The organism is Nocardia pseudovaccinii NBRC 100343 (assembly GCF_001613225.1).
GTDB lineage: Bacteria > Actinomycetota > Actinomycetes > Mycobacteriales > Mycobacteriaceae > Nocardia > Nocardia pseudovaccinii.
Window position 1 is genome coordinate 1 of record NZ_BDBY01000199.1, and the last position, 47,273, is coordinate 47,273.

Genomic DNA, 47,273 nt, shown 5'->3' on the forward strand with positions numbered 1-47,273 from the left:
GCGAACACGCCGCGCCGCAGGCGCGGCAGAATGTCACAGTGAACACCATTGCCACCGCGGACCTCGCCGACGAGATCGGCCCCGAAATCCGTAGCTGCGATACGCAGTTCATCCAGTTCGGCGGGCGCGCGGAGTTCTCCGGGCGCATCACCACGATCCGCTGCTTCCAGGACAACCTGCTGGTCAAGCAAACGCTGGGCGAGCCGGGCAACGGCGGCGTGCTCGTCGTCGACGGCGACGCCAGCGTGCACACCGCATTGGTCGGCGACATCATCGCCGGACGCGGTGTGGCCAACGGCTGGTCCGGCGTCATCGTCAACGGTGCGGTGCGCGACTCGGCCATCCTGCGCACGCTCGATATCGGCATCAAGGCGCTGGGCACCAACCCGCGCAAAAGCACCCAGACCGGCTCGGGCGACCGCGATATCCCGGTGGAATTCGGCGGCGTCACCTTCGTGCCCGGCCACATGCTCTACAGCGACCACGACGGCATCGTGGTCCGTGCCGAAGACTGAGCGGCTAGACCGCCGCCACCCTGGCCCGGTGACCGGCGATGGCCACAATGTCGCCGACATGCAGTTGCCGTCCGCGACGCAGTTCCACCTCCTCGTTGACCCGTACCAGACCCGCGGCGATCACCGTCTTGGCCTCCGATCCGGAATCGATCAAATTGGCCAGCTTGAGGAACTGACCGAGTCGAATGACGTCGTCATCGATCGGCACATCGACTGCATCGGACATGGGATACATCCTTACTCCGTGGCCGTCGAACCGGAAATCCAACCCCCATGCAAGCGACCTAGACACATGGATGACACTCCGATAACCGACATGCCCGGGTGGTCTTCGAGCACCACTACCGCGGCACCGTACACACTGGTGCTGTGACAACCACGCACGCCGGGCAACACATCGACACCGAAGCACCCTCGGAGAGATCGGCACCACCGGTTCCGCACCGCGGACACGGACGGTTGCGCGAGGTCCCACATATCGCGGGTCTGCTCCTTGGCGTGTTCGCCGTGCTCTGCTTCCTGTGGAGCCTCTCGCCCGGACTGCGGTATCTGACGCATGTACCGCGTCGCTACATCGACCTGTACTACTTCGACGCACCGGATACCAGCCTGGTGTGGGCGCTGGTGGTCGGTCTGCTCGCGGGGGCGACGGCGAGCCGCAAGCGAATCGCCTGGTGGTTGCTGCTCGGCTATATCGCGCTCTACGCGCTGGCGAATGTGCTCGAATTCGCCGACGAGGGCAATATGCACGCGCTGGTGGCCGCGGTGGTTCAGCTCGCCGCGATCGGCGTGCTGCTCGCGTCCTGGCGGGAGTTCTACACCAAGGTGCGCCCGGGGGCGGGCTGGAAGGCGTTGGGCGTACTGGCCGGCGGTCTCGCGGTCGGCTGTCTGCTGGGCTGGGGTCTGGTGGAGTTGCTCCCCGGTTCGCTGCCCCCTGGCGTGCAGCGGCCGCTGTGGACGGTCTATCGGGTGACCGCCGCAATCTTGGTCGACAACGAACATTTCGACGGCCATCCGCGCCCGTTCGTCAACTTCCTGCTCGGCCTCTTCGGCGCCATCGCGCTGCTGGCCGCGGTGGTCATCCTGCTGCGGTCGCAGCGTGCCGGCAATGCGATGACCGGCACCGACGAGTCCGCGATCCGCGGTCTGCTGGAACGCTCCGATGTCGAGGATTCGCTCGGCTACTTCGCGACTCGGCGCGATAAGGCGGTGGTCTTCGCACCGAGCGGCAAGGCGGCGCTGACCTATCGCGTCGAATTGGGCGTCTGCCTCGCCAGTGGCGATCCGATCGGCATTCGCGAGGCCTGGCCGCAGGCGATCGATGCGTGGCTGCAGCTGGCCGACGAATTCGGTTGGGCGCCAGCGGTCATGGGCGCGAGCGAACTCGGTGCGACGGCGTACCGGCGCGCCGGACTTTCGGCGCTGCGCCTCGGTGACGAGGCCATTCTCGACACCAGGACCTTCTCGCTCGCGGGCCCGGAGATGAAGCAGGTCCGCCAGGCGGCGAACCGGTTGCGCAAGCACGGGATCACCGTGCGGATCCGCCGCCACCGCGATATCCCGGCCGAGGAGTTCCGGCAGGTGATCGCCCGTGCCGATGCCTGGCGCGATACCGAAACCGAGCGCGGCTTCTCCATGGCGCTCGGCCGCCTCGGCGATCGGTTGGACGGCGACTGCCTGCTGGTCGAGGCGGTAAATTCGCAGGAGCAGGTGCTCGGCATGCTGTCGCTGGTGCCGTGGGGACGCACCGGTGCGTCACTCGAACTGATGCGTCGAGATCCACACGGCCCCAACGGTGTCATGGAGCTGATGATCTCCCAGCTCGCGCTGACCTCCGAACAGCATGGCATCACCAAGGTTTCGCTGAACTTCGCGGTATTCCGCTCCGTCTTCGAAGAGGGCGGACGCATCGGCGCCGGACCCGTGCTGCGGCTGTGGCGCGGTGTGCTGCTGTTCTTTTCGCGCTGGTGGCAGTTGGAGGCGCTGTACCGGTCGAATGTGAAGTATCAGCCGCACTGGGTGCCCCGGTTCTTCCTATTCGAGGAGCGCAGGCAACTACCTCGGGTGGCCATCGCCAGTGCGCTCGCCGAGGGCTTCCTACCGCGCTTCGGCAAGGAACCCGAGACCATCACCCACACCGGTCTGCACAGTGCGGTACCCGCGGGTATCACCGGCCTGCACACCGACGGCAGTCCGCCGGATCTGCCGGACAACGTCGGTGTGGAACAGCTTCCGCGCCGCCCGGAGCAGGTGCGGGTGCGCATGGACAAACTCGACCGGCTCGCGTCCGCCGGAGTCGATCCCTATCCGGTCGCATACCCCCCGACACATACCGTTGCGGCAGCGCGTCGTTCACCGCGCGGCACCACGGTGCGGGTCTGCGGCCGACTGCTGCGCATCCGCGATTACGGCGGTGTGATCTTCGCGGTGGTCCGGGACTGGACCGACGATATCCAGCTGGTTATCGACCGCGATCGGGTCGGTGCCGAACGCAGCGCCGAATTCGGCGAATTCTTCGACCTCGGCGACCTCATCGAGGTCAGCGGCCAGATCGGGCACAGTCGACGCGGTGAACTCTCACTGCTGGCCGCGGACTGGCGGATGATCGGCAAATGCCTGCATCCGCTGCCGGACAAGTGGAAGGGCCTGGCCGATCCCGAGGCCAGGGTGCGTCAGCGCTACGTCGATATGGCGATCAATCCCGAGGTCCGCGAGGTGCTGAGCAAGCGGACCGCGGTGGTGCGCTCGCTGCGGGATTCGTTGAACGCCTGGGGATATCTCGAGGTGGAGACCCCGATACTGCAGAAGGTGCACGGCGGGGCCAATGCGACTCCGTTCCTCACCCATATCAATGCCTACGATCTGGATCTGTATCTGCGGATCGCGCCCGAGCTGTATCTCAAGCGGCTGTGCGTCGGCGGTATGGAGAAGGTCTTCGAAATCGGGCGCAACTTCCGCAACGAGGGCGTGGACTTCAGCCACAATCCGGAGTTCACCAGCCTGGAAGCCTATGAGGCACATGCCGATTACGAGCGGATGATGCAGCTGGCCCGCCAGCTCATCCAGAACGCCGCGCAGGCCGCCAATGGTTCGATGGTCGCAATGCGACCCAAATCGGACGGCTCCTTCGAAGAGGTGGACATCTCCGGTGAGTGGACGGTGAAGACCGTGCACGGCGCGGTATCGGAGGCACTCGGCACCAAGATCAACTCGCAGACCACAATCGACGAGCTGCGCGAACTCTGCGATAAGGCGGAGGTGCCGTATCAGCACGGCTGGGATGCCGGGCAGGTCGTACAGGAAATGTACGAGCATCTGGTCGAATCTCATACGGAGCAGCCGACTTTCTACATCGACTTTCCCACCTCGGTCTCCCCGTTGACCCGTGCGCACCGCAGCATCCCCGGCGTGACCGAACGCTGGGACCTGGTCGCCTGGGGCGTCGAATTGGGTACGGCCTACAGCGAACTCACCGATCCGATCGAACAGCGCCGCAGGCTCACCGAACAGTCGATGCTCGCGGCAAACGGCGATCCGGAAGCGATGGAGCTGGACGAGGACTTCCTGCAGGCGCTCGAACACGCGATGCCTCCGACCGGCGGATTGGGCATGGGCGTGGACCGCATCGTCATGTTGATCACCGGCCGCAGCATCCGCGAGACGCTGCCCTTCCCATTGGTGAAGCCGCGGTGAAGACCTCACTATGAAATATTGCAATCGGGGAAAGTTTCCCAATCGGTAATCGCCCGGTAGCCTTGATGATTCGGCCCCGGGAGGAGGCCGTTACCTTCGACACTGGGGATGCATATGTATCTTGACCTGCTGACCAACACAGCTCTGCTGGACCCGCAGGTGTGGGCGAGCGCGGACACCCTGTCCAACTCCGACACTCTGGCATCGGCAGTGGAGTTCGCGGCCAAGAAAAAGAAGAAGAGCAGCAGTGGGCTGATCATCGGCGGCATCTGCTGCCTGGTCGTCGTCGCCCTGATCGTCGGCGGCATCTACCTGCTGACCCAGCGCAAGAAGCAGCAGTAAATCCACGAAAACGGCCCGGCTCGCATCGCGAACCGGGCCGTTTCGGTATTTCGGACTAGATGGCGGTGCGTTCGGAGGCCACCTCGGCCTCGAGCAACAGCTCGTCATCGAGTTCGCCGTGCGGCTGCGCCCGCACCGACTTCAGCACCACCACCGCCGCGACCAGCGCGGCGACCACCAGTGCGGCGCCGATCCAGAACGCCAGGTGGAATCCGTTGGTGAGCGCCACATTTGCCGCGACACCGTCCTTCAGCAGATGTTCGGTCCTGCTCGCCGACAGGGTGGCCAGCACCGCCAGACCGAGCGCGCCACCGACCTGCATGGTGGTGTTGGCCAGACCCGAGGCCAGCCCGGCCTCCTGCGGCTCGACCCCCGACATCGCCAGATTCATCAGCGACGGGAAGGCCAGACCAGCACCGGTACCGAACAGCACCATCGGGCCGAAGATGTCGATCCAGTAGCTGCCGTCCACCGGCGCCTGGGTCAGCCAGAGCAGCGCCACGAGGATCAGCAGCAGACCGGGAATCAGCACCTTGCGGGCGCCGAAGCGCATCACCAGATGTTCGGAGTAGCGCACCGACAGCAGACCCATGATCGCCGCGACCGGGAAGAAGGCCGTGCCGAGCTGGATCGGCGAATAGCCGAGCACTTGCTTCAGGTACAGCGAACCCATGAAGAACATGCCGAACATGCCCGCCACGGTCAGCACCTGGATCACATTGGCGCCGGACAGATTCCGCGAGCGGAAGATCTTCAGCGGCATCAGCGGAGTGGCCGCCGTCGCCTCCCGCGCGATGAATCCGCCGAGCAGCACCAGCGCGGCCGCGCCGAGCGCGAGCGTGACCGGATCGGTCCAGCCGTATTCCGCCGCCGGTTTGACGATCGTGTAGACGCCGAGCATCAGCGCCGCCGTGATCAGCACGGCGCCGGGCACATCCGCGCCGTCCTTCAGTCCGGCGCCCTTGTCCTTGTCCAGGATCTCGAGCGCGCCGAGGCCGACCGCGATGCCGATCGGCAGGTTGACCAGGAAGATCAGCCGCCAGTCCAGGGCGGTCAGGAAACCTCCGAGCAGCAGGCCGATCGCGCCACCGGCCGACGCGACAAAGGCGTAGCGACCGATCGCCTTGGCCTGCTCGCGCGGATCCGGGAACATCGCGAAGATCATGCCGAGGATGACCGCCGAAGTCATGGCGCCGCCGATGCCCTGCAGGAAGCGGGCCGCGATGAGGGTTACCTCGTTGACAGCCGCACCGCACAGCGCCGACGCCAGGGTGAAGACCACCAGACCGGACAGGAACATGGTGCGGCGACCGATCAGGTCACCGAGTCGGCCTGCCAGCATGAGCAGGCCGCCGAAGGAGATCAGATATCCGTTCACCACCCAGGCCAGACCCGATGCGGTGAAGCCCAGGTCGGTCTGGATATCCGCGAGCGCGACATTCACGATCGTCGCATCGAGCACGATCATCAGCATGCCGCCGCACAACACATAGAGGGCGAGCCAGCGCTTGCTGTCCGAACCGGCCGGGGCGTCCCCCGCCTGTCTATGTCGTTCTTTTGCTTCCGTCACCACAGACGCCTTCCACCCGAAGATCGTTACTGTGGCACGCTAGCAATGGTTAGTCCTAAAAGACAACTAATTAATTCAGTTGAAGAATCGACTGATATGCTGTAGTTCATGACTGTTGCCCCGGAGCAGCGCGCCAAGCGCAGCTACCACGACGCCTGCGGTGCCGCTCGCGCGCTCGACCTCGTCGGCGAGCGCTGGACCCTGCTCGTGGTGCGCGAACTACTCCTGGGCCCCAAGCGCTTCACCGATCTGCGCGCCGGACTGCCCGGCATCAGTCCCAATGTGCTCTCGCAACGGCTCGAGGAACTCGTCCAGATCGGTGTCGTGCACAAGCGCAAGCTGCCGCCGCCGGTCGCCGCCGCCGTCTACGACCTCACCGATTGGGGACGCGAACTCGACGACGTGATCGTCGCGCTCAACCGCTGGGGGGCCCGCACCCCCAACAGTTACAGCTGCTCGGACATGTCCACCGATTCGCTGATAGTCACCCTGCGCACCTTCTTCCAACCCGCCCGTGCCGCAGGCGTGCACGCCGACTACGACTTGTACTTCACCGGATCCGATTCCGGCACAGACGAATTCCACGCGATCGTCGCCGATGAAACCCTGGGCATCAGCCGTGGCGCGACCGGTTCCGCAACCGTCGCCATCCACACCACGGTCCCTGTCTTCATCGCCGTCACCGTCCAAGGCCGACCGCTGGCCGAAAGCCTGGCCTCCGGCGAAACCAAGATCAGTGGGCCGCCCGCTGCCGTCGAACAATTCGTCAGCTTTTTCGAGCTGCCCCCGGAGTGCACCGCGAATCCCCCGAAGTAAGCGGCGGCGAATCTACCACCGGTCGATTTCGGTCAGATCGATGTCGATCTCGAACGGAACACTCAGACGCAGGCGGTCATGATGGATCCCCGTGAGCGCGTATGCCTTTGTGGCGGGATCGAGTTCGTAGACATAGACCACCGGACGCCCGTCGACATTCTCGACACGCCAGAAGTGGGTGATGCCTGCGCGGGCATACAGCTGGGGCTTGCGCTCACGATCACGAGTGCGAGATTCCACCGACACGACCTCGATGGCGAGCACGACGTCATCGGCCTGGTATGTCGTCAGCTCCGGACCACCATCGCGGTCGGCATGTACTGCGATGATGTCAGGTTCTGGTCGCTGGTCACGTCCCAGCGTCACTGTCATTTGCCGTCGAACCCTCAGATGTGCGGGTGCCTGTCCGTGCAAAGATATCTCCAGCAGTGAAACGGCCAACATATGGAACTTGGTCTGTCTGGCCGCGACGACGAGACTTCCGTCGATCAACTGCGAATGCGGTGGCAGCCCTGGCAATCGGTCCAAGTCCTCGGCGGTAAATCCACCCGGCGGCGGTCGCAGCCACTGTGGAAAGGGCTCGCTGGTCACAGCAGCGAGTATGGAGCCGGTACAACCGATTCAATCGGCCACACGCAACAGGATGGATGCCGAACGCAGGGCAGCGATCTTCGGCGCGGCGCTGGTTCACCCTGATATCGGCGCGGAGTCCGGATACGGCAGAGTGGGCGAGGTGCAGTTGATATTCGTTCGTCATGCTCAGCCGTTGCGGGTGCAGACCTCCGGCGGACCGGCCGATCCCGGATTGGCGCCGGTCGGCCTAGAGCAGGCCGAACGGGTGCCTGCGGCACTGAGTCAGCATCGGATCAGTCGGATCGTGAGCAGTCCGCAGCTACGGGCGCGGGAGACGGCCGAGCCGACCGCGGCGAAACTCGGGCTCGCGGTGGATGTGATCGACGATCTGGCCGAATACGATCGCGACCTGCCCTCCTACGTTCCGATCGAGGATGCCAAGGTCGAATTCACGGCCGTCTACGACCGGATCAAGTCCGGACATCTGCCCGAACAGATCGATGCGACAGCCTTCATCACCCAGGTGCGCGATGCCATCACCTCGATCGCCGCGCACACCGATCCGGCCGATACGGTGCTCGTCTTCGCGCACGGCGGGGTGATCAATGTGTTCCTGCAGGAAGTGCTCGGCCTGGCCCGGCCGCTGACCTTCCCGATCGACTATTGCTCGATCACCCGGATCCTGTTCTCCCGCAGCGGCCGCCGGACCGCGGCGACCATCAATGAGAACGGCCACGTGTGGGATCTGTTGCCGCGCAATATTTCACAGCAACCTTGATGGTTGTTCCCAGACTCGGTCATTCACAGTCGACTGCCAGAATGATCGCACCTCAATCCCAGTGACGGAGCCTTCGATGGGACCGGTGAGCCGCCGTACCAGCGACTCACCATCCGCGAGAAAGGAACCGTTTTGCTCTCCAAGACAAGGCGTAACGTCGCCCGAGTCGCCGTCGCCGCCGCATTGATCGCCATGCCGCTCGGCGCCCTCGCCGTCACTGCCTCCGCGGCCGAGCCCGATGCATCCGCCCAGTCCGTATCGGGTCCGATTCCATTGCAGGGCACAGATATCGACCGTCACCACCACCATCACCACCACCTCGGCGACGGTGGCGACAACCAGGGTCCATGGTTCCCGGGACCCGATAACGGCCTCCCTGGCCCTGGACCGCAGCCCTTCCAGCCGCCGACCGGCTCCGCGGGCTGATCACGGTAGTAGAAAGCGAAAGGCCACCTCTCCATCCGGAGGAGAGGTGGCCTTCGCTATGTGGCTATGGAATCAGGCCATGCCCGCGATCCAGTTGTGCATCCAGGAGATAGCGGTCTGACCGCCGCCCACCGGGTAGCTGCCGTAGAGCGTATGCGCGTGCGAGTTGTAGAACCGCTCCAGATCCTTCGCTCGCTGCTGGTTGGCGGACTCGGTGAGCTGCGACTGCAGCGTCGGGATGCCGCCGAGGTTCATCAGGTCGTTCATGATGGCGCCCGCCTCGAGCTGGTAGCGCCAGAGGTTGGCCGGATTTGCCTCCGAGGTCTGCGCGAGGAAGCCGGCGAACCGGGTAACGAAATCGTCGGTGGCGGTTGCGCAGTAGAGATCGTCGAGCGCGCAGATGGTGCGGGTGCGATCGCTGAGCCAGCCGAAGCCGCCGACCCGAGCGCCGCCGGCGCCCGCGCCCGGCGCGACCGGTCCGACCTGGATGTCGGTGGGCGAGCGGCGCGGATCGGAGATCAGGCCGACACCCGCGATCCGGTCCGCCGGAATCGGGCTCAGGCCGGTGCCGATTTCGGCGGCAAGATCGCCAGCCGCATCCGCACCCTGGCTGTAGCCGACGATCGCGATCTTGGTGCCGCCACAGCTCTGCGCCATCGCGGTGGCAAGGCCACGGGCGCGATCGGTCGCTTCCTTCTTGGACGCGCCGTAGACATCGCCTTCCCACGGGAAGGCGGTCGCGGCATATGTCACGTAATCGACATCCACCGACCGGCCGAGACCATTGGTTACGCCGGACAGCATGCCGGGCTGCGGCGTCTTGTCCTTTCCGGTCTCCCAAGTACCGGGAATCGCAACCACATAGAGGCTCGGGCAGCCCGGATCGGCCGTTACCGAACCGCTACCGAGGACTACGCCGGATGCTACAGCCGCGCACGCACCGAGTGCGGCGGCCACCTTCTTCAACCGCATACCGCTCCAGTTCAAAACATCGCCCCTTGCGAGAGCTAGCTCCGACAGTCTTTTGCCAACCGTGCTGACCTCGGCGGATGTCGGTCCAGTGCATATCGGGTCACCCACCGGTATGACACACACGTCGCAACCCACATCCCAAGATCACGCACCACGCCGCAGATCACAATAAGGCAACGCCTCGACCTGCGCCATTCGAACTCGTTACCGTGTCCGATTCCCGTCAGCGCGCCCGCCGAAAACGGCTCCGCTCAGCGACCTTCGGCGTGTCGCGCCAAGATCGGATACGTAGGCGTGGCAAACGATAAGGGCGCCTGTGGATTCGAGATCCACAGGCGCCCTTTCCGCTCCGGTAAGAGAGGTTTATCGTTGCGCGACTGCCGTCGGCGGGATCGGCGCGGGCAGCGCGGTCTCGCCCTCGAGGAACTTGTCGACCGCGGACGCGGCGGCGCGGCCCTCGGCGATGGCCCAGACGATCAGCGACTGGCCGCGGCCCATATCACCGGCGACGAATACGCCGGGAACATTGGTCGACCAGTTCTTATCGCGCTGGACATTGCCGCGCTGGTCGTAGCCGACGCCAAGACCTTCGAGCAGGCCCGGCTTCTCGGGTCCGGTGAAGCCCATGGCGAGCAGCACCAGATCGGCCTCGAGGGTGAAGTCGGTGCCTTCGACCTTCTCGAAGCGGCCGTTGACCATCTTGACCTCGTGCGCCTCCAGCGCGGTGACCTTGCCGTCCGCGCCGACGAAACGCTCGGTGTTCACCGAGAACACCCGTTCGCCGCCCTCCTCGTGCGCCGAGGACACCCGGTACATCAGCGGGTAGGTCGGCCACGGGGTGGAGGAGGCGCGCTCCTCCGGCGGCCGCGGCATGATCTCGAACTGGTGGATGCTGGCCGCGCCCTGACGGTGCGAGGTGCCCAGACAGTCCGCACCGGTGTCGCCGCCACCGATGATGACGACCTTCTTGTCCTTGGCGTGGATCGGCGGCAGCCCGTTCTCGTCGGTGACATCGTCGCCGAGCTGCACCCGGTTGGCCCACGGCAGGAACTCCATCGCCTGGTGGATGCCGTCCAGATCCCGGCCCGGGATAGGCAGGTCACGCGCCAGGGTGGCGCCACCAGCCAGCACGATCGCGTCGAACCGCTCGCGCAGCTGCGCGGCGGTGATATCGACACCGACGTTCACCCCGGTCTTGAAGATGGTGCCCTCGGCCTCCATCTGCGCGAGCCGACGGTCGATGAAGCGCTTCTCCATCTTGAATTCCGGAATGCCGTAGCGCAGCAGGCCACCGATGCGGTCGGCGCGCTCGAAGACGGTCACGGTGTGACCGGCCCTGGTCAGCTGCTGTGCGGCGGCCAGACCGGCCGGGCCGGAACCGACCACGGCGACCCTCTTGCCGGTGAGGCGGGTCGGGTAGACCGGGGTCACCCAGCCCTCGTCGAAGGCGTTCTCGATGAGCTCGACCTCGACCTGCTTGATCGTCACCGGATCCTGGTTGATGCCGAGGACACAGGACGCCTCGCACGGCGCCGGGCACAGCCGCCCGGTGAACTCCGGGAAGTTGTTGGTCGCGTGCAGCCGGTCGATGCCCTCACGCCACTGGCCCTTGTGCACCAGGTCGTTCCACTCCGGGATGAGATTGCCCAGCGGACAGCCATTGTGACAGAACGGAATACCGCAGTCCATACACCGGCTGGCCTGGGTCTGCAGGGTCTGATGCGAGAAACCCTGCTCGTAGACCTCTTTCCAGTCCATCAGGCGCAGCGGAACCGGACGACGCGTCGGCAGTTCCCGTTTGGTGTGCTTCAGAAATCCTTGCGGGTCAGCCACGTGCAGCCTCCATAATCGCCTCGTCGACATCCATGCCGTTCTTCTCGGCCTCGGAGATCGCGAGCAAAACCTTCTTGTATTCGCGCGGCATAACCTTCACGAAGTGGTTCACCTGCTGGGACCAGTCGCTCAGAATGCGTTCGGCGACAGCCGAACCCGTCTGATCGCGGTGCTGGGTGACGATGTCGCGCAGCCAGGTGAAGTCGTCACCGGCGAGCTGCTCGACCGCGTCGGCCTGCTCGGGGTTGAGCTTTGCCTCGAAGGTGCCGTTCGGGTCGTAGACGAAGGCGACACCACCGGACATACCGGCGCCGAAGTTGCGGCCGGTCTCACCGAGGATGACCACCCGGCCACCGGTCATGTACTCACAGCCGTGGTCACCGACGCCCTCGACCACCGCGGTGGCACCGGAGTTGCGCACGGCGAACCGCTCGCCGACCACACCGTTGATGAAGGCCTGGCCGCTGGTGGCGCCGAACAGGATCACGTTGCCCGCGATGATGTTCTGCTCCGCGACGAAGTCGGCCGGTGCGTTCAGCGACGGGCGCACGATCAGATGGCCGCCGGAAAGGCCCTTGCCCACATAGTCGTTCGCGTCGCCCTGCACCCGCAGCGTGATGCCCGCGGGCACGAACGCGCCGAAGCTGTTGCCCGCGGAACCGGTGAAGGTGATGTCGATGGTGTCGTCGGGCAGGCCCGCGCCACCGTAGAGCTTGGTCACCTCGTGGCCGAGCATGGTGCCGACGGTGCGGTTCACGTTCGTGATCTTGGTTTCGAACTTCACCGCCTGACCGCGCTCGAGCGCATCGGCGCTCTGCGCGATCAGCTGCACGTCCAGCGCCCGGTCCAGGCCGTGGTCCTGGGTCTTGGTGCAGTACCGGTCCTGGCGCATGAATGCCGTCTCGACATCGTCGAGGATCGGCGACAGGTCCAGCTTGCTGGCCTTCCAGTGCGCCTTGGCCTGGGAGGTGTCGAGCATATCGACCCGACCGATGGCCTCGTCCAGGGTACGGAAGCCCAACTCCGCCAGCAGTTCCCGGACCTCCTCGGCGATGAACAGCATGAAGTTCTCGACGAATTCCGGCTTGCCGGTGAAGCGTTCGCGCAGCACCGGGTTCTGCGTCGCGACACCGACGGGGCAGGTGTCGAGGTGGCAGACCCGCATCATGATGCAGCCCGAAACCACCAGAGGCGCAGTGGCGAAACCGAATTCCTCGGCGCCGAGGAGTGCGGCGATCATCACGTCGCGGCCGGTCTTCATCTGGCCGTCGACCTGCACGACGATGCGATCGCGAAGTCCGTTGAGCAGCAACGTCTGCTGGGTCTCGGCCAGGCCGAGCTCCCAGGGGCCGCCCGCATGCTTCAGCGAGGTCAGCGGCGAGGCGCCGGTACCACCGTCGTGGCCGGAGATCAGCACCACGTCCGCGTGCGCCTTCGACACACCGGCCGCAACCGTGCCGACACCTGGCTCCGCAACAAGTTTCACGTGAATCCGCGCCTGCGGGTTCGCGTTCTTCAGGTCATGGATCAGCTGCGCCAGATCCTCGATGGAGTAGATGTCGTGATGCGGCGGCGGCGAGATCAGGCCGACGCCGGGCGTCGAATGCCGCACCTCGGCGACCCACGGGTACACCTTGTGCGCGGGTAGCTGACCGCCCTCACCGGGCTTGGCGCCCTGGGCCATCTTGATCTGGATATCGGTGCAGTTGGTCAGGTAGTGCGCGGTGACACCGAAGCGACCCGAGGCGACCTGCTTGATCGCCGAACGCCGCCAGTCACCGTTCTCCTCGACCTCGAAGCGGGCCGGATGTTCGCCGCCCTCACCGGAATTCGAGCGACCGCCGAGGCGGTTCATCGCGATCGCGAGGGTCTCGTGCGCCTCGGAGGAGATGGAGCCGTAGCTCATCGCGCCGGTGGAGAACCGCTTGACGATGGCGCTGGCCGGTTCGACCTCGTCGATCGAAATCGGCTTGCGCTCACCGGTCCTGAACTTGAACAGGCCGCGCAGCGAGGCCAGCCGCTCGGACTGATCGTCGACCAGCTTGGTGTACTCCTTGAAGATCGAGTACTGACCGCTGCGGGTGGCGTGCTGCAGCTTGAATACGGTGTCCGGGTTGAACAGGTGGTACTCACCCTCGCGCCGCCACTGGTATTCACCGCCGACCTCGAGCTCGCGGTGCGCGCGCTCGTTGCGGTTCTCCAGGAACGCCACGGTGTGCCGGGCTGCCACATCGGCGGCGAGCTCGTCGAGGCCGATGCCGTCCAGATGCGAACGCAGGCCGGTGAAGTACTCGTCCACCAGTTCCTGCGACAGGCCGATCACCTGGAACAGCTGCGCGCCGGTGTAGGAAGCGATGGTGGAGATGCCCATCTTGGACATCACCTTCAGCACGCCCTTGCTCGCGGCCTTGTTGTAGTTCGCGACGGCCTTGCGGTAATCGGCGGCCAGATCGCCGGTGCTGCCCGGCATCTGGAGCCCACCGCGCTCGAGCAGATCCTCGATGGTCTCGAAGGCCATGTACGGGTTGATCGCGGCCGCGCCGAAGCCGACCAGCATGGCCATGTGGTGCACCTCGCGGGCGTCACCGGCCTCGACGACCACGCCGACCATGGTGCGAGTGCGTTCACGCACCAGGTGGTGGTGCACCGACGAGGTCAGCAGCAGCGACGGAATCGGCGCCAGCTTCTCATTGGACTCGCGATCGGACAGCACGATGATCCGCGCACCGCCCTCGATGGCGGCCGAGACCTGGGTATTGATGGCCTCGAGCGCCTTGCGCAGGCCCTTGCCACCCTTCTTCACCGGGTACAGACCGTGCACGACCACCGAGCGCAGCTCCGGATGCGAGCCGTCGTCGTTGATGTGGATGAGCTTGGCCAGCTCGTCGTTGTCCAGAATCGGCTGCGGAATGGTGATCTGGTGGCAGGACTCCGGGCCGGGATGCAGCAGGTCGGCTTCCGGGCCGAGTGCCCGGCGCAGGCTGGTCACCACTTCTTCGCGGATCGCGTCCAGCGGCGGGTTGGTCACCTGCGCGAACAGCTGGGAGAAGTAGTCGAAGAGCAGCCGGGGGCGCGAGGACAGCACCGCGATCGGGGTGTCGGTGCCCATCGAGCCGAGCGCCTCACCGCCGGTCTTGGCCATCGGCGAGATCAGCAGGTTCAGCTCTTCATTGGTGTATCCGAAGATCTGCTGGCGGATCAGCACGCGATCGTGCGACATGTGCACATGCGGGCGGTCGGGCAGATCGGCCAGCTTGGTCACGCCGGCGTCCAGCCATTCCTGGTACGGGTGCTCGGCGGCCAGCTGGCTCTTGAGCTCCTCGTCGCCGACGATGCGGCCCTGCGAGGTGTCGACCAGGAACATGCGGCCCGGCTGCAGCCGGACCTTCTGGACGACCTTGGCCGGATCGATATCGAGGACACCGACCTCGGAGGCCATGACGACCAGACCGTCATCGGTGACCCAGATGCGGCTGGGGCGCAGGCCGTTGCGGTCGAGCACGGCGCCGACCACGGTGCCGTCGGAGAAGCACACCGACGCCGGGCCGTCCCACGGCTCCATCAGCATCGAGTGGTAGCGGTAGAACGCCCGCCGCTGCGGGTCCATGTTCTCGTTGCGTTCCCAGGCCTCGGGAATCATCATCAGCACCGCGTGGGGCAAGCTGCGGCCGCCGAGGTGCAGCAGTTCCAGCACCTCGTCGAAGCGCGCGGTATCGCTCGCCCCCGGGGTACAGACGGGGAAGATCTTCTGGAGGCGGTTGTTGCCCGCTTCGTCGATGCCGAAGACATCCGAACGCAGCAGTGCCTCGCGAGCCCGCATCCAGTTCTCGTTACCGGTGACGGTGTTGATCTCACCGTTGTGCGCGACCCGGCGGAACGGATGCGCCAGCGGCCACGACGGGAAGGTGTTGGTGGAGAACCGGGAGTGCACGATGCCGAGGGCGGACTCCATCCGGCCGTCCTGCAGGTCAAGGTAGAACGCGCGCAGCTGCGGAGTGGTGAACATGCCCTTGTAGACGAAGGTCTGACCGGACAGGCTCGGGAAGTACACCGACTCCTTGCCGACCGCACCCTCGCCCGCACCGGCCTTGCCCAGTTCGTGCTCGACGCGCTTGCGCACCACGTAGGCCCGGCGCTCCAGATCCATGCCCGACAGCTGCTCGGCCGAACCCTTCGGCGAGCCGATGAAGATCTGGCGGAAGGTCGGCATGGCGTCGCGGGCCAGGGCACCCAGGGTGGACTCGTCGGTGGGCACCTCGCGCCAGCCGAGCACGGCGAGGCCCTCGGATTCGACGATGCGCTCCAGGCCGTAGGCGGCCTTGGTCGCCTCGCGGCGGGCCTGCGGCAGGAAGGCAATACCGGTGGCGTAGGAGCCCTCCGGCGGCAACTCGAAATCGACCACGGCACGGAAGAATCGGTCCGGAATCTGGATCAGGATGCCGGCGCCGTCACCACTATTGGGTTCGGCACCTGCGGCACCGCGGTGCTCCAGGTTCAACAGAGCGGTAATAGCCTTGTCGACGATGTCGCGGCTGCGGCGGCCGTGCATGTCGACGACGAATGCGACACCGCAGGCGTCGTGCTCGTTCGCCGGGTCATAGAGCCCGATGGGTCCGGGGGACCTGTGGCCAGGAAGTTGCGTCATGCCTCTGCCTTCAAGAAAGTCGGCCTCGATGAATCGGCCTATGGGAAAGGGGCCTTTCGTCGATTGCCTCCGTCAAGACTGCGCCTGTACGTTGCGAAACCAGCCGCGCTGATGGCCTTCTTCGTGCAGTCACGTCTCCAGTTGTCCACCCGCTGCGATGACGTAGGGGTGCTCGTCGGTAACGGAACGCTTACGTGTTCCTTACCTCCGCACGGGTGCGCGCCCGCTACGCTTGGGCACCGGATTTCCGAGCCCGAGCGGGCGCTATTGCCGAACATTGTTGTGTTCGGCATTAAGAGCAAACGATAAGTCAGGTCCTGGGCCCAACCAACTTAGGTCGTGCTAATAACCGGGTCTAGCTGGGCTTCTTCAATTGGTCCTCCACGTGTGCGCGTCGTCCAGTGTAAAGCAGCGAACGCGGTGCGATCGATCCCCTTGGCACCGGGTGCCAAGCAGCGAGAACGGGCGCCCAGGACCCGCACCACGCCGCACCAAACACCCCGAGAACCGGCGCTCACCTGCATCGAAGTGGATTTCCCCTGCTTCGGGCGGGGCAAACCCGATGCGCGGTGGCTAACTCGCCAGCGGGCTGGATGAGAGATTTCCGACAGGGGTGTGACAAGCACACAACCCGATCCGACCGTCCGGACTCTTTTGCTCGATGTGGGATTCAGCACATTTCCAGCAATCGAATTCGAGTGGTTTACAACACATTTACATCGGGCGACACCAGGTGCCGACGATTTGCGGCTTGCAGCACACCCAGCTAGGGACCGCACAACGCGGTGGCGGCACGGACCAGCGCCGCCTGATGCAGCGCATCGCGGCCGGACGCGAGCATCCCGAAAACGGGCGATGCCAGGCGCAAGACACAGTTCCGACCGGTGAGCTCGGCGCGGCGCAGTGCGAGTTGGTCGACGATTTCCACATTCACCCGGTCGATCACCGGGCGCACCGACGCCAGGTCGGGCGGCGTGCTCGGCACCGCGGCCGGATCGAAGCGCCAGCGGGTGACCAAGCCGCGCTGGACGATCTTGTTGGCCTCGATCTGTCCGAAGAACACCTGGTAGATCCAGCTTTCCGGAAGTCCGCGGTCGGCTCCGAGGCGCACCATCGCGTCGTATACCTGCGCTTCGCGTTCCGGATCGTCGATCGAGGGCCTGCCGCCGTTCTGAGCGGCGGCCGCCCATTTGGCCGCGGCGACGGCGTCGGCGGTATCCAGGCGTTCGGTCACCAGAGCGACGATGCGATCCAAGACCGGATCGTCATCGAGTGTTTGCGCACGGCTATCGGGGGCGGCCATCAACAGCGCCGCTGCCACACACACCAAAACCCTTGCCGAGCCTCGGAAAAACACTCGCAACACCCCGTTCGTCGGCTCGTTCCGGTGCGGTCATTCCTGCCAGATTAAGGGTGAGCGGGCGCACAGGTCCGGCGGTCGAACCGAATTCTGTGAGCCTGACCACATCCCAGGCCGCATGCTCGGTGTGTCGCGGTCGCGCCTGTCACGCTGTGACAACGAATCAGTGACGGCTTCGGCGGGTTTTTCGAGCGACCTGCAAGCAGTCGCTAGCGAGCCGCCACTTTGACTTGGGATGTAGAGGATGTGGGATCCCATGACAGTCACCGGCTTGTTCACCTGGCTCGGTGGAGGTGTCGGGCGCGAGCAGGGTGGGACCGAATTCGACTATCCGCATGAGCGGGCGGATTATGCCGTGAGCGGCGCGGTGGTACTGCTGTTCGCGGCGGTGGCCGGGATCGTCGGCACGGTCGCACTTGCCACGGCCGATGCCATGCCGCTGTTCGCGATCGTGTTCGTCGCGCTCGTCGTCGCACTGCTGGCGGGTGCGGTGGCTCGTACCCTCGCGACCGCACGACCGGCCGGTGGTCCGGATCGCCGCGGCCTCGCCGGACGGATCGCAGTCGCGGTGGTGGCCGGGGTCCTGGTCGCAGAACTCGCTTCGACGGTGCTGTTCGGCGGCACCATCGACCGGCTGCTCGATGAAAAGGCGCAGCGTGCGGTCGATTCCGCACCTGCGGTGGTCACCGCGCGGACCGAACTCGATCGCGCCAAGGGCGATCGCGCCGCACTGGACCAGTCGATTACCAAGGCGCAGGCCGATATCGACCACGCGCTGGTGATCGCGCGCTGCGAATACAACCCGACGCCGGAATGCCCGCAGACCAGGATCACCGGTGTGCCCGGTCGCGGCCCCGAATCGCAGACCGCCAACGCGATGCTCGACGACGCGCGAAAGCAGCTGGCCGCGGCGCAGGATCGGGTGGCCGGACTGGATCAGCGGATCACCGAGGACCAGAAGGCACTCGACACCGCCGGTTCCGCCGCCTTCGCCGATGCCGATCGCGGCCTCGGCGCGCGCTGGCTGGCCATGAACGACTACACCACCGGTACGGCGGGCGCATTCCTGCTGCGGGTGCTGAGCATCCTCACCTTCGTCCTGCTCGCGCTGCTGCCGCTGATCCTGCGGTGGTGGCGCGGGGAGACCTCACTCGATCGGCGACTGGCCTTCCACACCGTGCAGGACCGCGCCGAGCGCAGCGCCGACGCCGCGATCGCGGTGAAACGCGCCGAGGTGCGGGCCGAGGCCGAAAACCTGCGCACCGAACAACAATTGACCGCTGCCCGGCTGGCCGTCGAGGCCGATACCGCCATCGATCGGGAGCGTCAACGCACCCGGATCATCGCCGCCATCGGTGGGTTGGAAATCGGCATCACGGACCCGGGGCGAGGCGAACTTCCAGCCGGAACGGCTGGCGACCGAGAGGACAGCTCCGTGTCTCATGAGGTGACCCCCAATCTTCCGGCCACCGTGCGTGCGGGTGCGCTCGCACCGACCGGCGGCGCAGGCGCGGTGGTGCCGCATACCGCCTCGGCCGCCCCCAAGGGCGGCGGCCTGGAACTTCCGCTGATCGGCACCGTGCCGTTCTCCGATACCGCGGCCCGCTTCATCCGACCGCTGGTACCCGCGTTCGTCGCCAATGCGATCGACACCGCCACCCACCCGCTGCGCACCGCACGCCAGGCATTCGAAGAGGTCGAGGAGATCACCTTCACCCTGCGCCGCACCCGCAAGGTGACCGTCGACTCCCAGGATTCGCACGCCCCGGCAATGACCCAGCCCCCGCACCCCGGCTACCAATTGCCCGCCACCCCCGAGTCCTGGCACGCCCAACGCGTCGCAGCCACCGTCGTCGACGCGGACTACACCCAGCACCCCCACTACTCCGCCCTGCCCCAGCCCACCCCCCAGGGCTACGGCCTCCCCCAGGCCGACCGCCACGACGAACTCTCGACCCGCCCCCGCAACGAACTCCCCGGCCACCGCGGCCCAAGGGAACTGCCGCCCGCCAACTGACCAGTCACCGGCAGCGCTGACTGCCATCGACATCGCTGCGGCGCATTAGTCTGCAACGCATGCCCGACAGTGACTTGCGGACCGTGCCGGATGCGGGGGCTGCCCCTTGGGGGTCGCGGCTGCTCGGGTCGGCAGCGGAGTCGGCGGGGAAGCGGCGGATTCGGGTGCAGTTGCTGTTGACGGTGCCGTTGTTGATCGCGAATGTCACCGGGATCACCGTCTCGATCGCCTTGATCGGCTTCGTATTGCCCGGGCCGACGGTGTTCACCAGGCGGCTGGTGCTGCTCAATTTCGTTGCGACACCGCTGTACGGGGTGCTGGCGCTGCTGATCGGGATGTGGTGGGGCACGACGCGCGGGCTGCGTGCGTTGCGCTGGGCCATCGATCCGGATCAGGTGCCGAACGAGGCGGAACAGATCGCGGCCACGCGGGTGCCGATGCTGCTCGTAGGGTGCCAGGCGGTGCTCTGGCTGGGCGGGATGGCGCTGCTGACCACGCTGTACGGACTGTCGGATCCGGCGCTGATTCCGAAAATCGTCTTCGGCATCGGGATCAGCGCGATCGTGGTGTCCGCCAACAGTTATCTGATCATCGAGTTCGCGCTGCGACCCTCGACCGCGCGGGTACTGGAGGCGGCGGCCTCACGAAGGCGGCGCGGTATCGGTGTCTTCGGCCGGTCGATTCTGGCCTGGACGCTCGGCTCCGCGGTGCCCGTCGCAGGCTCCATGGTGCTCGCCATCATGGCACTGACCATGGACACCGTGAGCACGGCGCGGTTGGCGGTGTGCGTGCTGGCGCTCGGCGGGGCCGGGCTCTGCTTCGGTCTATTGCTGATGGCGCAGACGCTTTCGGCGACGGTCGCACCCATTCGAGGAGTGCGGCGCGCGCTGCGTCGGGTGGAGGACGGCGATCTCGATGTCGCCGTCACGGTATACGACGGCACCGAATTGGGTGAGTTGCAAAGCGGATTCAATCGCATGGTGGCGGGACTGCGTGAGCGCGAACAGATCAGGGACCTGTTCGGCAGACATGTCGGCCACGAGGTGGCGGAGGCTGCGCTCGAGCGCGAGCCGAATCTCGGCGGGGTGGAGCGCGAGGCAGCCGTGCTGTTCATCGACATCATCGGCTCGACGACCATGACCGCCACCCGTCCCGCCACCGAAATCGTCGCCATCCTGAACAGTTTCTTCGAGATCGTGGTCGACGAAGTCGAAGGGTGCGGCGGCCTGCTCAACAAGTTCGAGGGCGACGCGGCACTCGCCGTCTTCGGGACGCCGGCACCGCTCGACGACGCGGCGGGCGCGGCCCTGTCGTGTGCCCGGACCATCCGAAACCGCTTGACCGCCAAGGCATCCGATTTCACCGCCGCCATCGGCGTTGCCGCGGGCCGCGTCGTCGCGGGCAATGTCGGCGCACACCAACGCTACGAATTCACCGTCATCGGCGATGCGGTCAACGAGGCCGCCCGACTCTGCGAACTCGCCAAAACCGACCCCAACCGCCTGCTCACCTCGGCATCCACCATCGGCGCCGCCGATCCGTCCGAGGCAACGCACTGGCAGCTCGGCGAATCCGTCACCCTCCGCGGGCGCGTCACACCGACCCGACTGGGCAGGCCCCGGTAGGACGAGCGCCACCGATCAGCACCCGCCGGTGGCGAAGTCCCGAAAGCGCATACCTGTCGGGGTCACAACGGCTACGTGCGACCAGTCCGCAATCGGAAGGCCACCACCGCGGCGATCAGTAGCACCGCCGCCGTGCCGATAGCCGCGGCGTGCACGCCCGAGACGAATGCTTCGTGCACCGAACTCAGAAATCCCTCCGCCACCGATTCCGGCAGCTGCCGAGCGAATTCGGTAGCGCCACCGAGGGATTCCGACGCCGCACCGACCTGCGCGCTCGGTACCTGGGACAGGTCGAGCCCACCGCGGAAAACCGCCATGGTCACGCTGCCGAGGACCGCGACCCCGAGTGCGATACCGCTCTCGTAGGCCGTCTCCGAAACCGCCGCGGCCGCACCGGCCCGCTCGGCCGGAGCCGAACTCACCACCAGATCCGACGAAACCGTCAGTGCCACACCGACACCCGCCCCGATGAGCAGGAACCCGAGAGTGAACGGCACCCTACTGGCCGCCGCATCCGGGCTCAGCCACAGGAACAGCGCCGCACCGACCGCGGCGAGCACCAGCGCACCACCGAGCACCTGTCCGGGACGCAGCACCCGCACCAACCACGCCGCCGCCAGCGAAGCGAATACGCTGGCCACGAGACCGGGCAGCAGGAGCAGTCCGGCCTGCATCGGCGAATGCCCGAGCACCAACTGCAGATACTGCGAACCGGAGAACAGCACACCGGCCAGTGCGAATACCGCGAGCAGATTGGTGAGCACCGCGGTGCGGAACCTGGGCAATGCGAACAGCTTCAGGTCGAGCATCGGATGCGCGAGACCGCGCTGCCTGCGCACGAACAGCACACCCGCGATCACGCCGATCGCTGCGAACACCAAGAGCCGCAGGCTCATACCGTGCGCCGCGGATTCCTTGACCGCATACGCCACCGGCACCATGGCCAGCATGGACAGCACCGCGCTCGCCAGATCGAAACGACCGGGCTTCGGGTCGCGGGATTCCGGAATCAGCACCGGGCCAACCGCGAGCAGCACCAGCATGACCGGCAGATTCACCAGGAATACCGAACCCCACCAGTAATGCTCGAGCAGCCAGCCGCCGAGCAGCGGACCGGCCGCAGCACCACCACCGGCCATCGCGGCCCAGACCGAGATGGCGACGGTGCGCTGTCGCGGATCCAGGAACATCGACCGGATCAGACCCAGCGTCGCGGGCATCAGGGTCGCACCGGCGACACCCTGCAGCACACGTGCGGCGATGAGCATCTCCGGATCGACCGACCAGGCGGCGAGCACCGAGGCGAGACCGAATCCGACGGCGCCGATCAGCAGCAACCTGCGCCGTCCGATCCGGTCACCCAGATTGCCCATGACGACGAGCAGTCCGGCCAGCACGAACGAGTACACGTCGATGATCCACAGCAGCTGCGGCGTGGTCGGCGCCAGTTCGGCGCTGATCGCGGGCACCGCGAGGTCGAGCACGGTCGCATCGACGGCGAGCAGCAGCAGGGCCAAGGCCAGTACCACCAGTCCGGCCCAATCACGCGCCGTGGCACGCGGCACCGACCCGGTGCCCTTCTCGATCTGTGTGGTCATCGCCTTCTCGACTTCCATCGCTGGGCGTTATTACCGTCCAGACGGTACAGTAGAACGACCTTACCGTCCAGCCGGTATAGTGACCGGAGTGACAGCGAACACCCGCGACCGGATCCTGGACGCACTCGAGACACTGCTGCTGGAAAAGGGCATGTCCCAGGTGACCCTGGAGAATGTCGCCGCGACCGCCGGGGTCTCCAAAGGCGGCCTGCTGTACCACTTCAAAAGCAAGGACGCCCTGCTCGCGGGGCTGGTGCGCCGACTGAGCGAACGCGCCGAAGAACAACTCGGCGCCGCCGTCGCCAAGGGCACCTCCGTGGCCGAGTGGTATCTGCAGACCCCGAATCCGAACAACACCTCGGACGCGCTCGAATTGACGCTCTACCGTTCGATGGTCGCGGCCATGCGCACCATCGACGCCAGCTCCGGCCCGGAAACCGACGAGGTGCAGCAGGCGCTGTCGGACATGATGGACGGCTGGTCGGACGGCCTGGACAAGGACATCGACGATCCGGTGCGGGCCGACATCATCCGTTTGGTCGGCGACGGCGTCTATCTGCGCGCGCTGCTCGGCCTTCCGCCGATCGACCCGACGCGATACCGGAAAGTCGTGCAACGACTGCTCGAGCGCTGAGCAGACGCACCATCCGTATGTTGCGCCCCGCCTGGCGGGTCGCCGACGGCTAGACTCGGCCGCGTGTTACCAGCCGCCGAGCCGGCCGGTGCCGTCGGGGCGGGGAACGATCCGGTGCCAACCTCCCCTGGAACGACGGTGCCGATCCGCCCACTGAGCTTTCGCGAACTGCTCGACGAGCCGTTCGCGCTGATCCAGGCGAATGTCGTCGTGCTGGCGGGCACGACCGCGATCGGACTCGTCATCGCCGAACTGCTGGTCGTCGCGATTACCGGCGGGATCTCCTATCTGACCGACGGCTCCGACGCGGGCACCGCGTGGGCGGCGATCCTGTCGACGGCCGCCGCCGCCTGGTTGCTGCGGTTCGTGCTACGCGGGGTGACGGTCGCCCTCGGACTCGCGACGGTCGCCGGATCGCCGATCGGCTGGCGCACGGCGCTGAGCCGGGTCGGTGCGGTCGCCGGGCCGCTGTTGGCCTTCCACGTACTGTTCTCGCTGGTCGGCATCGGCGTGCTGATCGTCGGCAGCCTGCTGATCATCACGTATCCGTTCGCGTTGATCTGGCTCGGCTATCTGCGGGCCGGACGGTTCGTCGCGGTGCCGGTGATCTTCGTCGAACGGACCACGCACGCCGGAGCGGTCGCGCGCTCGAAGCTGCTCGTCCAGGGTGCGCAGCCGTCGATAACCGGATTGTGGTTCGCCTGCCGCGCCCTGGTCGTCCTCGTCGGCGTGCCGCTGCTCGGCATTCCGTGGTACCTCTCGGATTTCACCGGCACTCATCGCTGGCAGGTCATCGTCCTGCTGTCGACGTCCGCGCTGTCGATCATCGCCTTCGGTGAGGTGGTCGAGTCGGCGACGCGGGTGGTCTCGTATGTGGATCGCCGATGCCGCCGCGAGGGGCTCGACATCCGCGTCCCCGGGACGGATAAACGATGACAGAACCCACAGCACCGCCACCACCACGACTCGGCCCCGCCGACGCCCACCGCGACGCCGCCGAAAACGCCGCACTGCACCGGGATTTCGACACCGCGCTACGCGAGCGGTTCCGCGCGGTACTACGCGGCCTGGAACAGCGCGGCATGCTGGAGGTCCGCCGCTCGCGGACCGCGCGGGAAACCGCCGACGACGCGACCACCACGCTGCCGCTCGAGGATGCGAGCGAATTACACCCGGCCGCACACAGTTTCGACGAGGTCGTGTACGGCGGCCGCCGCGCCACCGAGGACGAATACCGCCGCCTCGAATATGCCGACCGCTTCTCGCGCAGCGCCCCACCGCCCGCACCGGAACCGGTCGAAGCGACGATCACCGAGAAGACCAAGACCCGCCGACAACTTCCGCCGCTGCCGGACCTGCTGCGCAATCCGAAATTCTGGGCCGCGCTGCTGGCCGCCATCGCGCTGGTCGTGCTGCTGTACGCGGTGTTGAATTCGTGTGCCGCGCCCGCGCCGCATAAGCCGACACCGCCGGATATTCCGCCGCCCAAACCCCCCGAGCACCATCCGGATGACAACCGCGACGACTCCGGCTTCGGCGCGGGCCAGGACTCCATCTTCGGCAGGCTGCCCGCACCGGTCGCCTTCGGCGGCCTGCAATTCCTCATCGCCGCGGCTGTGCTGGTGTGGTGGCGGGCGCGTCGCCGCGGCGCGCTCGTCGGCGAACCGCGACCCGTGGAAGTGGCCGCGAACGAGCTGCTCGGCGGCCAGGCGGCGCTCTATCGCCGGTCGAAGGACCACGAACATGTCGCGGCCCGGCTGCGCGCCGCCACGCTGCGCCGCATCCGCCCAATGCTCGGCGTCGGCACCGATGTCACGCCGGACCGGCTTGTCGCGACCGTCGCCGCGCGTACCGGGGCCGATCCGGCCATGGTCGGCGCCGCGCTGTACGGACCGGTGCCCGATTCGAGCACCCTGCAACTCGTTGCCACACAACTCGAATGGATAGAGGCGGAGGTCGGATGACCAGCACGGACACCAACCACACCCCGACCGCCGAGGAGGCGGGCGCCGCATTCGCCGCACTGCGTGCCGAGATCGGCAAGGCGGTGATCGGCAACGACACCGCGATCATGTACCTGGTGCTCGCCCTGCTCTGCCGCGGCCATGTGCTGCTGGAAGGCGTTCCCGGCGTAGCGAAGACGCTGCTGGTCCGTGCGCTGGCGACGGCCCTGGATCTGGAACACGCCAGGGTCCAGTTCACCCCGGACCTGATGCCGGGCGATGTGACCGGTTCGCAGATCTACGATCCGCACACCACCGAATTCACCTTCCGGCACGGCCCGGTCTTCACCAATCTGCTACTCGCCGACGAGATCAACCGCACGCCACCGAAAACCCAATCGGCGCTGCTGGAATCGATGGAGGAGCGTCAGGTCTCGGTAGACGGCAAGCCGCAGCCGCTGCCGGACCCGTTCGTCGTGGTCGCCACCCAGAATCCGATCGAACAGGAGGGCACCTATCCGCTGCCGGAGGCGCAGCTGGACCGGTTCCTGTTCAAGGTCGATATCCAATTGCCCGGGCGCGACGACGAATTCCGCATTCTGCAGCGGCACGCGGGCGGCTTCGATCCGCGCGATCTGACCGCCGCTGGTCTGCGTCCGGTCGCGGGTCCGGCGCATATCGGCGCGGCGCGGGCGGCGATCACCCGGGTCACCATCAGTCCGGAAGTGCTCGCCTACACGGTGGATATCTGCCGGGCCACCCGCAACTCCCCGGCGGTCCAGCACGGCGCGTCCACCCGCGGCGCGACCGCGCTGATGGCGGCCTCGCGCGCGTTCGCCTGGCTGAACGGGCGTGGGTTCGTGACCCCGGACGATGTGAAATCGGTTGCGGTCGCGGTACTTCGGCATCGGCTGCATCTGCGGCCCGAGGCGGAGTTGGACGGTGTGACGACCGAGGGCGTCATGTCGTCACTGCTGCTTTCGGTTCCGGTTCCGGTGTAGCGCGTGGTCGTCACCGGTCGGCTCGCCCTGACGGCGGCGGTGCTCGCGCTGTTCGTCTGCTTCGTCATGCCGTCGTGGCTCGGTGTCGTCCTCATGTCGAGTGTGCTTGCCGCCCTTGTACTTTTCGATCTCGGCACAGTGGCGCGAGCGCGTGACCTCACGCTGGCCAGGGAGTCGTTGACCGTGATCCGGCTCGGGCGCGGCGCCGAGGTGGAACTCGACGTGGTGAACAGCGGAACCAGGACCGTGCGCGGACGGCTGTGGGACGACTGGCCCGGCAGCGCTCGCGCCGAAACCCGCACGCACCGACTGGATCTGCCGCCCAATACCCGCATGCGAGTACAAACCGCATTGACACCGACCTACCGCGGCGATCGAGTCGCCGGTCCGGTGACGGTGCGATTGTTCGGCCTGCTCGGTATGGCCGGATGGCAAACTCGCCACACCGTGCCCGCTCGGGTCCGGGCGCTGCCGGAATTCCGCAGCGAACGGCTGCTGCGCTCGAAAGTCAAACGGCTGCAACATCTCGAGGGCCGCAATGTCGCGAATATGCGCGGTCAGGGCACCGAATTCGATTCCTTCCGCGAGTATGTCGCCGGTGACGATGTGCGGGCCATCGATTGGCGCGCGACCGCCCGTGCCACCGATGTGCTGGTGCGCACCTGGCGTCCGGAACGCAACCGGCACATGCTGATGGTGCTCGACACCGGCCGGATCAGCGCGGGCCGCGTCGGCACCGGCACCCGGCTGGACGCGAGTGTCGAGGCCGCTCTGCTGCTCGGCGGATTGGCCGCGGCCGCAGGCGATTCGGTGGATTTGCTCGCTTACGACCGGCAGGTCCGCACCGAGGTCCGTGGTGTGGGCGGTCGCCGCCTGCAACTGAAACTCATGCACGCCATGGCGGGCGTCACCCCCGCACTGGTCGACACCGACAGCGCGGGCCTGGTCCGCGCTGCCATCCAGCGCGCCCGCCGTCGCAGTCTGGTCGTCTGGTTCACCAGTCTGGACGGGGCGGCCGTCGAAGAGAACCTGCTACCGGTCCTGCCGACCCTCGCCCAACGCCACCGCGTCCTGATCGTCTCGGTCACCGATCCCGATGTCGCCGCGGCCGCCACCAAACGCGACACCCTCGCCGACCTCTACCCCGCTGCCGCCGCCGAATCCCTGATCGCCGAACGCGCCCTGGTCCAGGAATCCCTGCGCCGCATGGGCATTGATGTGGTCGCGGCCTCCCCGGAGCGCCTCCCCGAAGCCCTTGCCGACGAATACCTGGAGCTGAAACAGTCCGGCACCATGTGACTCCACGATCGCTCGGCCGCGGACACGAAGTCGCCTCGGCATCGATGTCGATCCGGGAACACTGCATTATCCGGATTGCGAGCTCCCGCTCCGGGGCGAACAAGTCCTTGGCGAGCGAACGATCGCCCACGACCCTGCCCACAGACGGGCAATCAGAACCAGCCCGCCTACAAGCCAGGGTGCAGCGCCGACCATAGAAGCCACGAACACGCTCCTCAACCGCCAGCGAGTCGACGTTCCCCCAGCGCGGCGGTCGTGCAGCCCAGCTCGGGTCACCGCCGAACGACCGTGTTGCAGGTGGAGACTCAGCTCGCGCGGGCGATCGGCATCGGGCGCGGACCTGCCATCACCATCGGCGTGATCGGCGCGAGCGTGCGGCGTTGACGTTCGGCGATCACCGCGCCGAGGATCTGTACGGGCGGATACCCGGCAGGTACCGGGATCTGCAGGCGGTCACAGACGGCGAGGAGCAGAGTGTGGCCGAGGTTCGCCTGGGCGGCGGGGCTCAGGGTGTTGATGCGGGACAGGTACTGGCGTACCGCGAGTGCGAGATCCTCGGTGATGCCGGACAGGTCCAACTGCCCGGACCAGGCGACCAGCCACGGCGGTGCGACGGCCAGGAGCGGGAAGGGCACGCGGCGCTGGCTGTGCACGACAACGGTGCCCGCGAGCACATCGCCGACCCGGCGCGCATTCGGCGAACACATCGAGGTGATCACCCCGACCGCGCCGAATGCGCCCAACATCCAGAAGTCGACGATCACACCCGCCAGACCGCGGGTCAGGGCGTGGCGGAAATCGATCGGCCCGCCGTCACCGCGCACCACCCGCAGCCCGAGCATGAGCTTGCCGACGGTTCGTCCGCGCATGAGGGTTTCGCAGACCACCGGATAGCCGACCAGCGTCCCGACGATCGTGGTGATCGCCGCCGCGCTGTACCACGCCGAGTCGGCGCCGAAGTAGAGCAGCGCCACGCTGAGGCCGAGCATCAGCATGCTGCCCAGCATGAATTGCACCAGCACGTCCAAGAGGAACGCGGTGGCCCTGGTCGGGATCCGGGCGATCGGCAGCTCGAGTGCGACCGCTTCGCCGGTGGTGAATTCAGCCATGTCGATAGCATTCTTCCGACCGGCGGTATGGGAGGCAACCAATGGACGTAGATGCGTACAGCTACGCACAGCGAGGGGCATGGGATCGGCTGGCCCATCTGGCCGGGCGGCGCAAGCTCAGCGGCGCGGAGGCAGACGAACTCGTCGCGCTGTACCGGCGCACCTCACAGCAGCTTGCGCGGCTGCAATCGCACAGTCCGGATCCGGAACTCATCGCCGGACTCAGCGCACTGCTGACCAAGGCGCGCGGCCGGGTGCTGGGCACCAAGGGCGACGCATGGAGCCAGGTCGGCCGGTTCTTCACGCACCGCTTCCCCGCGACGCTGTATCGGGCGTGGCCGTGGTGGGTCGCGGTGGCGGCGGTCTTCATCATCGTCTCCACCGGTCTGGCCGTCTGGATCGCCGGTTCGGGTTCGGCGCGCGATCTGTTCGGCATCTCCGATCACAACGACTGGCTCACCGCACCCGGCGGCGAATTCGAGACCTACTACTCCGAACATCCGCACGACGCGTTCGCCGCGCAGGTGTGGACCAATAACGCATGGGTGACGGCGATGGTGCTGTTCACCGGGGTGCTGATCCTGCCCGCGGTGTACCTGCTGTTCGGAAACGCGCTCAATACGGCGGTGACCGGCGGGCTGATGGCCGATGCCGGTCGGCTCGATTCGTTCTTCGGATTCATCCTCCCGCACGGCACGCTCGAGCTGACCGCGATCTTCGTGGCGGGCGGGGTCGGCCTGAAGCTGGGCTGGACGCTGATCGATCCGGGAAGGTCGAGTCGGCTGGAGGCGGTCGCGCGCCAGGGCCGGGCCACCGCGACGGTCGCGCTCGGCCTGGTCGCGGTGCTGCTGGTCTGCGGGCTGCTGGAGGGTTTCGTGACACCGAGTTCGCTGCCCGTGCCGGTGAAGGTCGGCTTCGGATTCATCGCGGAGGCACTGTTTCTCGGCTACGTCTTCGTGGTGGGTCGCCGGGCCGCACTCGATCAGGACGCGCGAGCCGCCGCGGCACTGGGATTCGGTGGCGCTGAAGAGGATTCCGCGAAACGCTGGCAGACAACGCCGAGCACACGGTGAGTGAAATGGGTCCGGGCAATCGGTAGCAACGCTACGTAACGACCGAGATTCGAAGTCCCCCAATTGAGTTCCGCTGGCCGCAGCGAGTCCAGCTCAGCTGCGGCCAGCGTTACCGTCAACTCTACACAATCGTTATCCCGACGCAACCCTCCCCGCCGAGGTCAGGCGTATAAAGCAGCACCCCAGCAAACCCATGTGGGCACATCGTTTTTCAGTAGCCCAGCAAACTTTCGGCGGTCATTCGGCAGCCGAAACCAGACCTCGGAACCGACCTTCGGCGCGCGATCCCAGATCACGATCCAGAAACCGCCGGTGGTCGACAAACATTCTTCGAGCAATTAGCTGCATTGTTAACATAGAGTCCTCAATGGTGACAAAATGCCATTCGGACCTGCGCATTCACCGTCGGATAATTGGTGTTGCTGACAGTTGGATGAGGTAAAAGAAACTTCAGGTTGGTTTACTGCGTTATAAACGTGATCTACACCTAGTCGTAACCCTTCGGGGTGGACTTACATCCGGTCAAGATCATGATTAACCAGGTGCGCAAACGCAGTCGATGGAGTACCGAATCGGACCGCGGTCAGCACCACGGCCGCAACCATAACCGGCTCTGTGATCTCTGCCACCTTCCTCGCTCGACCTGGCCGGATCGGGCGAAAGCGTCAGTGCGACAGCCGAAACGCGGCCCCGCACTACGCATGCGGGGCCGCGTGACGTACGTCTCAGGCTTCGGCCAGACCGAGCCGCCCGTACGCCAATCGCAACGGCTTCGGCGCGTACCAAGCCGCCCGGCCGAGCAGGCGCATCGCGACCGGCACCAGCACGCCGCGCACGAGCGTCGCATCGATCAGAATCGCCAACCCGGCGCCGAGTCCGAAGAACTGGATGAACCGGACGTCACTGCTGGTGAAGGCCAGAAAGCTGATCGAAATCAGCGCCGCCGCGGTGGTTACCAAGCGTCCGGTGCGGGCCAGTCCCTCGACAACCGCTTCCTTCGTGGACGCACCGCGATCGTGCAGTTCCTTGATCCGGCTGATCACGAAGACCTCGTAGTCCATCGACAGTCCGAAGGTGATGCAGAACAGCAGCAGCAACATCGAAACATCCAGCGGCGCAGGGGTGAATCCGATCAGCCCGGACAGGTGCCCCTGCTGGAAGACGAACACCATCAGCCCGAGCGTGGCGGCCAGACTCAGCACATTCGACAGCAGTGCGCGCAGCGGCTGCACGATGCTGCCGGTGAACAGGAACAGCAGTACGAAGGTCGTCACGACGATCCACCCGATGGCGATCGGCAGTTTCGCGCCGATCGAGGCGAGGCTGTCGCGCAGTTCGGCCACCTGTCCGCCGACCAGCGCATTGGCACCGGCCGGACCGGGCACGTCACGCACGCGATCGACCAGATCGCGGGCAGCGGGCGAATTGCGGTCCAGATCGGTGAGCACGGTCAGGCGCTGCGCATCCGGGCGGGCGAACCGGGCATCGGCGGGTGTGCTCGCCGTCAGCTCGCCGTGGACGAACGTGCCCGCACTCGAATCGACCTGGGTGACATGCTCGACCCTGGACAGGCTGCGCGCGTAATCCGCGAGCGGCGCTGCGGCAACGCCCGTTTCGGTGACCACCGACAGCGCGTTGACATCGCCGCCGCCGAAATCGTCCCGCATCGCGTCACCGACCTGACGCACCTCGGTACTGGTCGGCAGCACCCGATCGTCGGGTGTACCGAACTGGACGTGCAACAGCGGTGCGGCGGCGAGCAGCAGCACCGCCACCACCGGCACACCCGCCAGTAGCGGCCGACGCATCGCGAATCCGGCCACTCCGGCCCAGAACGGCGTTGCGTCACCACGGATTCCACGGACACCGGGCACCCGCCAGGCATCGGTCCGCACGCCGAGCACCGCGAGCAGCGCGGGCAATACGACCACCGCGGCAATGGCGGAGATGGCGACCACGCCGATGCCGCCGTAGGCGAAGGACCGGAGGAAGTACTGCGGGAAGATCACCAGTGCGGACAGGGCCGCCACGACGGTGGCCGCACTGAAGGCGATGGTGCGTCCGGCCGTCGATACGGCAGCGATCACCGCATCGTCGGGTTCGGCTCCGGCCGCGCGGCGTTCACGGAAGCGGCTCACCATCAGCAGTCCGTAATCCACCGCCAGCCCGAGTCCGAGTCCGGTGGTCAGATTCACCGCGTAGATCGACACGTCGGTGATGGACCCCAGGATCGAGAGTTCGGTGAAGGTGCCGAGGATGGCGATCCCGCCGACCACCAGGGTGAGCAGCGCGGCGACCACATTGCCGAAGGCCAGCACCAGCAGCGCCAGAATCAGCGGCACCGCAACGGCTTCCGCGAGGCCGAGATCCTTGCCGATCTGCTTGGTGATCGAGTGGAAGATCGCGGTACCGCCACCGATCTTGATCTGTGCGACCGGTCCGTCGGCGCGGTAGGTCTCGACGATCGAGGCGGCGGACTTCTCCTTATCGGTGGCGTCCTTGTCGACATTGCCCGCCAGGACGACGGCCGCGGTTCCGTCCGCTGAGCGCATGGCCGGTGATCCGGTATCCCAATACGACACGACATTGGTCAGGCGCTGGTCAGCCGCGAGCCGCCGAGCCAGATCGCGGCCGATGGTGGCAACCGCGGTGCCGTCGACCGTCCCCTGTTCCGCCTCGATCAGGAAGACGTAGTCGGTGTCGGCGCCGAACTTATCGGCCAATTGGGTCAGCGCGGCACTGGATTGGGCATTGGGATCCTGCTGGCCGCCGGGCTGCATCTTGCTGAAGGCCGTCGCGCCGACCACACCGCCCGCAATGAGGGCGAGCACGCCGACGACCAGAATCCAGCGGGCGCGGTGGACAACGAATCTGCCGAGTGTTTCGAACATATCGGGTCTCCGATCGGGCATGTTGTCATGCGTAAACTTTGTGGGTGTTAACTTGCCACGCCATGTGTGCGGATGTCAACATCGATGCGATGACGGATTCGGAAACAGCAACGAAGCGTGCCACCCGCGACGGCCCGTATCACCACGGCGACCTGCGCAATGCCCTGGTGCGCGCCGCCGCCGAACTCGCCGAAACCGGCGGGCCGGAGGCGGTGACCGTGCGCGCGGCCGCCCGGCATGTCGGCGTCACGCCGACCGCGGCCTATCGGCACTTCACCAATCACGAGGAGTTGCTGAACGCGGCACAGGAACAGGCTCAGCACACCCTGTTCGGCGCAATGGCCGAGACGATGGCGAGCTTGGCGCCGCCCGCAGATGCGATCACCCGACTGGGCGCGGTGGGCCGGGGCTACATCACCTTCGCGCTGCGCGAACCAGGCCTGTTCCGCACCGCGTTCTGCGGCGATCAGATGCCTTCGCCCGCCTTCGATCTGCTGGCCGGACTCCTGGACGAACTCGTCGACGTCGGCTTCCTCGACCCGGCGGACCGACCGGACGCCGAATACGCCGCCTGGTCAACGGTGCACGGTATGGCCTCGCTGATCATCGACGGCGTACTCGACGACCTCGACGACGCGGCCAGGGATAGCGCGATTCACCGGGCCCTCACGGTGGTCGAACGGGGTTTGGCCACCGGACCGAATGCCCCCGACTTCAGCTGACGCGCAGGATTCCGGTGATCGTGCCCTGCAGGATCTTGCGGTCGTGCGTGATCAGCGGTGAGGTCTGCAGCGGGTCGTCGACGATGGTTCCGGCCAGCGGCCTATGCGAAATCACCGCGCCGGTATCAGGATTGACGACGGTGAACGCGTAGCCGTCGAGCGGGGTGGTGATGTCGAGTCCGATGCGCGTCACGGTGTAGATGGCGCCGTCGGCGGTGGACAGATGCGGAACGGCCGCGCTGCGAACGGTGTTCTCCCACACCGTATGGCAGCCGGTGTCGTCGACATCGACCCTGGTCATCCCGCCGACGAACGGCGCGGAGGCCGGAACGGCGGGACCTGCGCCCTCAGGGACCGTAGGGTACGGGTACCCGTACGTGCTAGCGACGAACAGGGACCGGCCGATACCGATCGGCGAGTTCTCACTGCCCGCACCACCACGGGTGAGCACCGGTTGCGAGCACACCAATTGTCCGGTGCCGGAACGGAAAACAAGTGCGTTGACCTGTCCGTCGGCATTGTCGACGATGGTCAGATATTCCGCGCCGGAGGTGGGCCCGAAGTAGGTCGGGGTGGAGCCGGTACCCCAGCTGAGTTGGCCGGGCTTGCGCGCCGATCCGCGATCGTAGGCCGCGCGCCACAGCACCTCCGGTCGCCCGGTGGCGTCGGCGCGCAACTCGTACAGCGCGTGCGTGGTGGCGACCGCGACCCGACCGCTCGGTGCCGACGAAATGCTGTTGGCCACCGACTCACCCGTGGGCAGCGCAACGGTCGCCGCCGCACCCGTGGGGGTCACCAGACCGACCAGACCCTTGCCGGTGGCGAACCAGACATTGCCGGACCAGTCCGGCACCAGCCCGGTCACGTTGTCGCCCACCGGAATTACCGAGCCGAGGTCGGTGGACGAATCGATCGACAGCCGCCATTTGCCAGCCGCGTCACGCGAGTGGCCGACGCGGAGCAGAGTGCGGTTACCGTCCACGATGACCAGGCGGTCGGCATTGTCGAGATAGGCATACACACCGCCGAGCAGGCTGCCCTTGGCGATCTCGAGCGAAGCCAGCGGCGTGCCCACCGGACCGGCGAAGGACGCATCGAGCAGATCGATGGTCGGAGTCTGGCCGATCACGGGTGTGCACAGCGCGACGACCAGATTGTCCGACCCTTGCAGCAGCGTCGGACATGCCGAAGCCAATGGATGCCCGGCCACCGAAATCCCGCCGGTGCCGGGCCCGGCCAGCGGCGTCGCATCCGACGATCCGGCATCACCGTGCATGGTCGCGGTGCCGAGCGGCCCGAGGTACGGATTCGGCGGCGCCAGCGGACCCCACGATCCCGCCGCCTCGGCAGTACCGATCGGCGCGAGCGCCAAGACGGCGGCGGCAAGGAGTGCCAGCGGTGATCGCATCAGGTCAGCTCGCTCCCCCGCCTCCCCGCGCCTTTTGCCGATCGCCGAGAGCCACGCCGATGCCGTCGCGGACCGGCGGTCACGTGTGAGTCGAGTTCTGGACGTACCCGACGAGTTACCCATGTTCATACGAAATCAGTGGTCCATCTGGCATGTCTTGCCGGGTCCGATTCGGAATGTCGGTCGATACTATGAGCGCTGTGAACGGAATCCGGACCCGCGTGCTGTCCACGATTGCCGGTCAACTCGGCAATCCGCACGGAACGCTCGGCAAGGGCTTCGCCGTCATGCTCAATCGCGGTAATAAGCGCGCCATCGCGGGCGCGGTCGATGCGGCCGATATCGCCGCGGGCGCGACGGTCGGATTCGGCGGTGGCGCAGGACTTTCGATGCTGCTCGAGCGGGTCGGCACGAACGGGACGGTGCACGGTTTCGAGATCTCGCCGAGCATGTTGACCAGGGCGAAGTCGAAGTTCGCCGCGGAAATCGGTACGGGCCGAATGCAACTCGCGCCTGGCTCGATGACCGATCTGCCGCTGTCCGATGACGCACTCGATTCCGCCATCACCGTCAACACCGTCTACTTCGTGCCGGATCTGGCCGCCGCGTTTGCCGAACTCGTGCGCGTCGTGCGTCCCGGTGGCAGCCTCGTCGTGGGTATCGGCGATCCGGACGTGATGGCGAAAATGCCGTTCACCGCATACGGTTTCACGCTGCGGCCGGTGGCCGGGGTAATCGCCGCGCTGGAAGGCGCGGGCTGCACCGTCGACCATAAGCAACTGGCCGATCCACCGATTCCGCATCACCTGCTCGTCGCCCGACCCGCCTGACTACATCAGTGCGCCGCCGTCGATGCGGATCTCCGTGCCGGTCATATAACGACCGTCATCGGAGGCGACCATGGCGACCACACCGGCGATATCCTCCGGACTGCCGAGCGCACCGCCGTTGAGCCAGCCGGTCATGCGCGCGAACAACTTCGGATCGAAGCCCTCCGGCTGATCGAGGATGGACTTGGTGGTGATCCCACTGGTGATGCCCGCGGGCACGATGTTCACCGCGCGCAGCCCCTGCTTGGCGTATTCCAGCGCGATCGCGTGCGTGAAGGCATTGACGCCGCCCTTCGACGCCGCATACGACGCCAGATAGGGCGCGGCGCTGAAGGCCGCGGTCGAGGAGAGGTTCACCACGACGCCGTGGCCGGACTCCAACAGCGCGGGCAGCGCACTCTGGGTCATCAGGAAGGTCCCGGTGAGATTGACCCCGATCACCTGGTTCCACACCTCGAGCGGCATCTCCTCGGTGCGCGCGGGCCGCAGAATCCCCGCCGCGTTCACCAGCACATCCAGGCCGCCGAGGAATTCGACCGCTTCGCCCGTCGCGGCGCGCACCGACTCGATATCGGCGATATTCACCTGCACGGTGCGCACCCGCTCGGCCGCGTCACCCGCCTTGGCCGCGGTGTTCTCCAGACCGGCCGCATCGATATCGGCGGCGACCAACGTCGCCCCCTCATCGAGCAGCCGCAGGGCGATCCCCTGCCCGATACCCGATCCTGCTCCGGTGACCAATACGCGGCGGCCGTCAAATCTACGCATGCCAAAAATTAGAACAGGTTCTCATTAGGAGTCAACAGGTTCTGGCGGAACCGAGGTCAGGAGGCGGTGTTCTCGCGGACTGTCTCGAGGTATTCAGCGATGGCATCGCGGTTGCGCGACAAGCAGCGGATGCGGTCGGACATGCGGTCGCGTTCGCGCTCCAGGGTGGCCAGCATTTCCGGGGTCGCGTCCGGGAAGTAGATGGTGCGCGGCTTGTCCAGGCAGGGCAGGATCTGCTTGATGATGCGGGTCGGCAAGCCCGCGTCGAGCAGGCCGCGGATCTGCAGGACCCGGTCGACGAAGCGGTCGTCGTAACTGCGATAGCCATTGGCGCACCGGTCGGCGACGATGAGACCCTGTTCCTCGTAGTAGCGCAGCAGCCGCCGCGAGGTGCCGGTGCGCTCCGACAGTTCTCCGATTCGCATTGGATTCCACCTCTGGTTTGACCTTCACATGTATGTGATGGTTCGAGCATAGGCGGCATGGACAACGCACTCTTCGACTACAGCCCGATCGTCGACCGCGCACCGATTCGGTGGCCCGGCGATGCCCGCGTCGCGTTCTATGTCGGGCTGAATATCGAGCACTACCAGGTGGACCGACCCTCGACCAGCATCTTCCAGGGCACCGCCGCCCTCACCCCGGATCCGTTGAATTACGGCTGGCGTGACTACGGCCCCCGGGTCGGCATCTGGCGGGTGATGCAGGCACTGGACAAGTGCGGCATCCGCGCCAGCGCCCTGCTCAACTCCGATGTCGCACACCATAATCCGCAGATCATCGCTGCCGGGCGGGAGCGGAACTGGACCTGGTTGGCGCACGGCAAGAACAACTCGATCTTCCAGGCCGATATGTCGATCGACGACGAGCGCGCCTACCTCACCGATATCGTCGAAACCATCGAGCGCGCGACCGGCCGCCGCCCGCGCGGCTGGATGGGGCCCGCACTCACCGAGACCTTCCACACCCCGGAACTGCTCGCCGAACTCGGCCTCGACTATGTCCTGGACTGGACCAATGACGATCAGCCGTATCGACTCAATGTGCCCGGGGTGCTGAGCGTTCCGTACTCGGTCGAACTCAACGACATCGGCCTGTTCCTCGGAACCGGTTTGCGCGGTGCGGATTTCGTGCAGATCGTCAAGGACCAGTTGGACCGGCTCCATGACGAGTCCGGCCGTGTCATGGCTCTTGCGCTGCACCCCTTCGTCATCGGCCAGGCCTTCCGCATCAAATATCTGGAGCAGGCCTTGGATTATGTGGCGAACCATCCGGGTGTCTGGCTCGCCACCAGCGACGAGATCGCCGATGCCGCAGCTGTGTGAAAGCTATTGCGAGCAGCGCCGCCGAGGACCATGATTCACCTATGAGTAAGGTAACCCTAACTACCGAGCTGCCGATCGGCGCCGAGGTGGCATGCGCACTGGCACGGACGCCGGAGTTGTTCGCCTACGTTGTGGCACCGATCCTTTCGGTGCCACAACTGCAAATCCCGGACCACGTCGAACCGGGCGCCCAGGGTTCCGCCCGCCTCTGGTGGTTCGGCATCATCCCCTCCTGGCGTCATCACCTGCGTCTGATGCGGCTCGATGCCCGCGAGATCTACACCAACGAATGGGGCGGTCCCGTCCGCACCTGGAACCACCGCCTCACCTTCGAGCCGATCACCGAATCCAGCTGCCGCTACACCGACGAAATCGAAATCGAGTCCGGTCTGCGCGGCGCCCCGACCCGCATTTTCGTCCACCTGATGTTCCGCCATCGCCACCGCCGCTGGCACCAACTCGCCACCGTCCTCGCCAACGGCGCTGTCGAGCTCAGGGCCCCGGCGCGCGATCACTGACTACGACTGTTCTACGGAGTCGAGGTTCGGCGCCCGGTAGGCGAATGACGGGGCGTGTTCAGGACGGAGGCCGATGCCGCCGAGGTAGGCGGTGAGGCCGCGCAACGCCGGGATGCGCCGCAATGCTCGCAACGGCATCGGGAGGCGGCGCTCGTCGAGGGTCCCGGCCAGGGCGGGACGCAGCAGCAGGTCGTGTTCGCCGCGTTGGGACCGTTGCGCCACAATGGTCGGCAGTGATCTGCGGCGTTGGACCCGCGCGAGATCGCGGGTGGTCAACTGTCCGCGCCGCAGCGGTTCGGCAAGGATGCGTGCGGTGGCGACGGCATCCTGGACGGCCAGATTGACGCCGACGCCACCGACCGGCGACATCGTGTGGGCCGCGTCGCCGATACACAGCACGCCGTCGCCGTACCAGCGGCGCAGCCGATTCATCTCGGCGCGAAGCAGTTTCACCTCGTCCCAGGACCGCACCGTTGCCACCTGCTGCTCCGGCCAGCCGAACATCTCGGCCAGTCGGATTCGGAATTCCGCGATATCCCGCGCACGCAGCCGCTCATCGGCACCCTTCTCGATCAGATATGACGTCTGGAAATAATCACCGCGGTCCATGGTGACCGCGACCTGCCCGTCGCCGAACCGGCCGAACACTTCACCGGTGCGGGCATTGTCGTGCTTGGGAATTCGTACCTGCCACACGTCCATCGGGATAGCGAAGTCGACCACAGCCAGTCCGGCCTCGCGGCGTACGGCCGACCATCGGCCGTCGCAACCGACGGTCAGTTCGGCAGCGAGTTCGCAGTCCGCGCCATCGGCGTCGCGGTAGTACACCCCGGTCACGCGTCCCGAGCCGTTGCGACGCAACCCGGTAACAGTGCTGTCCATGCGCAGCGTGAACGACGGTTCTTCGGCCGCGGCGGTGGCGAGCAAATCCAGGAAGTCCCATTGGGGAACCATGGCGATGTACTTGTGCCGCCCCGGGATTCGGCGGAAATCGGCCAGTACGGTCGTGGTGCTGCCGATCTGGATGCGCATCTGCTCGAGCCGCTCGGCGCGCAGCCGAGCGAAACGGGCACCGAGTCCGAGTTCATCGAGCAATCGCAAGGTCGACGGATGCACCGTGTCACCCCGGAAGTCCCGCAGGAAATCACGATGCTTCTCCAGCACCGTCACCTCGACACCGGCGCGAGCCAGCAGTAGGCCCAACATCATTCCGGCCGGGCCACCACCGGCGACAACGCACTGTGTTCGCTCCGTCATGCGGCCACGCTAACAGAAACTTAGATACTGTCTAAGTTTGTATTCTGTGTAACAATCGTCACTGTGAGCGAGCCTCTCGGACTGCGGGAACAGAAGAAACGCCGCACCAAGCAGGCGCTGGTCGAGGCCGCACTGCGGCTGTTCAGCACGAAGGGCTACGACCACACGACGGTGGCGGAGATCGCCGCGGCCGCCAACGTGTCCTATGCGACGTTCTTCAACTACTTCACGGCCAAGGATGAGGTGATCTTCGCCGACGACGATCTGTACGAAGGACTGCTGCGGGAGGCGTTCGACATCCGTGCGCCGCACGATCGCCCCGCCGACCTGCTCCTGCGGGTCCTCGGGCAGCTCAGCGGCGCGGCGGCGTGGAGCTTCCCACTCGACCATGAACTCACCCGGGTACGAGCCCGCTTGATCGCCGAGGTCCCGGCCCTGCGCGCGGGCGCGCTGCTACGCAATGCCGCTCTGCAACAACAACTCGCGGTTGCCCTGCGAACGGCATATCCGGATGACATCGACACCGTGCAGGCGGCGGCACTCACCGGCGCATTGGTCGGAGCGGTCGATGCCGTACTGAATTCGGTTGCCGCACATGGTGCTGCGCCGGAATCGGTCTCCGCCGTCGTCGACGAAGCGGCCAGGATCGCACTGCGCGGTCACCTGTCGGATGATCGCACCGGCTGAAGGCTGGTGTGGACGAGGGCGGCGGTCAGTAATGCCGCGCCGACCAGACCGGTTGGGGTCAGCCGCTCACCGAGAATTGCGGCGGCCAAGATCGTGCTGGTCAGCGGTTCGAGCAGGGCCAGCACCGCGGCTGTGCCCGCACCGACTTCGGAGAGGCCGCGCAGGTACAGCGTGTATGCCACGGCGGTGGATATCAGCCCGAACACGATCACCAGGACAACGCTGCGTGGCGTCGGGTGGAAGGTGAGTCCGGATATCGCCGCGAGCGGCGTCAGCAGCACGGCACCGCCGGTGACGGCGAAACCCGTTGTGGTGATCACGTCGAGGCCGGGCACCGGACGGGCGCTGATCAGGGTGAGGGTCGCGAAGGCGCAGGCGGATACCAATGCCATTGCGGCACCGGCGAATATCCCGCCGGATGCCGCGTCATCGGCGGGCGCGCCGACCAACAGGATCACCCCGAACACCGCGATTCCGATCGTCGCCACGCGCCGACGATCGAGGAACCGCCTGCCGGTCAGATGTTCCAGCAGCGAGACGACCACCGGTGACATTCCGAGGGTGACCAGCGTCGCCAGGCTCACCGACGAGGCCGCGACCGAACCGAAGTAGCTCGCCTGAATGATCGCGACAAGGACCGCGACCACACCGATCCTGCGCCAGGCCGAGGTGTCCCGCGGCAACGGCCGCCGCGTCACGGTCAGCAGAGCGATCAGCAACAGCCCGCCGACGGCGAGGCGGCAGGCGGCGACGGATACCGGCGAAAGACCGGTCGCACGAAGCAGCATGATGCCGAGTAGCCCGCCGGTCCCCGCCGACAGTCCGGCGCCGACAAGGCAGACCAACCCGAATCGGCTGGCCGTGGATATAGCAGTGGACATTCGCGCTCCTGCGACAGAAATGGATTGGGGTCGCGGAAGCGAGGTGCACAACCGAATTCACCTGCCGGATAGGACGCGCGGTCCCGCACCTCGCTCAGGAGGCCGGTGGCGGGACGATCAGGAACAGTCGGTGCACCCGACCGATACTAAAGACCGCCCGGACAAGCTGTCATTCGATTTTCTAGCGGGCTACGAGTCATCACGGTGCCCGATCACGGCAAACCCTTGGCATTTGCCTACGCGCGATCGGCTATTGCTGCGGTAACGGCATGGCGGTTCGCCTAGCACGGTCGTCACCCCGGACACTGCTGGATATCGGCTGAGGTCACGGGCAGTATGAGGAGGTATGACGGTCCCCACGGGTATCCGACCTCGCCCCCTGCCACGCCCACGCGGCGCCCTGTCCGAGGCGGTGGTAGGGCTGCTGCGCGGAATACCTGGCAAACCCGTGCCGAAGGCCCGATCGCTCGACCCGTACAGCGAGGATCTGCAGCTTGCGCTGCACACCTGCTATGAGCTGCACTATCACGGATTCGCGGCGGTGGACCCGGAATGGGAATGGGATCCCGGATTGCTGGCCCTGCGAGCCGCCATGGAGACCGTATTCCTGGACGCTATGCGTACGGAGGTATCGGGAGGCGATGATCTCGAATCGGAGCTAGACGCACTTCTGGTGACCCCGATCGAATCCACCGGTCCGTCCCGATTCCTCCGAGACGAGGGCCAATGGTGGCAAATGCGGGAGTATTTCGTGCACCGGTCGATCTATCACCATAAAGAGGCCGACCCCTACGCCTGGGTGATCCCGCGCCTGCGCGGACAGGCCAAAGCTGCTTTGGTCGCGGTGGAATTCGACGAATTCGGCGGCGGTCGCGGTGAACGCATCCACGCGCGACTTTTCGCCGATCTGATGGCGGGCGCGGGCCTCGATGCCGAATATCTGCATTACCTGGATGCTGTCCCGGAACCGATGCTTTCCCTGGTGAACATGATGTCGCTGTTCGGCTTACATCGGTCGCTGCGCGGTGCGCTGGTCGGACATTTCGCGACTGTCGAAATCAGCTCGTCACCGGCGTCGTCACGCCTGGTCGACGCCCTGCGACGACTCGAAGCGGACCCGGCCTGCGTGCGGTTCTACCAGGAACACGTGGAAGCCGATGCGGTACACGAACAATTGATGCGCGCAGATGTGATCGGTGACCTGATCGCGCACGAGCCCGCGCTGGCGAAGTCCATGGTCCTGGGCATTCAAGTCACAAATATGTTGGAGGACCGCTTCGCCGACCATATCTTCGAAGCCTGGCGTGCCGGACGCAGCTCCCTGCTGCCCGGCGCCGATGTTTAGGACGGTCCGAACGGATAATCCGGAGAATATGATGTTGGTCCGCGCTCCCGGCGTCTATCGAGTCCAGCACGACACGCGGTTGCTCATACGCGCACTGTCGCAGGCGCGTATCCCGCACGGCGGTCGCGTACTGGATATCGGCACCGGCACCGGGGCGCTCGCCGTCGCCGCCGCCCACCATGGTGCCCGCACCATCACCGCGGTCGACGTTTCCCGCCGCGCGGTGGCCACCGCATGGTTGAACTGCCGACTGCGCGGCCTGACCGTCCGAGCCCTGCACGGCGATTTCGAGGCGATACTCGGAACCGATCGCTTCGATCTCGTCCTCGCCAACCCGCCCTACGTTCCCGCTCCTCGTAGCGCTCCCGATCGCGGCGCAGCCAGGGCCTGGAACGCGGGAGAAAAGGGCAGGGCCTTTTTGGATCGCCTGTGCGCGATGATGCCGCACCTGCTCGAATCCGGCGGCGTCGCGCTGACCGTGCATTCGTGCCTGTGCCATCCCGATACGACCGTTGCCCAACTCCGCGAGGGCGGACTCGAGGCCGCCGTCGTGGCGCGCTCGTCGGTGCCGTTCGGTCCCGTCATGCGCGAACTGACCCCGTGGCTGACCTCGACCGGCCTGATCGAGCCCGGCCAGAACCGAGAAGATCTGGTGGTGATCCGTGCCGACAAACCCCGACCGTGAACCCCGGCGGATCCGGCTCACGACCGATGGCCCCGCCCTCATCGAAGGGCCGGTCGAAGTCGTCACCCCGGACGGACGGACCATTCACTGCGACCGAGTCGTCGTCGCGCTGTGTCTGTGCCGCCGTTCGTCGCACTACCCGTTGTGCGACACCAGCCATCGCAAGCACCGACGACACGAACCCTGATACGGGAACTCAATGTCGGTACCCGGAGGCCTGAGTGGTCTCGTCGGCCACCCGGACGCCGTAGTGGTAGGCGAGCTTGCCGCCGAGATAACCCGAGACGCCCAGCACCGCGAGGGCGATGATCGACAACACCAACTGGCCCATCGGCACGGCGCCATCCGGTCCGTCACCGGACTGCCGCCACCAGAAGTCGATGGCGAAGGCGGCCGTCACGATCAGATTCAGGCTCATGTGCACAAGGCCGGTGCGAAACGCCGAGGTGCCGGTCGGGATCGCCAGCAGATCCAGCAGACCGACCACGGCCGCGACCAGCGCGCCGAGCACACCGACCGCGATGAGCCATGCCGAGCCGCGGGCGAGTGACTGCGGGTCGCCCGCGATATGCGAGGCGATATCGAATACCAAGCTCGCCACCCATGCCCCGATCGGCACCGTTACGAGGATCGGATGGAACGGATGCCCGTACGGACCGGCCAGCATCGCGCTGACCGGGCGCTTGGCCTGTTGCATGTCACCGGTCACGACAACCTCCTAGCGCCGCTCGATCGAGTGGGACCACTCGGCCACACCGATCGCATACCCACTCGGTTTCGACCGACACGCCGACACGGAGGTACGGATCGGCCGCCCGACCACCACACCCGGCCGCACTCACCAAACCCGCTGACGCACAAGGAAAAACCCAGCAGACGACAAAAAGCCGCAGACCCGAGAAAATTCTCTGATCTGCGGCTTTCCGCATATCTGTGGGCGAAGGGGGACTTGAACCCCCACGTCCCGAAGGACACTGGCACCTGAAGCCAGCGCGTCTGCCATTCCGCCACTCGCCCGAGCGACTGGGAGACAGTATCACGCAGGTCGGCGAGACACGAAATCGCCTGTTGACGGCACTCGAGTGCGGTCCGGACAGGCGCGGGAACCCAGGCTGGCTTCCGGGAGTTACAGGTGTGGACGATCGTGGATATCATGCAATGAACGTGGTCGATACGCGACACGCCATATCCGCGTGTCGTTGTTATGAATAAACAGACACGCACCGAAGGGAGGCCGAGATGGGCATCGTTTCTCGATTCGAGCGTCGCCTGCAAGGCGCCGTCGGTGACGTGTTCGCCAGAGCCTTCGGGGGCAGTGTCGTTCCCCAGGAGGTGGAAGCGGCACTCAAGCAAGAAGCCGCCGACAATATCCAGGATCTGGGTGGCGGACATCTGTTGGCGCCCAACAGTTATGTGATCACCATCAACACCTCTGATCACCAACAACTCGACGCCGACCACGACCTCACCACCCGCGCGTTCGCCAAACACCTTCAGGACTACATCCGCGAGCAAGGCTGGCAGACCTACGGCGAAGTACACGTGGCATTCGAGGCATCACCTACGCTGCACACCGGACAGTTCAGGGCCAGCGGTCGGGTCGATCCCGACATCGGCCGCAGAGCCACCGCGGCTCGCAGCCCCGAACCCACGCCACAACGACCTGCACACCCGCAACCAGGAGCTGGCCCCATGACGCAGAACTCAGGCTACGACCCAAGCCGTGAGCCCGCGGAGTCCGATCCACGCAACCGCGGGTACGCACCGCCGCCTGCGGGGCGGCCCGGGCCGCCGAACGGTGCGTACCGCGACGACTACGGCCGGGGCGGCGCGCCCTACGGCGGTGGCTCCGACTACCAGGCGCCGGACTCGCAGCAGGGTTACGGCGACTATCAGAACGGCTACGACTACCAGCAGGGTGGCCAGGGCTACGGCCAGCAGGCCTACCAGGAGCCCGGTTACGGACAGCAGGGCTACGGCGAGCGCGGCGGCTACGGCCAGCAGCAGGGTGGCTACGCCGACCAGGACTACGGCCAGCAGGGCTACCAGGAGCCCGGTTACGGGCAGCAGGGCTACGGCGAACAGGGCTACGGACAGCAGGGCTACGGACAGTCCGGCTATGGCGAGCAGGGCTATGCCGACCAGGGCGGTTACGGTCAGCAGCCGGGCTACGGCCAGCAGGGCTACGCGCAGTCCGGCTACGGCGAACAAGGCTACGCGGAACCGGGTTACGGCGAGCAGGGCTACGCCGCGCCCGAGGAGCAGGGCGGCTACGGCCAGGCCTACTCGCAACAGCCCGGCTACGGCGCCCAGGGCGGCGGCTACCAGGCCCCCGCGCCCGCGTATGGCGGTGGCGCACAAGCCGGTTCGGGCTACTCCGCGACGCTGCAGCTCGACGACGGCAGCGGCCGCACCTACCAGCTCCGCGAGGGCAGCAACATCATCGGCCGCGGTCAGGACGCGCACTTCCGGCTGCCGGATACCGGAGTTTCGCGCAGGCACATCGAAGTTCGCTGGGACGGGCAGACCGCGATGCTCTCGGATCTGGGTTCGACCAACGGCACGCTCGTCAACGGCTCCCCGGTTCAGGACTGGCAGTTGGCCGATGGCGACGTTATCCGCGCCGGGCACTCCGAGATCCTGATCCGTATCGTCTGATCCCGTAAGCTCGCGGTGCAGGTCACGACATGGCGTACAGGGATTCTGCGGCCGTATCGTGATCGAACTCGACCCACGGCCCTATGATGCTGCCAACACACGCGCGTCGCCAGGACCGGGGCTCGCGAAACCAGCAGGCCGGTGGGGGCGAACTCGCACCTACGGCACCGACGTACACGGTCGAACAGGAGGTGGAGCGCCGTGCAGGGACTGATCCTGCAATTGACCCGTGCGGGGTTCCTGCTGCTGTTGTGGTTATTCGTGTGGGCGGTATTGCGCACCCTGCGCAGCGACATCTACGCGGCATCCGGCATCCGGATCCAGCCCAGGGCCGCACGCGGTTCCGCGGTGCTGCCGTCTTTCAGCCGAGGCCAGAAGGGCGCCAAATTTCTTGTGGTGACTCAAGGTTCACTCGCCGGCACTCGCATCTCGCTCGGCACCCAACCGGTGCTGATCGGACGTGCGGACGACTCAACGCTGGTACTCACCGATGATTACGCCTCCACCAGACATGCGCGGCTCTCACCGCGTGGTGACGACTGGTACGTCGAAGACCTCGGCTCGACGAACGGCACCTACCTCGACCGTGCGAAAGTCACCACCGCAGTCCGAGTTCCACTCGGAACCCCCGTCCGTGTCGGCAAAACAGTGATCGAGCTGCGATCGTGACACTTGTTCTCCGCTACGCAGCGCGCAGCGACCGCGGTCTTGTCCGAGGCAACAACGAGGACTCCGTCTACGCGGGCGCACGGCTGCTCGCACTAGCCGACGGTATGGGCGGCCACGCCGCAGGCGAGGTGGCATCGCAGTTGATGATCGCCGCGCTGGCCCATCTCGACGACGACGAGCCCGGCGACGATCTGCTCGGCAAGCTCAATACCGCCGTCCACGAGGGCAATGGCGCCATTGCCGATCACGTCGAGGAAGAGCCCGAACTCGACGGCATGGGCACCACGCTCACCGCAATCCTGTTCGCGGGCAAGAAACTCGGCCTGGTCCACATCGGCGACTCGCGCGCATATCTGCTGCGCGGCGGCGAGCTGGCGCAGATCACCCGGGACGACACCTTCGTCCAGTCGCTGGTCGACGAGGGCCGGATCACGCCCGAGCAGGCGCATACCCATCCGCAGCGCTCGCTGATCATGCGCGCCCTCACCGGCAACGAGATCGAGCCGACGCTGATCATGCGCGAGGCCAGGGCTGGCGATCGCTATCTGCTGTGCTCCGACGGACTCTCCGATGTGGTCAGTGATGAGACCATCGCCAACACCATGCGCGAGGGCAGCACCGACGAGTGCGCCGATCGTCTCATCGAACTCGCCTTGCGCAGCGGCGGCCCGGACAACGTCACCGTGGTCGTCGCCGATGTCATCGATCTGGACTACGGGCAGAGCCACCCGATCGTCGCGGGCGCGGCCTCGGGTCAGGACGAGGACAGCCCGCCGCCGAATACCGCCGCCGGTCGGGCCGCTGCGA

The 47,273-nt window shown here is 66.2% G+C and carries 41 protein-coding genes and 1 tRNA gene; 25 read left to right on the forward strand and 17 right to left on the reverse strand.

The genetic code is table 11. The annotated features are described in order from the left end of the window. The first annotated feature begins 38 nt into the window (after nucleotides 1-38). On the forward strand, nucleotides 39-515 hold the full coding sequence (gene rraA / locus NP3_RS25325; RefSeq protein WP_084508966.1) for a ribonuclease E activity regulator RraA: 477 nt from the start codon (nucleotides 39-41) through the stop codon (nucleotides 513-515). A gap of 4 nt (nucleotides 516-519) precedes the next feature. On the opposite strand, the gene NP3_RS25330 is transcribed toward rraA, so the two are convergent. Then, on the reverse strand, nucleotides 520-741 hold the full coding sequence (locus NP3_RS25330; protein ID WP_040685709.1) for an RNA-binding S4 domain-containing protein: 222 nt from the start codon (nucleotides 739-741) through the stop codon (nucleotides 520-522). A 143-nt stretch (nucleotides 742-884) separates the two neighbouring features. Here NP3_RS25330 and lysX point away from each other — a divergent pair, with 143 nt between their 5' ends. Next, complete coding sequence (gene lysX / locus NP3_RS25335; RefSeq protein ID WP_084508968.1) at nucleotides 885-4,208, forward strand: bifunctional lysylphosphatidylglycerol synthetase/lysine--tRNA ligase LysX; 3,324 nt, start codon at nucleotides 885-887, stop codon at nucleotides 4,206-4,208. A 114-nt stretch (nucleotides 4,209-4,322) separates the two neighbouring features. Then, nucleotides 4,323-4,550, forward strand: a complete 228-nt coding sequence (locus NP3_RS25340) for a hypothetical protein (RefSeq protein ID WP_063044106.1) — start codon at nucleotides 4,323-4,325, stop codon at nucleotides 4,548-4,550. A 55-nt stretch (nucleotides 4,551-4,605) separates the two neighbouring features. Here the strand turns inward: NP3_RS25340 and NP3_RS25345 are convergent, their stop codons facing one another. After that, a complete protein-coding gene (locus tag NP3_RS25345) occupies nucleotides 4,606-6,120 on the reverse strand; it encodes an MFS transporter (RefSeq protein WP_063824908.1) in 1,515 nt (504 codons plus the stop codon). 108 nt (nucleotides 6,121-6,228) lie between these two features. On the opposite strand from NP3_RS25345, the gene NP3_RS25350 reads away from it, so the two are divergent. After that, nucleotides 6,229-6,936 (forward strand): winged helix-turn-helix transcriptional regulator, encoded by a 708-nt coding sequence (locus tag NP3_RS25350; RefSeq protein ID WP_063044108.1) that lies wholly within the window; start codon nucleotides 6,229-6,231, stop codon nucleotides 6,934-6,936. 12 nt (nucleotides 6,937-6,948) lie between these two features. Here NP3_RS25350 and NP3_RS25355 read toward each other — a convergent pair whose 3' ends face one another. Beyond that, nucleotides 6,949-7,527 (reverse strand): Uma2 family endonuclease, encoded by a 579-nt coding sequence (locus NP3_RS25355; RefSeq protein ID WP_063044109.1) that lies wholly within the window; start codon nucleotides 7,525-7,527, stop codon nucleotides 6,949-6,951. Nucleotides 7,528-7,669: 142 nt separating this feature from the next. Here NP3_RS25355 and NP3_RS25360 point away from each other — a divergent pair, with 142 nt between their 5' ends. Both NP3_RS25360 and NP3_RS48230 read left to right on the forward strand, forming a co-directional pair. Then, nucleotides 7,670-8,287: a histidine phosphatase family protein gene (locus NP3_RS25360; RefSeq protein ID WP_063044137.1), complete on the forward strand. Its 618-nt coding sequence runs from the start codon at nucleotides 7,670-7,672 to the stop codon at nucleotides 8,285-8,287. A gap of 132 nt (nucleotides 8,288-8,419) precedes the next feature. Then, nucleotides 8,420-8,713 (forward strand): hypothetical protein, encoded by a 294-nt coding sequence (locus NP3_RS48230; protein WP_157124541.1) that lies wholly within the window; start codon nucleotides 8,420-8,422, stop codon nucleotides 8,711-8,713. A gap of 72 nt (nucleotides 8,714-8,785) precedes the next feature. Here NP3_RS48230 and NP3_RS25370 read toward each other — a convergent pair whose 3' ends face one another. From NP3_RS25370 to aroQ, 4 genes are all read right to left on the reverse strand, one after another. After that, nucleotides 8,786-9,685: a cutinase family protein gene (locus NP3_RS25370; protein ID WP_084508960.1), complete on the reverse strand. Its 900-nt coding sequence runs from the start codon at nucleotides 9,683-9,685 to the stop codon at nucleotides 8,786-8,788. Nucleotides 9,686-10,048: 363 nt separating this feature from the next. Then, entirely contained in the window at nucleotides 10,049-11,518 is a 1,470-nt protein-coding gene (locus tag NP3_RS25375; RefSeq protein WP_063044111.1) for a glutamate synthase subunit beta, read from the reverse strand. Further along, a complete protein-coding gene (gene gltB / locus NP3_RS25380; RefSeq protein ID WP_063044112.1) occupies nucleotides 11,511-16,163 on the reverse strand; it encodes a glutamate synthase large subunit in 4,653 nt (1,550 codons plus the stop codon). Before gltB ends, NP3_RS25375 begins: the two co-directional genes overlap by 8 nt. 766 nt (nucleotides 16,164-16,929) lie before the next feature. Continuing rightward, complete coding sequence (gene aroQ / locus NP3_RS25385) at nucleotides 16,930-17,484, reverse strand: gamma subclass chorismate mutase AroQ (protein ID WP_063044113.1); 555 nt, start codon at nucleotides 17,482-17,484, stop codon at nucleotides 16,930-16,932. 295 nt (nucleotides 17,485-17,779) lie between these two features. On the opposite strand from aroQ, the gene NP3_RS25390 reads away from it, so the two are divergent. Next, nucleotides 17,780-19,540, forward strand: coding sequence for a DUF4407 domain-containing protein (locus NP3_RS25390; RefSeq protein ID WP_063044139.1), 1,761 nt, complete (start codon nucleotides 17,780-17,782; stop codon nucleotides 19,538-19,540). 59 nt (nucleotides 19,541-19,599) lie between these two features. Further along, nucleotides 19,600-21,165: an adenylate/guanylate cyclase domain-containing protein gene (locus tag NP3_RS25395; protein ID WP_063044114.1), complete on the forward strand. Its 1,566-nt coding sequence runs from the start codon at nucleotides 19,600-19,602 to the stop codon at nucleotides 21,163-21,165. Between the two features lie 71 nt (nucleotides 21,166-21,236). On the opposite strand, the gene NP3_RS25400 is transcribed toward NP3_RS25395, so the two are convergent. Then, nucleotides 21,237-22,763 (reverse strand): MFS transporter, encoded by a 1,527-nt coding sequence (locus NP3_RS25400; RefSeq protein WP_063044140.1) that lies wholly within the window; start codon nucleotides 22,761-22,763, stop codon nucleotides 21,237-21,239. A gap of 88 nt (nucleotides 22,764-22,851) precedes the next feature. On the opposite strand from NP3_RS25400, the gene NP3_RS25405 reads away from it, so the two are divergent. The 5 genes from NP3_RS25405 (at nucleotide 22,852) to NP3_RS25425 (ending at nucleotide 27,640) form a co-directional block, all read left to right on the forward strand. Next, nucleotides 22,852-23,397 (forward strand): TetR/AcrR family transcriptional regulator, encoded by a 546-nt coding sequence (locus NP3_RS25405; RefSeq protein ID WP_063044115.1) that lies wholly within the window; start codon nucleotides 22,852-22,854, stop codon nucleotides 23,395-23,397. 114 nt (nucleotides 23,398-23,511) lie between these two features. Then, a complete protein-coding gene (locus NP3_RS25410; RefSeq protein WP_157124542.1) occupies nucleotides 23,512-24,333 on the forward strand; it encodes a hypothetical protein in 822 nt (273 codons plus the stop codon). Beyond that, a complete protein-coding gene (locus tag NP3_RS25415) occupies nucleotides 24,330-25,361 on the forward strand; it encodes a DUF4129 domain-containing protein (protein ID WP_063044116.1) in 1,032 nt (343 codons plus the stop codon). The genes NP3_RS25410 and NP3_RS25415 overlap by 4 nt, the downstream gene beginning before the upstream one ends. Continuing rightward, entirely contained in the window at nucleotides 25,358-26,341 is a 984-nt protein-coding gene (locus NP3_RS25420; protein WP_063044117.1) for an AAA family ATPase, read from the forward strand. The genes NP3_RS25415 and NP3_RS25420 overlap by 4 nt, the downstream gene beginning before the upstream one ends. A 3-nt stretch (nucleotides 26,342-26,344) precedes the next feature. After that, nucleotides 26,345-27,640, forward strand: a complete 1,296-nt coding sequence (locus NP3_RS25425) for a DUF58 domain-containing protein (protein ID WP_063044118.1) — start codon at nucleotides 26,345-26,347, stop codon at nucleotides 27,638-27,640. A 305-nt stretch (nucleotides 27,641-27,945) separates the two neighbouring features. Here the strand turns inward: NP3_RS25425 and NP3_RS25430 are convergent, their stop codons facing one another. Continuing rightward, nucleotides 27,946-28,749: an RDD family protein gene (locus tag NP3_RS25430; protein WP_063044119.1), complete on the reverse strand. Its 804-nt coding sequence runs from the start codon at nucleotides 28,747-28,749 to the stop codon at nucleotides 27,946-27,948. A 41-nt stretch (nucleotides 28,750-28,790) separates the two neighbouring features. Between NP3_RS25430 and NP3_RS25435 the strand changes: the two genes are divergently transcribed. Further along, entirely contained in the window at nucleotides 28,791-29,822 is a 1,032-nt protein-coding gene (locus NP3_RS25435; protein WP_063044120.1) for a stage II sporulation protein M, read from the forward strand. Nucleotides 29,823-30,547: 725 nt separating this feature from the next. On the opposite strand, the gene NP3_RS25440 is transcribed toward NP3_RS25435, so the two are convergent. Then, nucleotides 30,548-32,734, reverse strand: coding sequence for an MMPL family transporter (locus NP3_RS25440; RefSeq protein WP_245721104.1), 2,187 nt, complete (start codon nucleotides 32,732-32,734; stop codon nucleotides 30,548-30,550). Nucleotides 32,735-32,802: 68 nt separating this feature from the next. Here NP3_RS25440 and NP3_RS25445 point away from each other — a divergent pair, with 68 nt between their 5' ends. Next, nucleotides 32,803-33,435: a TetR/AcrR family transcriptional regulator gene (locus NP3_RS25445; protein ID WP_063044142.1), complete on the forward strand. Its 633-nt coding sequence runs from the start codon at nucleotides 32,803-32,805 to the stop codon at nucleotides 33,433-33,435. Here the strand turns inward: NP3_RS25445 and NP3_RS25450 are convergent. Beyond that, entirely contained in the window at nucleotides 33,428-34,843 is a 1,416-nt protein-coding gene (locus tag NP3_RS25450; RefSeq protein WP_063044122.1) for a hypothetical protein, read from the reverse strand. The two genes, NP3_RS25445 and NP3_RS25450, sit on opposite strands and share 8 nt — an antisense overlap. 191 nt (nucleotides 34,844-35,034) lie before the next feature. Here NP3_RS25450 and NP3_RS25455 point away from each other — a divergent pair, with 191 nt between their 5' ends. Beyond that, nucleotides 35,035-35,673, forward strand: coding sequence for a class I SAM-dependent methyltransferase (locus NP3_RS25455; RefSeq protein ID WP_157124543.1), 639 nt, complete (start codon nucleotides 35,035-35,037; stop codon nucleotides 35,671-35,673). Here NP3_RS25455 and NP3_RS25460 read toward each other — a convergent pair whose 3' ends face one another. Then, nucleotides 35,674-36,441, reverse strand: a complete 768-nt coding sequence (locus tag NP3_RS25460; RefSeq protein WP_063044124.1) for an SDR family NAD(P)-dependent oxidoreductase — start codon at nucleotides 36,439-36,441, stop codon at nucleotides 35,674-35,676. Nucleotides 36,442-36,497: 56 nt separating this feature from the next. Continuing rightward, nucleotides 36,498-36,866: a MerR family transcriptional regulator gene (locus NP3_RS25465; protein ID WP_063044125.1), complete on the reverse strand. Its 369-nt coding sequence runs from the start codon at nucleotides 36,864-36,866 to the stop codon at nucleotides 36,498-36,500. A 57-nt stretch (nucleotides 36,867-36,923) separates the two neighbouring features. Between NP3_RS25465 and NP3_RS25470 the strand changes: the two genes are divergently transcribed. Beyond that, a complete protein-coding gene (locus tag NP3_RS25470; RefSeq protein WP_063044126.1) occupies nucleotides 36,924-37,766 on the forward strand; it encodes a polysaccharide deacetylase family protein in 843 nt (280 codons plus the stop codon). 41 nt (nucleotides 37,767-37,807) lie between these two features. Further along, nucleotides 37,808-38,284: an Rv1443c family protein gene (locus NP3_RS25475; RefSeq protein WP_063044127.1), complete on the forward strand. Its 477-nt coding sequence runs from the start codon at nucleotides 37,808-37,810 to the stop codon at nucleotides 38,282-38,284. Here NP3_RS25475 and NP3_RS25480 read toward each other — a convergent pair whose 3' ends face one another. Further along, the gene (locus NP3_RS25480) at nucleotides 38,285-39,541 is read right to left on the reverse strand and encodes an FAD-dependent oxidoreductase (protein WP_084508962.1); all 1,257 of its coding nucleotides are present in this window, start codon (nucleotides 39,539-39,541) and stop codon (nucleotides 38,285-38,287) included. It lies immediately after the preceding gene. 63 nt (nucleotides 39,542-39,604) lie between these two features. On the opposite strand from NP3_RS25480, the gene NP3_RS25485 reads away from it, so the two are divergent. After that, on the forward strand, nucleotides 39,605-40,228 hold the full coding sequence (locus NP3_RS25485) for a TetR/AcrR family transcriptional regulator (protein WP_063044129.1): 624 nt from the start codon (nucleotides 39,605-39,607) through the stop codon (nucleotides 40,226-40,228). Here NP3_RS25485 and NP3_RS25490 read toward each other — a convergent pair. Further along, a complete protein-coding gene (locus tag NP3_RS25490) occupies nucleotides 40,201-41,109 on the reverse strand; it encodes a DMT family transporter (protein WP_063044130.1) in 909 nt (302 codons plus the stop codon). The two genes, NP3_RS25485 and NP3_RS25490, sit on opposite strands and share 28 nt — an antisense overlap. A 346-nt stretch (nucleotides 41,110-41,455) precedes the next feature. Here NP3_RS25490 and NP3_RS25495 point away from each other — a divergent pair, with 346 nt between their 5' ends. The 3 genes from NP3_RS25495 to NP3_RS25505 are packed head-to-tail and all read left to right on the forward strand — an operon-like array spanning nucleotide 41,456 to nucleotide 43,326. Continuing rightward, the gene (locus NP3_RS25495) at nucleotides 41,456-42,454 is read left to right on the forward strand and encodes an iron-containing redox enzyme family protein (protein ID WP_063044131.1); all 999 of its coding nucleotides are present in this window, start codon (nucleotides 41,456-41,458) and stop codon (nucleotides 42,452-42,454) included. A gap of 28 nt (nucleotides 42,455-42,482) precedes the next feature. Next, nucleotides 42,483-43,139, forward strand: a complete 657-nt coding sequence (locus tag NP3_RS25500) for a HemK2/MTQ2 family protein methyltransferase (protein WP_063044132.1) — start codon at nucleotides 42,483-42,485, stop codon at nucleotides 43,137-43,139. Then, entirely contained in the window at nucleotides 43,117-43,326 is a 210-nt protein-coding gene (locus tag NP3_RS25505) for a CDGSH iron-sulfur domain-containing protein (RefSeq protein WP_063044133.1), read from the forward strand. Before NP3_RS25500 ends, NP3_RS25505 begins: the two co-directional genes overlap by 23 nt. Before the next feature lie 9 nt (nucleotides 43,327-43,335). Here NP3_RS25505 and NP3_RS25510 read toward each other — a convergent pair whose 3' ends face one another. Further along, entirely contained in the window at nucleotides 43,336-43,848 is a 513-nt protein-coding gene (locus tag NP3_RS25510; protein WP_245721105.1) for a DUF2231 domain-containing protein, read from the reverse strand. A gap of 225 nt (nucleotides 43,849-44,073) precedes the next feature. Next, nucleotides 44,074-44,156 (reverse strand) — tRNA-Leu (locus tag NP3_RS25515). A 222-nt stretch (nucleotides 44,157-44,378) separates the two neighbouring features. On the opposite strand from NP3_RS25515, the gene NP3_RS25520 reads away from it, so the two are divergent. The 3 genes from NP3_RS25520 to NP3_RS25530 form a co-directional block, all read left to right on the forward strand. Further along, nucleotides 44,379-45,797, forward strand: a complete 1,419-nt coding sequence (locus tag NP3_RS25520) for an FHA domain-containing protein (RefSeq protein ID WP_063044134.1) — start codon at nucleotides 44,379-44,381, stop codon at nucleotides 45,795-45,797. Nucleotides 45,798-45,998: 201 nt separating this feature from the next. After that, complete coding sequence (locus NP3_RS25525) at nucleotides 45,999-46,466, forward strand: FHA domain-containing protein FhaB/FipA (RefSeq protein ID WP_014980860.1); 468 nt, start codon at nucleotides 45,999-46,001, stop codon at nucleotides 46,464-46,466. Next, nucleotides 46,463-47,273, forward strand: an 811-nt coding sequence (locus tag NP3_RS25530; RefSeq protein WP_169814581.1) for a PP2C family protein-serine/threonine phosphatase, incomplete at its 3' end; no start/stop codon positions are given. The genes NP3_RS25525 and NP3_RS25530, both read left to right, overlap by 4 nt.

Coding starts and splice junctions, on each gene's coding strand:
- NP3_RS25400 (WP_063044140.1), bottom strand. CDS start 22,763: ATGACCACACAGATCGAGAAGGGCACCGGGTCGGTGCCGCGTGCCACG.
- NP3_RS25480 (WP_084508962.1), bottom strand. CDS start 39,541: ATGACGGAGCGAACACAGTGCGTTGTCGCCGGTGGTGGCCCGGCCGGA.
- NP3_RS25330 (WP_040685709.1), bottom strand. CDS start 741: ATGTCCGATGCAGTCGATGTGCCGATCGATGACGACGTCATTCGACTC.
- NP3_RS25390 (WP_063044139.1), top strand. CDS start 17,780: ATGACAGTCACCGGCTTGTTCACCTGGCTCGGTGGAGGTGTCGGGCGC.
- NP3_RS25450 (WP_063044122.1), bottom strand. CDS start 34,843: ATGCGATCACCGCTGGCACTCCTTGCCGCCGCCGTCTTGGCGCTCGCG.
- NP3_RS25490 (WP_063044130.1), bottom strand. CDS start 41,109: ATGTCCACTGCTATATCCACGGCCAGCCGATTCGGGTTGGTCTGCCTT.
- NP3_RS25435 (WP_063044120.1), top strand. CDS start 28,791: ATGGACGTAGATGCGTACAGCTACGCACAGCGAGGGGCATGGGATCGG.
- NP3_RS25445 (WP_063044142.1), top strand. CDS start 32,803: ATGACGGATTCGGAAACAGCAACGAAGCGTGCCACCCGCGACGGCCCG.
- NP3_RS25470 (WP_063044126.1), top strand. CDS start 36,924: ATGGACAACGCACTCTTCGACTACAGCCCGATCGTCGACCGCGCACCG.
- NP3_RS25455 (WP_157124543.1), top strand. CDS start 35,035: ATGAGCGCTGTGAACGGAATCCGGACCCGCGTGCTGTCCACGATTGCC.
- NP3_RS25350 (WP_063044108.1), top strand. CDS start 6,229: ATGACTGTTGCCCCGGAGCAGCGCGCCAAGCGCAGCTACCACGACGCC.
- NP3_RS25430 (WP_063044119.1), bottom strand. CDS start 28,749: ATGGCTGAATTCACCACCGGCGAAGCGGTCGCACTCGAGCTGCCGATC.
- NP3_RS25460 (WP_063044124.1), bottom strand. CDS start 36,441: ATGCGTAGATTTGACGGCCGCCGCGTATTGGTCACCGGAGCAGGATCG.
- NP3_RS25500 (WP_063044132.1), top strand. CDS start 42,483: ATGATGTTGGTCCGCGCTCCCGGCGTCTATCGAGTCCAGCACGACACG.
- NP3_RS25340 (WP_063044106.1), top strand. CDS start 4,323: ATGTATCTTGACCTGCTGACCAACACAGCTCTGCTGGACCCGCAGGTG.
- NP3_RS25475 (WP_063044127.1), top strand. CDS start 37,808: ATGAGTAAGGTAACCCTAACTACCGAGCTGCCGATCGGCGCCGAGGTG.
- gltB (WP_063044112.1), bottom strand. CDS start 16,163: ATGACGCAACTTCCTGGCCACAGGTCCCCCGGACCCATCGGGCTCTAT.
- NP3_RS25440 (WP_245721104.1), bottom strand. CDS start 32,734: ATGCCCGATCGGAGACCCGATATGTTCGAAACACTCGGCAGATTCGTT.
- NP3_RS25370 (WP_084508960.1), bottom strand. CDS start 9,685: ATGCGGTTGAAGAAGGTGGCCGCCGCACTCGGTGCGTGCGCGGCTGTA.
- NP3_RS25420 (WP_063044117.1), top strand. CDS start 25,358: ATGACCAGCACGGACACCAACCACACCCCGACCGCCGAGGAGGCGGGC.
- NP3_RS25495 (WP_063044131.1), top strand. CDS start 41,456: ATGACGGTCCCCACGGGTATCCGACCTCGCCCCCTGCCACGCCCACGC.
- NP3_RS25415 (WP_063044116.1), top strand. CDS start 24,330: ATGACAGAACCCACAGCACCGCCACCACCACGACTCGGCCCCGCCGAC.
- NP3_RS25520 (WP_063044134.1), top strand. CDS start 44,379: ATGGGCATCGTTTCTCGATTCGAGCGTCGCCTGCAAGGCGCCGTCGGT.
- NP3_RS25395 (WP_063044114.1), top strand. CDS start 19,600: ATGCCCGACAGTGACTTGCGGACCGTGCCGGATGCGGGGGCTGCCCCT.
- NP3_RS25465 (WP_063044125.1), bottom strand. CDS start 36,866: ATGCGAATCGGAGAACTGTCGGAGCGCACCGGCACCTCGCGGCGGCTG.